This window comes from Halalkalibacter sp. APA_J-10(15), from assembly GCF_023017105.1.
Classification (GTDB): Bacteria; Bacillota; Bacilli; order Bacillales; family Bacillaceae_D; genus Halalkalibacter.
In genome coordinates this window covers 57,672-113,482 of record NZ_JALKEV010000012.1, presented here as the reverse complement: position 1 = coordinate 113,482, position 55,811 = coordinate 57,672, and the positions used below count along the sequence as shown (strand labels likewise).

Sequence of the window (55,811 nt, the reverse complement as noted above, 5' to 3'; positions counted from 1 at the left end):
TTCATGTTTGAACTTTTTTAATTGACTCATATCGATTTTATCTGTATCCATAGCTAATCCCCTCAGCTTTACTTTTTCTACACTATTATTATGACAAAATAATGAATAAAATCAATGGAAAGGCTTTAATTTTCATGAAGATGACCGAATTATGGAAAACTATCAAAAAAAGAAGAAGATCACTGAAAAGAAATGGACTTTCTCTGTGACCTTCATGAAAGATTTTCTGAATACTAACGGTTATTTTGCAAATACATGGTTTCCAATTCTCGTCGTTTCGGTCCGAGTTGCAATCCAATGATTCGTAGCAATATCTGGATTATAGAAAAATAATGATCCTGCCCCCTGACCTCTAAATGCTAGAGCTTCATCGACTGCCCGTTTTGCTTCATCATCAGCAGAACGATTAATATGACCATTTTGTACTGGAGAGAAGGCATAGTGTCCAGATGGCGCGACTTCATGGATGACATTGTAGATCGAATTCGGAAAATCATCATGATCAACGCGATTTAAAACAACAGTTGCAACGGCTACCTTACCAGAATAAGGCTCTCCTTGTGCTTCTGCGTGAACAAGTCGCGCTAATAAGTCTCTCTCGGTCGATGAAATACTATTAGGAATTTGTAAATGCTCTCCAATATAAATGACATCCGACTGTTTACTATTTGATTTTTTTATATCATGAACAGAAACGCCATATTTTTGTCCTAATAGATAAAGAGTGTCTCCAGATACGACCTCATGTGTTGTTTGTGCTTGTACTCCTTGTGCGCCAATAAAGATCATGGCTGTTGCACATACTGTCATAATTATTTTTTTCATTGTGTGATTACCTCCTAAAAGTTGTTCGTCTACTAACCTAACAAAAAAATAGTAGCTTTTCTTTAGGAGTTATTTTCCATTTGAATGGTTTTAGCTGCTAGATTACTAGTAGCTGTAAAGCTGAGCTTGTTATCTTACATTTGTGTAACGAATGACGAAACACTATTGAAATATAAAATACTAGCTACATATACCTATTTTTTTTCATCCGTAACTAGAATGATATCGAACTGTAACATTTATCCTTTATAATGTTGAATGAGATTATGGTGAATAGGAGGAAAGTATGAGGTTTAGTACGTTGTTTTTTTGTTTTCTGGCTATGTGTTACTTGTTTATACCTTTACCTATCTATGGTGAAGAACTAGCTTCATTACATAGTGAGACGGCTGTTTTAATGGATACGACAAGCGGAAACATTTTGTATGAACAGGATAGTCAACAGCAGATGTATCCAGCAAGTATTACAAAGATTTTAACGGCTATAATGGCAATTGAAAAAGGTCATGTAGATGATACAGTTGTAGTACCGAAGGAAGCAACAGAAGTGATTGGAACTAGAGTATATTTATTAGAAGATGAAGAGGTTTCTCTATTAACGTTAATTCAAGGATTACTTATTAACTCAGGTAATGATGCAGGAACAGCCATTGCTCATCATATATCAGGTAGTGAGGAAGCCTTTGCTCTTGAAATGAACCGTTTTATTCATGATGAAATTGGGGTAAGTCGTACGAATTTTACAAACCCGCATGGGTTATTTGATGAGAATCATATAACAACAGCATATGATATGGCGAAGATTACGCAATATGCGTTGGAGAATGAACTTTTTCGTGAAATTGTAGCAATGAAAGAAATGGAATGGAATGGGGAAGGATGGGAAACGATAATCTATAATCACCATCGAATGCTGTGGGATTATGAGGGAACAACTGGTGTGAAAAATGGATTTGTTCGAAAATCTGGTTATACATTAGTAACTTCTGCTGAGCGAGATGGCATGGAGCTAATAGCCGTTACGTTAAACTCTCCATCTGCTTCACATGCATATGAGGATACAGCTGCGTTATTAGATTATGGTTTTGATTCTTATGAATTGCATACGTTAGAGTCCGGCGAAAAATTCAAAACGGATACGAAAAAGGTTTTTCAATTAAACGATGATGTACATTACGTTCAAAAAAAAGGCGAAAAATCCAGTGTATATGTCAATGATTCAGGGTTATTACGTGTAGTTGATGAAAACAATAATCGGTTAATGTCTTCTATATTAGAATTAGTCGAGACTGAAAAGAGCAATGAAGACGTTATAGTAGAAGAAGGAGAGGAAAGTGCAGAAGATTCGAATTCCTTCTTCTATCGAATTTTATCTTATTTTGGATGGGTATCTTAATAGGTATATAGATTGGGTGTGTAGAAAGAGTGAAGAGGGCACTGAAAAAATTTGGACTTAAGTTTTTGGTGCCTTTTAAGATGTTGAAACTTCTATAGGAGCATGCTCAAAAACCACCAAAAAATATGAAATTGCTACATTCGCTACGCATCTTGTGAAGAGAAAACGACTCACCACAAGACTTTAAAAGATGTAACGACTACACTCATTGCTTCTAGGTTATTCAAAAAGGAAGGGAAACAACGCCCATTTTGAACAATCACTATAAATTTTTCAATCGGACTTCTTTTACTTTGTGACCTGCGCCTTTTTTTAAAATCATATCGGCACGATGACGAGTTGGTCTAATGTTTTCTTCAAGATTTATGGCATTAATCGATTGCCAGATTCCTCTTGAAATCTCTTCCGCTTCGTAATCACTTAAATCGCGATATTGATGAAAATAAGATTCGGATTTTTGAAACGCGGTATTTCGTAATAGTTTGAAGCGTTCAATATACCAAGCTTGTATATTGCGCTCATCAGCATCGACATAAATAGAAAAGTCAAAGAAATCAGAAACGAAGACATGAGGAATGTGCTGATTTTTCTTGTTTACTTGGAGCACGTTAATTCCTTCAATGATGACGACGTCAGGGTTATCAATCGTTTGGTGAGTATCTGGCAATACGTCATACGTCAAATGAGAGTATAAAGGTGCTTCGATGCCAGACGTGCCAGATTTCAAATCATATAAAAAGTGAATGAGTCGTTCTATATCATAGCTTTCGGGAAACCCTTTTCTTTTCATTAAATTCTTCTTTTGCAAAATGGCATTCGGATAAAGAAATCCATCCGTTGTAATAAGTTCAACCGAAGGCTTTGATGGCCATCGTTTAATAAGCGCCTGTAATAACCTAGCAGTTGTGCTTTTTCCAACTGATACACTCCCAGCAATGCCAATAATATATGGTGTTTTTTTTGTTTGTTTCTGAAGGAAGCGATTTGTCTTACTATGTAATGATAACGCTTGCTCCATATTTAAATAAAGAAGTTGGGAAAGTGGTAAATAAACATCCGCAACTTCATCAGCAGATATTGTTTGATCGATACTTCCGATTTTTGTTCGTTCTTCGTCTGATAAAATTTCCTTCGTTGCTTCTGATAAATTTGCCCATTCTTGTCTTGTAAAGGTGGTATAAGTAGACAAGGGTGCTTTTTGATGTAGAGTTGACATACAAATCTCCTTTAGTCATGTTAGTAGGTACAATTAATTGATTTAATACTACCATTTCTTTCAGTGAAAATGTAACTAATTCGTTTTATAAGGGCATTGAAAAAGTTTGGTTTTTAACTTTTTCGTTGGCTTTTCGTATTGGGCGTGAATAATGCCTATTTTGAAAACCTGATACGAGTGTTTTTTTTATATCAAGTAACGAATGAAACCGTTGTTTGCCTAATCAAAGGTTGATTTGGAGGTCACTGAAAAAGTCCTTTCTAGTAACTCAAGGAAGAGTAATGGCTCCGCTCGTTGCGCGCCTTGCTATGAGAAACCCACTCATTGCAAGGCTTTCAAAATCGGGCAACGGCTACGCACATTACTTCAATGCCACTGAAAAAGTTAAAACCAAACTTTTTCAGTGGCCTCTTGATTTGCACTTCTTCAGTGGATTCACGCGGTTTTTTTTGAATAAAAGTAGAATTTCAAAAAGAAGTGTTCTAACATAGATTCTGTAGGAAGTTTATTGAAAGGATGCGATAAGATGAAGGTCATTATTGCTGAAAAGCCTTCTGTCGCAAGAAATATAGCAGATGCGCTTCAAATAAAGGGACGTAAAGACGGTTATTATGAAGGCAATGGATATATCATTACATGGGCCTACGGACATTTACTGGAGCTCTATGATGTAAAAGATTATGACGAAGAAAAAGCATCTTGGAAGTTAGAATACTTTCCATTTATACCACCAACATTTCAATATAAAGTAAAAAAAGATCGAAGGCAGGGCTCCTATAAGCAATTTATGCTCATTAAACGTTTAATCTCCCGAACAGATGTAGCAGAGGTCATTTCTGCGTGTGACTATGATCGAGAAGGTCAATTAATTGCCGATACAATTCTTCTGAAAATTGGGAGTAGAAAAAAAGTGTATCGTCTGTTATTAAATGAATGGACAGGGGAAGAAGTTCGAGCAGGTCTATTAAGGTTAAAGGATAACAGTGAGTTGAGTCCTTTACGTGATGCGGGGTTAAGTCGTCAATGGGCAGATTGGTTGTTAGGTATTAATTTGACGTCCGTTGCGACGTTATGTTACCAAAAAGGAGCGAGAAAAGGGGCTCTCAACGTCGGTCGAGTTCTTATGCCGACATTAAAGATCATTTATGATCGAGATCAAGAAATAGCGCAGTTTCAGCCAGAAGATTATTATAAGTTGAAAGCCCGTTGTCAAACGGCAAACAACGATCATTTTGAAGCGGACTATTATTTGAAGTCAAATACGTTTAAGGAGCGGAGCCAGTTAGATCATATAGCTGGATTACTTCAAGGGAAAAGGGCAAAGGTTGTGAAGAAGGATGTCAAGCAAAAGAAGGAATACGCTCCCCTTTTATTTAATTTGACTCATTTACAAGGCTACATAACGAGTAAATATCGCGGATGGACGTCTGATAAGGTGTTAAAAGTCGCCCAGCAACTATATGAGAAGAAGTGGATTACGTATCCGAGAACTTCTAGTGTTGCATTGGATGAGAGTTTAAAACAAAAGGCTGAGAAAGTTTTGCAAACGTTGAAAGCAGGATTGTCTTATGAACATAAACTAAAATTTCATCAGTCGAAACGAGTTTTTAACAATGCGAAAGTAGAAAGTCACAGTGCGATCATTCCAACATATGTCATTCCGAAATCGTTCACTCAAGATGAAAAGATCGTTTATGAAGCAATAAGAAATCGATTCCTCATGCAATTTATGCCAATAGCTACTTATGAAGAAACGGTGATTAAGCTAGTACCGTATGAACAGGTTGATGGTTTTTTTCGCGCAAAAGGAAAGGTTCAGTTAGAGAAAGGTTGGAAGGAGGTGGAGGATGATGTATCAAAGGATGTCATGCTGCCGTTGATTCACGAAAATGAAGACGTCCTTCTCCAGAACGTAAAAGTCGAAAAGAAACAAACGAAACCACCAAAGCCACATACGGAAAAGACATTATTGAAGGTAATGGAAACATGCGGGAAACATATAGAGAGTTCTAAGGAAGGCCAAGAGGAGAATGAATGGCTTGATTCAATATTAAGTGGTTACAGCATCGGGACTCCTGCAACGAGAGCTGACACGATAAAAAAATTAAAAAAGGTCGGTTATATTACGTTTAAAGAAAAGAATATAACGTGCACGGAGTTAGGTAAAAAGCTAGTTGAAACGTTGCCAATTAAAGAGTTATTTGATTTACATTTTACCGGTAGACTTGAGAAAGCTTTATCGGAAATTGAGAAAAATCGCTTACATAAGGATGTTTTTTTAACTTTTATTACAAAGCTAACTGGACAAATGGTTGACCGAATGAAGCAATCTGATGATGTGGTCATTAAACAGCAGTCTCCTTCATTGAAGACAAATGAAACTCTAGGTGCATGTCCAAGGTGTAACCATCAAGTTATTGAGGGAAAAAAGGGGTTTGGATGCAGCAATTGGAAAAGTGGGTGTACCTTTGTCATTTGGAAAAATGATCGTTACTTAGCTGCTTTAAATAAGAAGCCGACAAAAACGATGGTCAAATCGATTTTGAAACATGGAGAAGCGAAGGTGAAGGGCTTAAAAAGTAAAAAAGGAAAATCGTTTTCAGCGATTTTGAAATATGAATGGAAGAAAGAAGAAAAGCGTTATGGATGGACGATGAAATTCGAACAGAAGAGTAATCAATAATCAAGTTTGAATTACTTAAAGCTATGCGTGTGAACATGCAGAACACGCATAGCTTCTATTTTTCTTGATTTAACAGTGAGTTAATAAAGTCTCCTACTGGTACATCACGTACTTGATCAATGAGAATGTCGAGCTCTGATTTATTTGGAACATGTAATGAGCCTTCTAATAGAACTTGAATCGTTTTATCTTTATCGATTAATACCGATTGCACTGTTAATGCATTTGTTAACAGAGCGGTCACAACTGCAAGCGTATTCGGTGATAGTTGTGGCTTTTTTTTGTTGTTTTGATTTGGAGCCTGCTGAGGTTGAAATGGCGGTGGCGGTGATTGTGATTGCTGATTATAGTAATACTGTTGTTTAGTATTATAGGGGTTGTAATGAGGTGGACCATTCTGATACATATAAACCCCTCCTTAATGGTTCGTTAAGGTTAATCATAAAGTAGTAATGGACTTGCTGGGTCTAAAGCATCGTTGTCAACATCCGCATCATTTGTAACATCGAATCCTGTTAAAAAGCTAAAGATAATGAATAGGATTACGACTAATAGGACCATTCTTTGTACGTTATCTTCCATGTTTTCACCTACTTCTAGCAAACGTCTTTATTTAGTTTATTCGCAATTGAAGTTTTTCGTTCATTATTTATGAATATCCCAATACATTTAAGAAGAATTCGTCTAACATGGTTCAATTTAAAGTGTTGTCTCATATAGTAGAACTAGGGAGGGTGTTGCATGGGAGTCGTTCGTACGGATAAATGGTTACAAGCATATGTAAAAAGCTATGGAGATAAGATGAATCGACAACAAAAGTGGATCATCGAACCGTTATGTTCGCTGTTCCAAACCGATCATGTTGATAGTCTTCAAGCTTATTTATGGCAATTAGGATTGTTTACTCCAGATCAACTGGTAAGTGAGGAGGACATCGATACGTGGTTACAGCTACACCCTTGGTCAATCGTGAAACAAGAATATGAACGGTTACGAAAAAAATGGGATGGACCCGCTTGTAAAATTTATATATTACCTCTTATCGATGAACCACCACCATTATTAAAGAAATTAGGGGAAAAAACAGGCATCACATTATCACATGCTATCGTTTTATTAATAAAGCCAACAATAACAAAAGAACAGTTACGAGCGTTAACCATTCACGAATATCATCATGTGTGTCGCCTAGCTCATACAAAGGAAAATGAAGAGAAAATGACATTATTAGAATCAATCTGTATGGAGGGTCTTGCAGAATGGGCTGTTAAAGAAGAGCTCGGAAAGCAGGAGTGTGCTGTATGGACACGATACTATGATGAAGCTTCTTCAATTGGATGGTTTGATCATTTTTTAAAACCGTTTCTTTATAAGAAAGGAAGAAAAGCGTATCACACTTTACTGTATGGTGATCCAAACACAGGTGTTCCACTTTGGTTAGGATATTATGTAGGTTTTAAATTAATTGAGTCTGCAGCAAACCAATATATATCGACGAAAAATATGCTTACTGTTGATGCGAGCTCATTATATAAGTGTTCCTCCTATTTTAAAACAGAACGATGAAGTGTTGTCATTTAAGGAGAGGTGATGGTTTAGGATAAAAATTAAAAAGCAGGTGAAAAAAATGATTCGATTGTTTTTCCTCATCTTAGGCTTTGTCTTCGCTGTGGTCGGTGGGATTTCGTTAGTTGCCTATTTAAATTTATTAACGACTGGCTACGAATTTTCAATGTACGTATCATTTATCATTCGTCGGGTTGAGTTATATGTTTTTTTAATCGGGCTTATTCTTATCTTATTGAGCATTACGTATGAAATTTCATGGAGAAAAAGAGTTAAGAAGTGAAGGTAAGAAATGAAATCATGAATTCAGTGGAATAAACTGGTTGAGGTCTGCCTATACTGTGGATACAAAAGCTTACAGTTAGGAGGGCTATGGCTATGGTGGTCCATATCCGTGATGTATGGGTTAATTGGTTTGAAGGTGAGGAAAACGGCTATAATGTGTGTGAGTTTCATGAATGGCGTAGTGATGACCGAATTGAAGTATTAGACCAAGCTATTTTAGCATGGGTGAATCGAAATTTGTTTGATTACATTGAAAATCAATTACTGGAGTTACCAGAAGAGTTGTTGGCGTATGTTCATCACCAAAGTTACTTACGCAAAAATATGTCGCGAATCCAACTGGATTATTGTTTTATTGCGACTGATGGTGTACGAATGATTGCGATTGATACTATGGGCTATAAGACACCAATTCGTAAAAGTCGCTTAACACCAAGACAAGAGCAGGCAGTCTATGAAAAAATAAAACAGGAGAGCGTCAAACGATTTTCAGTAGAAGAGGCAGTGGAAAAAGAGTATCATATCCTTTCGCCTCATCCTCATGAACTAAAAGGGCTTACGCGTAAAGAGAGACAGTTAAAGCAGCTTTTGTATATGGCGTTAGATCAATTATATTCTACGGGTACGGATGCAGAAGTGCGCTATTGGTACACAGAATGGTGCCCTCAGGATTATGTTAGGATTCAAATGTTAACTCGAGAAGATGCTTGGACTCAATTGTATGCAGAGGTTAAGGATGGATGGAGTACACAACATGAGGCATTATGTGAAGCTATGGTAAAGGGACAAGCTTTCTTTGAGAAGTTATGGGAGTTGGAACAGAATGAAAGGGTTAAGTAGTGTTTGGAAATCGTTCAAATTTATTGGGTATAAAATATTTACATGATTTATGAACTCTCCTATAATAATAAGAAGGACGATCGGTGAAGGGAGAGCTATCATATGGATGGATTTGCTTATGCAGTTATGCAGATTTTAACGGTTGTAATCTTAGTGGGAACATTAGGCTTATCATTTTTCGTAGGGAAAATCATGAAGCGTAATGCAGGTTATTAATCATATAAGAATTGTAAAAAAGAGGATGGGACAAAACCCTCCTCTGAAATGAAAAAGTCGGTGAAATTTTACGATAAGTAAAATTCCATCGACTTTTTTTCATTATTTCTTACTCTTTAAAGTAAAGGGCGGTCCCAGCCTCTTTCGTTCGAATGCATGCCGTTTATCTTCCTAATCCCATTGCTTTTTCTGCTTTTTTCATCATTTTAGTGGCCACTTTGTTCGCCTTTTCCGCTCCGTGATCAAGAATTTTGTCTAACTCATCAGAATTAACAAGTTCATAATATCGGTCTTGGATCGGCTTTAATGTTTGAACAACAGCTACAGCCAAATCGGATTTAAATTCACCATAGCCTTTTCCGCTATAAGTTGCTTCTAGTTCGTTTATGTCGATACCTGTGCATAATGAATAAATGGTTAATAAATTCGATACGGCTGGTTTTGTTTCTCTGTCAAAGTGTATAGTGCCTTCAGTATCTGTTACTGCACTTTTTATTTTTTTCGTAATCGTTGCTTCATCATCTAGCATAGAGATGTAGCTTTTTGGATTAGGATTTGATTTACTCATTTTCTTATGTGGATCGTTTAATGACATAATACGTGCTCCAACCTTAGGAATTTTCACTTCAGGAATGGTGAAAATGTCATTATGCTTTTTGTTAAAGCGTTCGGCTAAATCGCGAGTCAATTCAAGGTGTTGCTTCTGATCTTCTCCAACAGGCACAATATCTGTTTTGTATAACAAAATATCAGCAGCCATTAATGGAGGATATGTTAGTAAGGCTGAAGATACAGCTTCTTTTCCTTCAGATTTATCTTTAAATTGTGTCATTCGTTCAAGTTCACCTATGTATGAAACACATTGCATAATCCAACCTAATTGTGCGTGTGCTGGTACTTCAGATTGGATAAATAAAGTCGATTTGTCATGATCAATTCCAACTGCTAAATATAGGGCTGCTAGGCTTTTAATATTCTTTTTTAGCTGTAGGCGATCTTGTGGAACGGTGATCGCATGTTGGTCCACGATACAGAAATAACAGTTATAATCTTCCTGCATATCGACAAAGTGCTTCATCGCACCTAAATAATTTCCTAATGTTAATGTTCCACTCGGCTGTATTCCAGAAAATACTGTTTTCATTTTGTCCATCCTTTCTACAATTCCATAAACAAATCATACCAAAACAGAATGCAAATGCCTAGAGAGAGCTTAATTTTGTATAGGGTGTTTCATTCTTGCTTATGCTTACCTCTAAGACGTAAAATCCATAAGATCAAATTTAGGCTTAATAATGCGAAGAAGATCACATCGACTGATAAGGAATAGAGGGAAAGAAAAAGGATATAACCAGCTAGCAGGAGGATTGCACACAATTGAATAAGCTGCAACAATGCCATTTAAAAATCTCCTTTACTTATTTGCATGATTTCAAAAATTGGGACATACGTTTCATTATAACAGCTCAAACAAGTGAGGGGTGAGAGAATGATCTATCAAAGTAAACAGATATTTTATCGTGCTGCACTCATCGTGTTATTATGTGTGGTCGGTTTTATGTACAGTCAATCACAATCAACATTTCAACAGTTAGAGGAATCTGTAGCAAACATGGTCAAACCAGGTGTTCAAATTGGACAACAAGCGAAGGAATTTTCTCTTCATACGTTATCAGGTAAGAATGTATCGCTTAACGATTATAGAGGACAAGGAATAGTCCTACATTTTTTTGCTACTTGGTGTGCACCTTGTCAAGAGGAAATGCCTTTAATTGTCGCTTTAGACGAGCGCTTAAAGAAAGCAGGTAGAGAATTGGTCGTCGTGAATTTGACAAGCCAAGAGCAAAGTAAGTCTGAGGTGAAGCCGTTTCTTGATTATTTTCGAGCTTCCTTTGATCCGATGATGGATGAAGAGGGAGAAGTGATGGAATTATATGAAGTGATAGGGATACCAACGACTCTCGTTATAGATGAAGACGGAATCGTTTTGGAACGGATTAATGGAATGCTTTCAGAGGAGATCATTGACTCTGTCATTTTTAAGCAGTGACAAGATCATTGTGAAAGGGTCATTGAAAAAGTTAAAGACCAACTTTTCCAATGACTTTCGGATTAGTAGCCTTGGGCGACGTTTTGCAGTTGGTCAATTTGCTGATCTAAGCGTTGGAGCTGTTGCCTCGCTTGTTCATCGCTAATTTTCCGATAATGGTGATTTCCGCCTGGCTCTTCGTCGGCTTTATCTGCTAATGCGACAACGTGTTGGAGAGGGTTTAATTGCAAACGACCTCCAGGTAAATAGGAATCTGTATGAAAAAGAATGGCTAAAGCAATCTCCTTGGCCTTTTTCGGATGCTCCCCTAGACGTATGAGTAATTTATGAGCCCGCTCTGACCCTTTAATTGCATGAATATCATTTTCCTTGTATAGCTCGTAATCCCATTGGCCATTACGATACCACGTATAATGACCGATATCATGTAAAAATGCAGCTTTCGTTGCCGTGTCCGTTTCAACATTATATTGATGGGAAAGTTTAAACGCATGGTAGGCACAAGCGATAGCATGAGCCATGCCAGATCGTTTTATATACTTTTGAGTAATTGGATGTTCAAATACATCAATTAACGTAACATGTCTCATAATATCCTCCTTACGTTTTATTAAAAAAGTGTATTTTTTCTATTATATAGATTTACATTCTTTTTGACAAATGAAATTTTTACATTCACGGTAGTTGAAAATGGCTTCAAGGGAAGGCGACGGTTTAGTATCTCCACGTTTGTTTTAAAAAAACTCCACTTTTCAGACAAATGTAACATCATTGTAGACTACGTGCTACGTAATGAAGAAAAGGCTACTACGCAGTTTTTCGTAGCATTTTATGTTATAGTTAATATAGTAATGAAAGGAGTGAAATAAAAATGGCCTCCACACACACGTTTACGAAGCAAGAGGAAATCGCTAATGCAATTACACACGGTTTAGGAGCACTGTTAAGTGTTGCTGGACTTGTTTTATTAATTGTATTTTCATCGATATATGGATCAGCCTTACACATTGTAAGTTTTACGATTTATGGTGTAACTATGCTTTTGTTATATTTATCATCCACATTAGTGCATGCTTTTCCTCCTGGGAAAGTGAAAGACTTATTTGAAATTTTCGATCATGCTTCAATTTATTTGTTTATAGCAGGTACGTATACGCCTATTTTATTTATTGTCATTCAAGGTGCGCTAGGTTGGACGCTATTTGGTGTTATTTGGGGAATAGCAACAATAGGTGTCATTTTTAAAGTGTTCTTTGTAAAACGTTTCTTATTTTTATCTACGTTATTTTATATTGCGATGGGATGGCTTGCGATTATCCCGATGAGCACGATTGTTTCTACCTTATCAACAACAGGTATGGTTCTGCTAGTTGCAGGTGGTGTTTGCTACACATTTGGGACGATCTTCTACGTTTGGAGAGGGTTTAAATTTCATCATGCTATTTGGCACTTATTTGTTCTTGCTGGTTCAATCCTTCATTTTATTATGATTTTATTCCATGTACTTCCACTGTCATAAATTCGGTTAAGGGATATAGAGGGGGAAGAAGCATGTTTGTGACATTAAAAGAGCTTGCTAAATATTTGGATTTGCCTGTAGCTTATTTAGAGCAGCAAATCCAAGAAGGGAACGTGAAAGCTCTTTTTGACGGTGAAAATTGGCTTGTTAACCAAGACTACTTTGAACGTCATAAGGAACAGCTTGAGCAATTAAAAAAGCAGCTTTTAACAGAGCTTGAATCACTTACCGATGATTGGGATGCTAAAGATGAGGATTAGTACATAAGCTAAAGATGACCACAAAACCAGAAAGAAATGAGTGAGACATATGGGGGAGAAATTGGTTTCTGTGCTCTTAATATTGATGGTGAGCTTTGTAAATCCAATTTTTGTACATGCTGAGCAAGAGCCAAACGAACAAGCAAAAAATCATTCATTGAAGCAAATAGGAAAGGGAAGCTTGCTATTACCTGAAATGTTGCCACGATTTACCCATGATTCTGGCTACAATTTCCCTTACCCAGACGATGGAGTGAGAGGCATTTATGTGACTGGTAATTCGGCTGGTGGGCAACGATTTGAAACGTTGCTTGAACTCCTAAATAGCACGGATTTGAATTCAATGGTGATCGATATTAAAGATGATCATGGATATTTAACTTTTAGACCTGATGAAGATTCTCCGTACTATGATATTTCTCAGAATTTCATTGGCGATATTGACGGTTTGATGAAAACACTAGAAGATAACAACGTGTATCCTATTGCCCGGGTCGTTGTTTTTAAAGATTCTGTTTTGGCAAAAGAGAAGCCCGAGTGGTCGTTTTTAGAGGACGGACAAGTTTGGGAAAATCGACGCAACGAATCTTTTGTTAACCCATTTTTGCAAGAGGTGTGGGATTACAATGTTGAGATTGCTGAAAAAGCAGCACAGCTCGGTTTTAAGGAAATTCAATTTGACTATGTTCGATTCCCAGAAGGATTTGAAAGAAGGGATGAGGATTTAGAGTATGAGGTTGGAGAATATGATGGTGAGGATGACAATGTACAAAAGCGTGTAACAGCAGTAACGGATTTTGTTGCATATGCGAGAGAAAGACTTTCTAAATATGACGTAGATGTATCTGTAGATATTTTTGGTTATGCGGCGACCATTAGTGAAGCACCAGGAATTGGTCAAAATTTCGCAAATATTTCTGATAATGTAGATGTCATCTCATCGATGATTTATCCGAGTCATTGGACTCCGTATTTCGGTATAGATAAGCCAGACTTATATCCATACGAGTTAACGAAGGCATATGCGGAAGTGGAAAATGAAGTACTAGCTCAGTTAGATGATCCACCAGTATCTCGCCCGTGGATCCAAGATTTTACTGCAAGCTGGTTAGGGTCAGGGAATTACATTAAGTATGGCAAAGATGAAGTCGAGGCTCAAATACGTGCGTTATATGAAGAAGACATTAACGAATTTTTGCTTTGGAATGCCTCGAATCGATATACAGAAGGTGTCGATTACCTAAACCCGTCATGAACGAGTAATAATGTATGAGCATATGATAAAAGGAGAAATCATTCGTGCGGAGCTCTAAAAGGAAGCCTTTTAGAGCTCCATTTATATAGATTGAATAAGTGGAGTTTTTTTGGCTAGTCTTGTTTAAAAAAGATGATAAAGAGGAATATACTAGTATAAATGCTTTTTGGGGGTCATAGTGAATGAACTGGTATAAGAAATTAAATCAATACTTTCCGATAGAAGAGATGAAATCAAAAGAACATATGGAATTATTATTAAAGGAAAAGGCCGACATTTATTATAAAGATGAGGGACCTCATCACGTGTTAATGTATGTTGAAACGGACGATTTTGTTTTTGTCGATTACTTATTTGTATCAAAGGAAGCAAGAGGCCAAGGGTTAGGTAAGCAATTACTCCAAGCGTTAAAAGAGAAAAATAAGCCCATTATCCTTGAAGTAGAGCCCATTGATTACGAAGATACTGATTCAAGGAAGAGGCAAAGGTTTTATAATCGAGAAGGCTTTAAGCATGCTCAGTCAATCGGATATAGACGTAGATCGTTAGCGACGAATGAAATCAATGAATTAGAAATTCTTTATTGGTCGCCGACGAATGAGTCTGAGAGAAGTATTTATGAGAAAATGAGACATACGTATGAGAATATTCATACGTACAAGGATAAGGAATTGTATGGTGAGTCTTATCAGACTGTTGAGGAAGTACTTACCTACGAAGAAATAAAGGAAAAAGTGAAGGAATAATAAAGTCATGACAAAATGATGAAAATAATTATTCTAAAATGAAAAAAATTCTCAAAAACTTTATAAACATATTTGTTTAGAAAGGAAAATCAGTTATAATAGGTTTAGAAGCTCACGCATCAGGGTAAATACTTGTGAGATAGCTATGTTGTAAAGTATGGTTTAGGATGAGGCTATTGAATGAAAGTAGCTCTTCGTAGATCTCAAATTTAAATTAGATAAGGAGAGGTCGTTTGATGGTTACATTATTGACATCACCTAGTTGTACATCATGTCGAAAAGCAAAGGCTTGGTTAGAAGAACATGATATTCCCTTCGAAGAAAGAAATATTTTCACATCACCGTTATCGGTTGAGGAAGTGAAAAATATCGTTCGAATGACTGAGGATGGAACGGATGAAATTATTTCAACGCGTTCAAAAGTGTTTCAAGAACTAAATGTCGATTTAGAAACACTGCCTCTACAAACGTTGTTTCAAATTATTAGTGACCATCCAGGTTTATTGCGTCGACCGATTATTTTTGATGAGAAGCGTCTGCAAGTTGGATATAATGATGCTGAAATCCGTCGCTTCTTACCTCGGAAGGTTCGTACATTTCAATTACAAGAGGCACAACGTCTCGTTAATTAATGTCTAAATGAAAGTAGCCTCACTTATATGTGAGTGAGCTACTTTCTTTTTGTTTGCGTAATTTATAAGCACCGATCCCGATTACCGCGATAATGATAAAGCACTGTATCATGATTGTAAAAATAGGATGACCGATGAATAAAGGCATAAGCATTGGCTCATGAGTAATCATTCTAGAGGCGGTAAAGGCTAATATACCTGCCCCTATATACGTAATGATCGGAAATCGATCAAAAGCAAGTAAAATAAGCTTACTTCCCCAAATAATAATCGGCACAGATATAATTAATCCAATCATCACTAACAGATGGTCTCCATGAGCTGCACCTGCAACAGCAATGACGTTATCAAAGCCCATAACTAGATCTGCAATAATAATGGCACGAATAGCCTCAAAGAGACTTGCGCCACCTTCAATCTTATGATCTCGTGCTTGCTCTGTGAGTAGGCTATAAGCGATATAGATGAGTAAAGCGCCACCGATTGCAAGTAAAAAAGGCACCTCTAATAATTGAACAGCAACAACGGTTAATGACATTCTTGTTAATAAGGCAAATAAGATGCCTAATATAATGGCTCGATTACGTATGGACGGTGGTAAATGTCGGCACGCTAAAGCGACTACTATTGCATTATCCCCACCGAGAATAATATCAATACCAATAATGGTTAATAACGAAATAAGAAATTCACTATCCATATATCCTTCACCCTTTTAGCAATTCATAAATTTTATTATCGTTACATATACGTTTGAAGAGTTTATTTTTTAAAAGCTTGTCTTTTCTAAATGTATGGCTCGATATTTAATTTTATGTCTGTTAAACTAAGAGAAAGGATTTATCATAATATGGACAATCACCATCTATCGTAAAAATAGGTGATAGGATTTCCATTTTTGCTCGATTTATCATAGAATAGAGTTAGAAGGGGTTCGATATTTAATCCTTTGAACCTTTTCAAATCCTTGATATGATAGAGAAACGAGCATACTCTATTGATAAGGAACAACTCGACTTTAGGGGGGAGAGCGAATTATGGATATTGAACGCGTGAATGAAACGACGATTAAGTTTTTTATTACGTATAATGATATTGAGGCTCGAGGCTTTGATCGAGATGAGATCTGGTACAATCGTGAGCGTGGAGAAGAGCTCTTCTTTGAAATGATGAACGAAGCAAGTGATCGCGATGAATTTGAACTAGATGGTCCGTTATGGATCCAGGTTCATGCTTTAGATAAAGGGCTAGAAATCGTTGTAACACGAGGTCAAGTGACTGATGGAAATGTGAAGCTTGAAATTCCTGTTTCACAAGACAAGGATTCAGATGAGCAAACCGTTCTTGATTTACTCGCAGAGGAAGAGCAGCAGGAGGATGGACTAGAGCAATTAGAGATTGTCATTGGGTTCCTTGATTTTGAAGATGTGATTGCTTTAAGCCACGGTGTGATCGTTGAAGATTTAAACACCGAGCTTCATTATTTTGAGGGGACTTATTACGTGTATGTACTCTTTAATGATGAACGTTACAACGAAGATCAACAGGATGATATTTTAAGTCAAATGCTAGAGTATGGTTATGAATCTGACGTCTCTATTTACCGTATTAAAGAATACGGCAAAGAGATTGCAGCACCAGATGCTTTATTAACGATGCGTACATCATTTGACAAGTAAGGTTCACATGTCCCAAAGGTTTGCTAAGACCTTTTGGGGCTTTTTTTAAAGAATCAAAATATATAAATATATTTTGTATTAAAAGGGAAATATGGAAAAAATAAAAGTCTAATCAATGTGGTGTAGGACGGTTCAGAGAAAGGCATCGGCGTCAATCGTTGCATGCTTTTCTAGAAAGAAGGTCAATTCAGAAAAGTTCAACCATTTATAATGGCTCAGCACGACGCAATTAATTTTAGGAGAGTATGATGAAAACTCGATTAAATGTATTTATTTTTTTTATCATTATTATATCAGCTTTATATATAACTAGGTCGTACTGGGAAGGCTGGATTGTTGGTGTTATTAGTGTTGCTTTTACATTATCTGTTATTTTCATTGCAGTGGTGATCTTCTTTGAAAATCGTCATCCGACAAAGACGCTGACGTGGCTCCTCGTCTTAGCAGCCTTTCCGATTTTTGGTTTCTTCTTCTATTTAATATTTGGTCAAAATCATCGCAAGAATCGAACATTCTTTAAAAAGGCTGTAAAAGATGAGGAAGTATTTCAAACGATTGAGGGAGAACGGACATTAAATGAAGAACAGATGAACAAAATGGGGGAGCACCAGCAGCTTTTGTTTCAATTAGCTCACAAACTTGGAAAAAACCCAGTTTCATTTGCGAGTGAAACAAAGGTACTGACTGATGGTAAGGAAACCTTTACTCATATTTTGCAATCGTTAAAGCTTGCGGAGCATCATATTCATTTAGAATATTATATCGTTAGACACGATAAAATTGGTCAAGAGATTAAAGAAATTCTAATTGAAAAGGCAAAGGAAGGAGTAGAGGTTCGTTTTCTTTATGATGCCGTTGGAAGTTGGGCACTTTCACGTGTCTATATTGAAGAATTGCGTGCTGGTGGTGTTGAAGTTGAGGCATTTTCACCAGTTCGACTTCCTGTATTAAACCATAAGATTAATTATCGTAATCACCGGAAAATTATTGTCATTGATGGGGTAATTGGTTTTGTTGGTGGTTTAAATATAGGTGATGAATATTTAGGGAGACACTCATATTTTGGCTTGTGGAGAGATACACACCTTTATGTCAAAGGGGAATCAGTTAGAACGTTGCAGCTTATTTTCCTTCAAGATTGGTATTATGTCACGAATCAAGCGATTGTGAATCCTACTTATTTACCTCCTATTTCACCTTATCAAAAAGGTGATGGTGGTGTGCAAATGATCGCAAGTGGACCAGATTCGAGATGGGAGATTAATAAAAAACTCTTTTTCTCAATGATTACGTCAGCGAAGAAGTCCATTTGGATCGCGAGTCCTTATTTTATACCAGATGATGATATTTTAAGTGCGGTTAAAATTGCTGCTTTAAGTGGAATTGATGTTAGAATTCTCGTTCCAAACCGTCCAGATAAGCGAATCGTTTTCCATGCTTCACGCTCATATTTTCCTGAGTTACTTGAAGCTGGAGTTGATATTTATGAGTACAAACGAGGCTTTTTACATAGCAAGGTTCTCATCGTTGATCATGAAATTGCCTCGATTGGTACGTCTAACATGGATATGAGAAGTTTCCATTTAAATTTTGAAGTGAATGCCTTTTTATACCGAACAAAAAGTGTGAATAAGTTAGTGAGCGATTTTATTTATGATTTTGAGCATTCTACAAGGTTAGATCAACAATCATTTAAGCAACGTTCCATTTTTTATAAAATAATTGAATCTACATCTAGATTGCTCTCGCCGTTGTTGTAGTGATAAGATTTAATAAATGAGAAGGAGAATTTAAACAAACTATACAGCAATGCAATTAAACTGCTCCTAAAATATATTTCGCTTTCCGAGGGAAGCAGGTAAGCTTCCCCAACTTTCTTTCTTTAAATTTGAAAATAGGGAATGATTTTTGTGAAAAAAGAAGGAGAAGAAAGAAGGCACGTCGAAATAGTTCCTTTATACTAGAATGGAGGTGGGAAATGTTTACTGCTTCATTATCAAATGGAACGATCATCTCGCTTGTCGATGATTGGCCACTACAAGAATTGAAAGACCTTCGTAAAAAAGATCAGTTTTATTGCCCCGTTTGTGAAAAACCTGTCGTCCTAAAGATAGGACGAAAAAACCACTCTCATTTTGCCCATCACTCTAAGCAAGGCTGTTCCTATTTACCAGAACATGAAACAAACTATCATTTAACAGGGAAAAGAGATTTGTATGATTGGTTAAAAAATCAAAATGTTCCGGTTAAAATGGAATATTATCTCCCTATCATTAAGCAACGGCCAGATTTAGTATTTCGCCTACAAAACAAACTGTATGCTTTAGAGTATCAATGCTCAACGATTCCGCTTGACCTTATTGAGAAGCGAACAGAAGGGTACTTACAGCAAGGGATTATACCAGTCTGGATACTTGGGGGAAACCGATTGAAAAGGAGGGGACAGCATCAATTTACGTTACAAGCATATGAGTGGTTTGCTTCTATCGAGCAACAGACATCCGAGCGAATGATTGTATATTATTGTCCTGAAACAAAAGCGATTAGTCATTTGCACCATATTACTCCATACTCTACAACGAAAGTATTAGCTTCCTATAATGAGGTACCTCTAATTGATACTAAAATTGAAACGGTACTATACCCTCTTTTAAAACCATCCCAATTGTTACAACAATGGTTAACAATTAAGAAGCATTGGCGCTACCAAATTCCGCACCCTTATCCTCACCTAATCGAACGGTATTTCCGTCAACTCGTCTATAAGCATCGTTTATCCCCAAGTCTATTTCCAATTGAAGCTGGATGGCCAACATCATATTGTGAACTCCTTGAAACACCGACCTACATTTGGCAAACTTTCCTCCTACTAGAGTGCTTTCAATATCAACCATTAAACCAACCCTTTAACAAGAACATCGTCGTTCAATGTATGCAAGGGCTTATTCGAAATCGACTTTTTTCACAACGCAACCTTTTAGATACTAAATCGTGGACTTTAAGCATAGATGGTTATCTAGATTGGTTAGTTAAGGTTCGTTATTTACAAAGGCTTGATACTACAAATGATCAGTATATACGCTTACGCGAAGCAATTCATCCTAAAAACTCATCACAAGCCATTCAATTAGATCATAAGTGTATGTTTCGCGTTATCGAAAAAAATCCATTATACTTAAATTCTAAAATGAAAGAGGAATTAAACTAAGAAAGTCGAATAGGATGAAGGGAATCTAAATGGAGGTGCTGTGAAATGAGTCAAGCCGTTAAGAAGCGTGAAGAGATCCCGGTTGAACAAACGTGGGACTTAGAAGCAATTTATTCATCAAGTGAAGAATGGGAAGCATCCTTTCAATCAATTAAGTCAAAACTTCCAGAGTTGCAAAAAGGAAAAGGGACTTTGGGAAATTCACCGACTTCATTATTAGCTGTTCTTCAGAAGAGCAATGAGATAACCGAAGAGCTCGGAAAATTATATACGTATGCTCATATGCGTTATGATCAGGATACGACAAACTCAACTTACCAAGGGTTAAATGATCGAGCGATGGCCTTAGCTGCAGAGGTGTCACAAACGTCTTCTTATATCGTTCCTGAGTTATTATCTCTTGAGGAAGAAACCATTCATGCATTTTTAAAGCAAGAAGAAGGTTTACAATTATATAAGCAAATGTTTGCAGAATTGAACGAAGAGAGAGAGCATGTTTTATCTGAATCGGAGGAATCCATTTTAGCACAAGCTAGTGAGGCGATTAATAGCTCAAGTCAAACATTTGGCATGCTCAATAACGCTGATATGAAATTTCCGAAAATTACAGATGACAATGGAAATAAGGTAGAGGTCACTCATGGTCGTTATTTAACGTTTTTAGAAAGCCATAATCGTCGTGTGCGTGAAGAAGCGTTTAAGGCGGTTTATGATACGTATGGTAAATTTAAGAATACGTTTGCTTCGACATTATCTGGTCAAGTGAAAAGGAATCGCTTCTATGCAAAGGTTCGTAAGTATGATTCCGCTCGTCAAGCGGCACTAAGTAAAAATCATATTCCAGAAGTGGTTTATGACCAGTTAGTAGAGTCCGTTAATAAAAGGTTAGATTTACTGCATCGCTATGTACGACTTCGGAAAAAGGTGTTAGGTGTTGAGGAGCTACATATGTATGATTTATATACGCCACTCGTTTCGGATGTTGAGATGAAAATTTCATATGAAGAAGCAAAAGAGCTCGTTGCTAAAGGGGTTGAGCCACTTGGTGAAGAGTATGTAGCGATTTTAAAGGAAGGCTTTGAAAAGCGTTGGGTTGATGTAGAAGAAAATATAGGTAAGAGAAGTGGAGCCTATTCATCTGGTGCATACGGAACGATGCCATACATTTTAATGAATTGGCAGGATAACGTGAATAATTTGTTCACTCTTGCTCATGAATTTGGTCATAGTATGCATAGCTACTACACTCGAGAAAATCAACCATATGTATACGGGGATTATACAATCTTTGTCGCAGAAGTGGCCTCAACTGTCAATGAGGCTTTGTTGAATGATTATTTAGTAAAAGAGACGGATGATCGAAAGAAAAAGTTATATTTATTAAATCATTTTCTTGAAGGCTTTAGAGGAACCGTTTTCCGTCAGACGATGTTCGCTGAATTTGAGCAGCTTATTCATGAAAAGTCTGCTCAAGGAGAAGCACTAACACCTGAGCTTTTGTCTGATTTGTACTATAGATTAAATAAGAAATATTTCGGTGAAGAGCTTACCATCGACAAAGAAATTGCTCTTGAGTGGGCGCGTATTCCACACTTTTATTATAATTTCTATGTGTATCAGTACGCAACAGGCTATAGTGCAGCAGCAGCGTTGTCAAAGCAAATTTTAGAGGAAGGCGAACCAGCTGTTAAGAGGTATATTGAATTTTTGAAGGCGGGTAGCTCCGATTATCCGATAGAAGTTTTGAAGAATGCAGGAGTCGATATGACTTCTTCTCAGCCGATCGATCAAGCACTTGATGTGTTTGAGGAAACTTTAACGGAAATGGAGCAGTTATTATCAGAAGTTTAGATTTGTTACGTGATGGAATAAGACAGCGATCATCAGGATTGCTGTCTTATTTATAAAGTCAGAAGTTATGTCAAACGGAATGGCTAGTCGCTAAAAAGAAGCGTTAAAAGCCTTTAAAGCGCTTTTGGCTAGATAATGGTGAAAGAGTTAACACAATAGATATAAAAAGAAGTGGGGCTGAAATCCATATCGGAAATACCTTCATTATCGAAAGTAATAAGAAATAGAAACTGATTATAATAAATGGAATTCCTATAAGTAATTTTAAACGAATCAACGCAAGTCATCCTCCTCATAAGAGTCCTCATAAATACGATATGCTAAATAGTGTAAGATAGAAGTCAAGAAGAGTTATGAATGAGTATTCATTTAAGCTAAAAGGGCACTGAAAAAGCTAAAAACGAGAAGCCACTGAAAAAGTCCTTTCTAGTTACTCAAAGGAGAGTAATGGCTCCGCTCGTTGCACGCCTTGCTATGAAAAATTCAATCATAGCAAGGCTTTCAAAATCGGGCAACGGCTACGCACATTACTTAAAGGGCACTGGAAAAGTGAAAATCGCACTTTTTCAGTGCCCTTCCAAAAGCAGGCGATGATTATGGCATGTATGAAAAAATGAATTAGTTTAACGTTCGCCAAAACATTCCATATTTAACGGGGACCGATTCTACTTTTTGCTGAAGCATTAATGTCTTGAGTTTCTTTTCAGCTTCTTGCTCAGTAAGGTTAAAGACAACCGCGACTTCAATGGTCGAAACAAATCCATATAGTTGTAAAAATTCCTCCAACGAAATCATCGAGTTAGCCTCTGGTTTAAAACCAAGTAAATCTTCAAGAATACCTTCATATACATGATATGGATACTTACCTGTGATTTTAATCCCATCTTCTTCATTATCTACATTAAAAAAGACGAAGGTCGGCACAAAGTCTACACCCATTTCATGAGTTGTGTGAATGTCATTTTGTAGAGCGTCTAATGCATTCTTAGATGTAAGGTCCTGTTTAAATTCAATTAAGTCCAATTTAGCTTGCTCTGCACATTTTAGAAGAACTTGTTGATTTGTAATATCCTGCTTCTCGAGAAAGAGAGCTTCTCTCATTTTTCTTAAGAAACGTTTTCCTGCATGAGGACCTTGAAGCTCAGCGGCTTTAATGGCAACTGAGGCTAAATAAGGAGAATTAAGATCATGTTCAAGCCAAAAGTCTCCATCACAGGACATACCAGATTTTGATGCAATATCCTCCCAAATTCTGGCGATTTCTTGTTTGGTTTTTGTCAATCCTTTTTCGGTTTTTGTGCAAGCATTCCAAGCTTCAAGCCGTCCGGCTACGAGGATTCTAATTCGAAAATAGCGACTATATTGAATCTGTAGTTTCTTTAAAATAGGTTCGAATGCCCAGCAGTCTGCACATAACGGATCAATAAATGTATAAATTTCTATTGGTTTATGTTGTTTAACGTGATGCTTCTCAGTAGGATCTAGACCACATATTCCCAGTAGCTGATCACAAGTTGTTGTTGTATCTTTACGGTTCAATGGTCATTCTCCTTTCTTAAGGGTGGTTCACCATGTGATGAGCGGTCATCGTTAGCCTCTCTAGTATATATTCACGAATATCTCCGGAAAGATTAACTTCATCCATCGCGTGTTTCATACAGGATAGCCAATTTTCTGCTTGTTGCGGCGTGATAACAAATGGCATGTGACGAGCTCTTAACATAGGATGACCATGTTCTTCTGTATATAACATGGGTCCACCGAGAAACTGTGTAAGAAATTGTTTTTGTTTACGAGCTGTTTCCGATAAATCAGCTGGAAACAACGGTGCTAGCTCTTCATGTTTTGAGACATGGGAATAAAAGACATCCACAAGCTCGTGTAATTTTTGTTCTCCTATATAATCATACGGAGTTTGTGTCATATACATTCTCCTTCTAATTGAGCTAGAGATAAGTATATATGTAAAGTGGACTAAGTTCCAATAATATGTTTGGTCAATAAGCTTTTACACTGATGAAAGAAGTTTATTTTGTTCTTATTTTAGCAAGCTTAACTCAGTTCATCAAATGAGATGATTGAATGAATAGATTATGGATACTCCTCAAAAAAACAGGAGACTGTTTAAATTAACAATCTCCTGTTTTTATTGCATTATTAGAATTTAATTTGTGGAGAAGAAGCCTAATCAATTAAGGAAAGACCGCTACCGCAGTTTTTCTTATAATCTTGCATATGTGTTAAACACACGTGGTACATAGCTTTGGGTTTCTTTGAAAGGTGGGATTCCACCATATTTGTCAACATTACCAGGCCCAGCATTATAAGCGGCTAGAGCTAGTTGAACATTTCCATTGTAACGATCGAGCATTTGTCTTAAATATTTCGCCCCGCCTTCGACGTTTTCGGTAGGATCAAACATATTTTGTACTCCAAGCATCTTTGCAGTTGCTGGCATAAGTTGCATGAGCCCCGATGCACCAGCATGACTGACTGCGTTAGGGTTGAAGTTCGATTCATGCTTAATGACAGCATGAATGAGATTCGGATCTAGTTGATACTTTTCGGCAGCTTGATTAATGATTGCATGAATATCGCCCTCAGCTTGTTTTGTACTTGTATTCGAAATTTGCTCAACAACAGAAGGTGACTGTATGTCTCGTATATTTCTTGTTACGTTTAGCGAAGGATCGAGAAATAAGCCTGCTGGTTGATTGGGCAATGTAGTTGAATCCAATTGTAATCGTTCCATTTGTTCTTGTAAAAAGGTCGAAAAGAATGATTGCATAATATTAGGTTTCGAATAAGCTGTAGAGTGTGACGTAGACGTCGGTTGTAATGGTAAGAATGAAGCTATATTCATAATACACCTCTATTTATGTATAAGTCTTTTTCTAATCATATCAAATAAATGTAAAATCGACAATGTGATTATGAACGTTCTATTATTTCCTTCTGTTTGAAAAATCTCCTTACTTTGTTTTCTGTTGGCACTTGATCAATGCCACATTGATTAAGTAAATCTGTTAAGGTTGCTATTGCATGTTCTTCACTATTTCCTTCAAATTCAATTTCGTAATCAATCTGATCAAAGTAGCTGCTTTTATCTAAACAGAGTAAGCCATTATTAAACGGCCATTCGATACGTTCTGTAGTTAGGGTACCGACATACTTAAGTTCGTCAAGTGGAATATGTAAAGAAAGAAGCTGTGTTTCTACCTCCCCTTTTGGTACGCGATGATGATTTTTTAGCTCGTTCCATTCCTGCTCGGTCAATCTTTGATGTGTTTCTAGTTTTCCTATTTTATGAGGTTGTTTTAACGTAAATGTGTAGCTGTTTTCTTTTTCTCGAACACGTAAACCAGCCCCTTTGTTTTTAAGAGAAAAGGAAGGGGTTTCTATATAATGATTGTGTTGACAGATTGCCTGTTCTTCTTCTAAATTTAAATATTGGATCAATTCGTAATAAGCGGAGTAGGTAATTACTGATTTTACTTCAATTTCGATTTCTTGACTCATTTGGACACATCCTAACTCTATATAATGAAAGTGAAACATACATATATTATCTCATAATTAAAATGAGAGCATCAAATAGACAATTCATACCGAATAAAATCTGATTATGGTACACTACTTATGTAAAGAGTTTAACGTAAATGATGAACGTGTGTGGAGGGTACATAATGAAGAAAATATATGTTACGAAGCTTGAGGTTGCAGAGACAACTGTAGCGACAATAGATGAACCATTAGACGTAAGTGTAGCACAGGAATTAAAGCCTGGCGAGAGAATGCTTGTTGACTCAGATCAACTGGAGCTTATTTATATACTAGAAAATGAGGAAGGCTTCTTTTATGTCTCATTTTCTGAGCCTATATGGGAATCATTAAAGCTTATGAAAGAGCAATCAAAACGTTGTATCGTTCAGTTGAATGATCAAGTTGAGTTAGAGCTTAATAACCTCTTTGAAGAATTAGATTATTTGTTATCTAATATTGATGGAAACGGAAATTATGGCGAGGAATTAGAAGATGCTGTTAAACAAGTCTTTTATTAGTAGAGCCTAACGTGTAATTAAAATCTTTTCTAATCATCTAGAAGAGGTAAATGGATGGTGATAGGATGAGTAATTGGACGATCTTCTTAACTCCATATAAGCAGGCTGTTGAGGAGTTGAAAGTTAAATTAAGAGGAATTCGCCAACAATATCAACAAACATCAAAGCATACGCCGATTGAATTCGTTACTGGACGTGTGAAGCCAGTGATGAGTATTATAGATAAAGCTGAAAGAAAAAGTATTCCACTGGATCGTCTTGAAGAAGAGATGCAAGATTTAGCTGGTTTAAGAATTGTGACTCAATTTGTAGAGGACATTGACAAAGTATTATCTTTAATCAGAAATCGAAAGGATTTTGAAATCGTTGAAGAAAGAGATTACATAAATCACAAAAAGCCTAGTGGATATCGCTCTTATCATTTAGTTATACGCTATCCGGTTCAAACGATTGATGGTGAGAAGAAGGTCCTTGTAGAATTACAAATACGCACGCTAGCAATGAATTTTTGGGCGACGATAGAACATTCACTTAATTATAAATACAGTGGTGAAATTCCTCATGATATTAAGATGAGACTAAAGCGAGCGGCTGAAGCTGCTTTCCAACTCGATGAGGAAGTGTCTATTATTCGAGATGAAGTGAGAGACGCTCAAGAAATTATTACGGCAAAACAAGAGCAAAGCGGAAAAATGTAGCCAATTGGGAGGATGAAAGATGAATTTTGCTGTAACCTCAAGAGGAGACGACTTGTCAAATGACTTGCAAAAGCGAATAAAAGAACAATTGATGAAGCATGGTCTTGTGTATAATCAACATGAGCCAGAGTTAGTCATTACGGTTGGTGGTGACGGAACGTTATTACAAGCTTTTCATGATTATGCGAAGCGCCTTGAGGAAACAGCCTTTGTTGGAATACACACAGGGCATTTAGGCTTTTATGCAGACTGGGTACCTTCTGAGGTTGAACAATTAATCAATGATATTGTTCATAAGCCCTTTCAAGTCGTTGAGTACCCTTTATTAGAAGTCGTTATCCATCATAATCAAGACGAAGGTGAGCGTCATTTAGCATTAAATGAGTCAACCATTAAAGGGTTAGGTGGTTCCATCGTTAGTAACGTTGAGATTAAAGGGGATACTTTTGAAGTGTTTCGAGGAGATGGTCTTTGTATTTCGACACCATCTGGTAGCACGGCTTATAATAAAGCACTTGGTGGAGCGATTTTACATCCGTCATTAGCATCGATTCAAATTTCTGAAATGGCCTCTATTAATAATCGTGTCTATCGAACCATAGGCTCGCCACTCGTGTTGCCAAAGCACCATGTTTGTTTATTGAGGCCATTGAATGAAGTGGAAGTGCAAGTGACAATTGATCACTATACGTTAGAGTATCGGCACATTTATTCGTTGCAGTGTCGAGTTGCAGATGAAAGAATTCGTTTTGCTCGTTATCGATCATTTCCATTTTGGAAGAGAGTAAAGGAGTCGTTTATCCGTGAGTAACTTTGTAGCAACTTTTGAATGGGTGGTAGCAAATGACCGTCATAAGCTGTTACGAACTTTTTTAAGAGAAGATTGCCAGCTCTCGAAAAGAGGACTAGCTCATATTAAATTTAATGGCGGTATAATTAAGGTGAATGGGCATGAAGCAACGGTCCGTTCACCTTTGCAATGTGGCGATGTCGTGACAGTTGGCTTACCATTAGAAAAGCGAAGTGAATCACTTGATGTTGAACATATCCCTATTTCAATCGTATATGAGGATGATCATTTTATTGTAGTCGATAAAGTAGCGGGGATGCCAACAATCCCGTCAAGAGAGCATCCTAATCGAACGTTAGCAAACGCGATATTAGGTTACTATGAACGGATTGGACTACCAACTACGTTTCATGCGGTCAACCGATTGGATCGAGATACATCAGGACTTCTTATTATTGCTAAGCATCGTTTTGCCCATGATCGCATGTCCGATTTACAGAATAAAGGAAAAGTGAAACGGTATTATCAAGCACTTGTTCATGATCGTGTTCACCCGCCCAATGGAACGGTAGATGAGCCAATTGGCCGTGCGGGTGACAGCATTATTACTAGGATGGTTACCGAAAATGGAAAAAAGGCTGTTACTCACTATCATACTGTAGCACAGAAACGAAATTACTCACTGCTATCCATACAATTAGAAACAGGAAGAACTCATCAAATTCGTGTGCATTTTGCTTATTTAGGGCATCCGCTTTTAGGTGACGATTTATATGGAGGAAAGCAGGACTTTATTTCTCGTCAGGCTCTTCATTGTAGTAAAATTGAATTTACACATCCTTTTATAAAGGATACAGTGACGGTCACTTCGGAATTGCCAAAAGATATGAAGCAGCTTTTGTAATGAAATAGAACGATCTACTCACATCTTAAAAGATTAATGAGTAAATGGCTCTTCTTAGTCGGTGATTTCAATCGTTTCAATTACATAATCAGCAATGAGCTCATCGTCTGCATTGTATAGTTCGACCGTGACGGCATTTTCTAGTTCTTCTGCGGAAATAGAATCGACCTCAATAATATCAGAGGAGATGGCATAGCTTTTTCCTCCATCAATCTGAAACCATTCAGGCTCACCGTCATGGTTGGCGAACAGAAGAGATGGCTGATCATCTAATTTTTCTTGTAAAGATTGAGAAAATGAAAATACGGTATATAACTCAGGGCTAGGTAGCTGTCCAGTGTTTTCATAACGTACATACATACTGAATCGCGTTTCCTCCTCATTCAAAAAAATCTTCGTCTCGTCATGATCAATGATAAGTGATAGCTGTGGACCACATGCACTCAGTAGTAAAGTAAGAATGATGGCGAGAGGAAAAAGATGTTGTTTCATCAAAACACTCCTTTGTTCGTTAGGGTTCAAATGATCGAAATTTTTCTTGCTGGTATGGTTGCTGTGATGGGACTTGGACAACATTTAATTCAGGGTATTGTAACGCAGAGAGAGCTCCGCCAAACACACACCCAGTATCAATATTAACTGTGTGATTCACAAAACGTACATGTTTTGTAGGAGTATGACCATAGACAATCCATTCATTTCCAATATGGTGCTGTGCCCAATCTCGACGTATCGGAGTTCCATCAGCATTCGTTTCACCGGTAATATCCCCGTATAGAACAAACGTTTTAACACGTTTATTGAATAAGCCTATGTCTTTTGAACGGATACCTGCATGAGCAATAATGAGTCTACGTTCATCTAGTATATGATAAAGTGGAGATTGATCAACTAATTGAGTAAATTGTTGCTTAATTTGTTGAAATTCTTGTTTAGTTAAAGAGTTTAGCTCTGCAACGGTCGTTTCAAGGCCATGTTTAATTTGGACATTACGTCCAATAAAATAACGATAAAGCTTGTCGCAATGATTTCCAGGCACGTAAAAAGCCCGGTTTTGTTTGACAAGATGAGCAACTAAGCGAATGACATCAAGAGAATTAGGACCACGATCAGTTAGATCACCAACAAATACCAGCTTTCTAGTGGATTCGTGATGTACATAGTCTAATTGATCTTGTTTATAGCCTAGTTTTTGAAGCAAGCTAATTAACTCATTATAACACCCATGTATATCACCGATTATATCAAGTTTCATACTAGCCTCCATTTCAATCGTTTTGTTCATTATCATAGCGTATTTACTACTATTGGGGCAAATGCTCAAGTGTTTGTATGCAAACTTAAGCATTTTAACATTTAACGATATTTTTAGCAGGATTAGTGGAATTTTCATCATGAGTCATAGGTTGAATAATAAGGTAGTAAAAAGGAGGGTTAATTGAAGTATGCTAGAGCCTGTAACAAACCCAGTGTTAATCTTTGCAATTGCAATGGTTATTTTCCTAATTGCCCCTCTCATAATGAGGAAGCTTCGTATTCCCGGTATTATTGGCCTTATTTTTGCTGGAGTAATCGTCGGTCCAAATGGAGTAGGGCTACTAGACCGTGATCCGACTATTATTTTATTAGGAACAGTTGGTTTATTGTATATTATTTTTATTGCTGGATTAGAAATTGATTTAGAAGGATTTAAAAAATATCGAAAGCGAAGTTTAACGTTTGGCTTTCTATCATTTCATTTACCTTTTTTAATTGGTGTGTTAGCGACGTTTTATTTTGGATACCCGTTAGCAGCCGCAATTTTGCTCGGCTCATTACTAGGCTCACATACGTTATTAGCGTATCCTATTGCTAGTAGACTAGGTGTGGCGAAAAACAAGTCTGTTACTACGGCTGTTGGTGGAAGTATTATGACAGATACTCTTGCCTTATTAGTGTTGGCTGTTGTAGCTGGTTCGACACAAGGGGCGTTAACGTTCGACTTTTGGCTCATGCTGTTCCTTTCTATGGCTATTTATGTTGCGGCAGTCTTTCTTATTGTTCCGATTGTGGCTAAATTTTTCTTTCGTTCATTTAGTAGTGAAGGTGTTTTGGAATTTGTATTTGTAATGACTGTTCTATTCGTTTCAGCATATTTTGCTACTGTAGCTGGTCTAGAGCCAATTATTGGTGCATTCCTAGCAGGTCTTGCATTAAATCGATTTATTTTTGAGCAAAGTCCACTAATGAATCGAATTAAATTCATAGGGAATGCCATTTTTATTCCTTTTTTCTTGTTATCTGTTGGCATGCTAATGGATTTACGGATTTTATTCCTTGAGCCTAGTGCTTGGATTACAGCAACTCTTGTTGTTATTCTCGTTGTAATAGGTAAATTTGGAGCCGCTTGGCTAACAGGAAAAATATATCACTACTCAAAGGAAGAAATGTGGTTAACGTTTGGGTTAACGATTCCACAAGCTGCAGCGACTCTTGCAGCGACTCTGGTCGGTTTTGATCTTGGATTATTCGATCAAGCAACGGTCAATGCGGTAATTGTCATGATATTAGTTACGTGTATGATTGGTCCTTATTTAGTAGAAAAGTATGCCCGTAAGCTCGCATTGAAAGAATCGCAAATGCCTTATGAGCCGACCAATGCACCACAGCGAGTTATGGTGCCGATTGCGAATCCGCAAACATTGGAATCGTTAATGGACTTGGCGTTTATGGTAAGAGGCTCTTCATCAGAATCCTTATACACGCTATCTGTTGCTAGAAGCAGTGAAGAAGGATCCTCAGCACAAGTTGTTGAAGCAGAGAAGCTGTTAGGTCATGCTGTCCAATATGCGGCTGGTGCTGAGGTGCCGATTCATATGCTTACGCGTGTTGATCCGAATATTACAACAGGGGTTGTTAGGGCGATAGAGGAGACGAGAATAACGAATGTCGTTATTGGCTGGAATGGAAAGCTATCAACACCACAGAAAATCTTTGGAGGCGTACTAGATCAATTACTTGAGCGGACTTCTCAAATGATTCTTGTCTCGAAGTTGGGACATCCACTTAATACAACGAAGCGAATTGTGATATTGATTCCTTCTGGCTTTGATCATAAAATTGGGTTTTATGATCCGATTAAGGTTGTGAAACGGATGGCTAATCAGATTGGGGCGACGATTGCTGTTTTTGTTATTAAAGATCAAACCTTATCTTATCAGGAAGGGTTTCAAAAGGTGAAACCTGATGCACAAGTGACGTTAACGAAGCTAGAAACGTGGAATGAATGGAATCAGGAATATTTACCTCATTTAAAAAAGGATGATATTGTCATTGTGTTTAGTGCGAGAAGAGGCACAATCGCGTGGCATCCGCAGCTGGAGCGATTACCACGAGTATTAGCAAATGCTACACCGAAAAGCTTTATTATGATGTATCCGGTAGAAGAGGGTAAGGTTGATTCACGAGGAACGCGAGGATTAGATGTACCTAAGACGTTTCTTTCGGAGAAGTCATATGATTGATAGAAAAACGCATGATAAGGAGAGAACTGAAAAAGTGGCTGTAAATTTTTTCAGTGTCTTTCATTTGAATAGAGTAATTATATATTTAAATCTATCAAAAGGAATGAAGAAAAACGCTCCCTCTCGAGATAGGGGCCTCCGGTGGGCGCTGGTTCTAACTGGCTAACGCCCCACCGTTGGTTTTTTTAAAACATAATTAGAATGGACAATTATATAGTTTTTTTATGGTGTTTTTACTATTTTAGTTAGATGATTTGCAATTTTTTCCGTTTTCTGCTATGATAAGAATAATTATTTTTGTTCGGTGTGAAGGATAGTATGAATATCGACTTTTCGTCTTGATGATACTTTGGGCAAGGATAGTAATATAATGTGTGGTAACGCACTAGGAGGAAACAAAAATGGAAACAGGTACAGTAAAATGGTTTAACGCAGAAAAAGGTTTTGGCTTTATCGAACGTGAAGATGGAGACGATGTATTCGTACACTTCTCTGCTATCCAAAGTGAAGGCTTTAAATCATTAGACGAAGGTCAAAAAGTTACGTTTGACGTTGAGCAAGGAGCTCGTGGAGCTCAAGCAGCAAACGTTCAAAAATCTGCTTAATACTTAAATCGTTTAAACATACAGGCTCTTTATATAGAAGCCTGTCAGACCGTAGACAAAACGCCTTTGAGAGAGAATTCTCAAAGGCGTTTTTACGTTATTCCCCTTATTTTTTGTTGTAGAGTAGGATTCTATTTTAATATCTGTTATAATAATTAGTACTAGGTATTAAGAACAACTAATAATGGAGGTATGAGATGATTCAATTATCATTAGAAGATCGTACATATGTAGTCATGGGTGTGGCAAATAAGCGAAGTATTGCCTGGGGGATTGCTCAATCTTTGGCAGAAGCAGGTGCTAGACTTATTTTTACATATGCTGGTGAAAGGCTAGAGAAGAATGTTCGTAGTTTAGCAGAAACGTTAGATCGTTCAGATCATCTTATTTTACCTTGTGATGTAACAGATGATGGTGAAATTGAAAAGACGTTCTCACAAATCAAAGATGAGGTTGGGACGATTCACGGAATCGCTCATTGCATTGCATTTGCCAATAAAGATGAGCTAGAAGGTGAGTATTTAAATACAACTCGCGAAGGGTTTTTGCTAGCGCAAAATATTAGTGCTTATTCTCTAACGGCTGTTGTCAAAGCAGCTCGTCCACTTTTTTCTGAAGGAGGAAGCATTTTAACGTTAACGTATTTAGGTGGAGAAAAAGTCGTAAAGAATTATAATGTAATGGGTGTTGCAAAAGCATCTCTTGATGCGAGCGTGAAATATTTAGCGAATGATTTAGGTAAAGATAATATTCGTGTAAATGCTATTTCAGCTGGACCAATCCGTACGTTAGCAGCAAAAGGAATTGGTGGCTTCAATGATGTCTTAAAGGAAATTGAAGAACGTGCGCCTCTTCGTCGAACGACAACACAGGAAGAGGTTGGCGATACAGGGTTATTCCTAATGAGTGATTGGTCTCGTGGTATCACTGGTGAAATCATTCATGTAGATAGTGGCTACAATATTGTATCTTTATAAATATTATATTTAGAATGAAGAAGGCGTTTGCTTGAGAAGAAGATTCTCCGGCAAACGCCTTCTTTTGAAAGGTAAGGTACTTCTATTGAATCAATGACGATCCTGATAGGAGTAAATGCCAGGAAATACTATCTACGCCAAACTTTTTTGGCTGTCCATTGATTGAAAGGCTGAGCAGTGAAGGTATAGTGTTCGAATTGGTGAATAGGCGTTCGTTTGTAATAAGTGAAAACAGAATGTCCCATAGGAACTGAGTTTACCTCTGTTTCCTCAAGTAGATGGTCCTTCTCTTTTAAATAAATATTGATCCGTCTTAATGTATGTCGATCTCTACGTTCTACATTCGTCCGTTCATATGCTTCAATAGCCTCTTGTAGTTGCTGAAATGCATCCTTTAAGAACGTTTGTTGATCCTCCATAAAAAACACCTCGCATTCATATAAGATCTTGTTCATGTATATGTCCTACTCGTTCGTTCAAGAAGTAAAAGCTTGATAAGCATTTTGAAAAAGATACATATAATACGTTGGAACACCGTATAGTGTAATAACCATGTATGGGAAAGGAGTTCTAACATGAGGAAACGTGCATTCCCTTTATTGTACATTTATCAAAAGAAAGAAGCAGAAATTGAGCCGAAGCAGCAAGAATTTGTTTATAAGAAGCATGATGAAAAGAACAGTCACGAAGATATTCAAAAAGGAGAGCCTGTTTTTAACGGACTTGAAGATGATCCGCACTATGAAGTCGATTTAAGTAGTGTATTGGAACAGTCTGAATCATTAGCAAGTATGCTTAAGAAGCAAAGCGAGGAGAGAAAGCCAGTTGAACTTAAAGTAGCTGATGCTGTATACGTCGGTACAGTGTCCCTTGAAGGAGATCTGGTCTTCTGTCAAGTTGATCCGAAATCAAATGAACGAGTATCCTTTTCCTTAAAGGAAATTGATTCAGCTACCGTAAAGGAATGATTAAGAATTAAGAATTTAAATGATGAAATAGCTTACAAACCACTGAAAAGACCATTCTTTTCAGTGGTTTTGATCATTTATACGTATTTCAATGGTCATAAGGGAGGTTTAGAATGGTACTTCATTTCCCCATTCATCATAAAATTGTGAAAGAAATTGTTGCATATACTGATGTCGTTCTTCAGCTCTACGTCTTCCTTCATTCGTATTCATAAGTTCTTTGAGCTTTAACAGTTTTTCATAGAAATGTCCAATGGCACTCGATGGAGATTGACGGTATTCTTCAACGGTCATGGATTCACGGTAATGTGCTTCTGGATCGTGCATTAAGTGCCCTTTGTTGCCAGCATACATAAATGTTCGAGCGATTCCAATCGCACCAATGGCATCTAAACGGTCGGCATCTTGTACAATTTGTGCCTCTAATGAAGTGACGGGATCGTTATTACCACCTTTGAACGAAATGGTTGTTATAATGGAATAGATCGTTTCCTGCTCTTTCTTCGGTACACCTTGATCCACTAACCAATTCGTAACTTCCTTTATACCTTCCTCTTCACTTTCAACGACTTTATCATCGATTAGATCATGTAGGAGTGCTGCTAATATTATGATAAATTGATTACCACCTTCAACTTGAGCGATTTCTACGGCTTGCGTTGTCACACGTTGAATATGGTGCCAATCATGACCAGAGGATTCATTATCTAATTTAGATTGAACCCATTGTTTTGTTTGTTGAATAATTTTGTCCTGATTCATGTACTCGTTCCTCCTCGATGAGTGAGCTTTCTAGTGGATAATTGATTCATTTCTCGAACAAATCGAGAACGCTGGACTTGTTTTCCTCTGCGCTTTGACGGGATTGAAATCGATAATGTATCAATGGCTCTCGTAATCGCTACATACATTAACCTTCGTTCCTCTTCCAATGGTTGCTTATCACCATCACGTAGTGCTTCTAATGCGTAGTCATGTGGAATACCACCTTCAACAGCTTCGATAAGGTACACATGATTAAATTCCAATCCTTTAGAGCGATGAATCGTTAGCAATTGAACAGCATTAGTAGCTGAGTGTTGCAAACGAAACTCTTCAAATTTAGCGGTCATATGATCAACATATTGTAAGAAGCCTTCTATTGATTCATGCAGCTTAGCAACTTCCTTTAAATCTTTGATATCATCAGAACCACGGTCCATTTTGTTACCTTCATTTCCTTGTTTCTTCACATAATCGGCTAATCCCATTTCTCGTTCAATAAATACGATTGCCTCGTATGGCTGGAGTCGGCGTAATTCGTCAAATTTAGCAGGGAGTGCGCGTAGCTTACGCTGCTGGAAAGGTTGAATCCCATTCACTTTAGCTAATGCGTCTATGAATGAGCAATCCTCCGTAATGCTAAGCGACTTGACTTCTTGAGTTACTTCCTGTTTTAAGAATAGGGCACCAACTAAATCAGTAAGAGCTTTCGTGTCATTTTCGTCAAATGCTAAGCGCAAGTATGCGAGCACTTTTCTGACCGTTCGTCGTTTATAAAAAGATTCACCATCCATCTCAAGTTGAAATGGAATACTCGATTGAATAAATCGTTCTATTAAGGCTCTAGCAGCTGTATTTGTTCGAAATAAAATAGCAAAATCATTTGGTTGATGCCCCTTTTGTACCTTTTGTTTGATATCTTGGACGATCATTGTCGCTTCTTCTTCTTGGTTAAAAGGGTAGAACATGAGTGGAAGCTGCTCAGAATACTGTTGAGCGATTAATTGCTTCTGAAACCTTGTCCGATTCGATGTAATGATGTTATGCGCAGTCGAAACAATTTCATGGCTTGAACGATAATTTTGATTTAATAGTACCTTTTTCAAATGTGGATAAGCTTGGTCGAAATGTAACATGAAGGAAGGATCGCTTCCTCTGAATGCATAAATCGATTGATCATCATCTCCTACGATACATAGGTTATTCGACTTGGTTAACATTGTGATAAGCTCGTACTGAATCTTATTCGTATCTTGAAATTCGTCTACAGATACATATGTAAAGCGTCGTTGGTAACGGCTTAAAACATCTGGGTGCTTTTTGAAAAGGTCATATGCACCTAATAGCATATCATCAAAATCAAATGATTGATTTTCTTTTTTAATGGCTTCGTATCGTTTATAGAGATAGAGTATTTTTTCTTCCCAAGAATTTGTCGTTTTCACTAACTCTGGGGTAAGCATATGATTTTTCCACCAACTAATTTGAGTGAGTGCTTGATCATAGGCAAAGTCTTTTTCATCAATGTCTATTTCGCGACCTGCGGACTTGAGAATGGCTTGTCTTTGCCAGTCCATATTCAATAGCAAAGGAGATGCCCACCGTTTCGGTTCATGATGCAAAAGAATTTTATAGAAAATCCGATGAAACGTCCCGATCATCAGCTGGTTAAGCAAAGAATGATTCATTTTCGGGTATGTAGCCATTCTTTCCTTCATTTCTTTAGCAGCTTTTGCTGTAAAGGTAACCATAATAAGCTTTTTTGGTGAATAATGAAGCTCAGTTAACATATAAGCTGCTCGAGCTGTTAACACACGAGTCTTTCCACTTCCAGCTCCAGCTAAAATCATAACAGGTCCTTCTGTTGTTGTAACAGCTTCCCATTGCGATTCATCAAAATGAATACCTCTTTGATATAATTCTTTCCGATATCCAGGAAGGTTTCCATTTGTCGTATGTTGTATGGCTTGAAAAGGAGGGATTGCTTCGACATATTCAGGTTTTTTCCAAACGTGTGAAGGCCGATTCTTATGCTGATGACTAATCGTTCGACTTTTTGGTAATTGAAATCCATTTGCTACTTGAGTAGTGTCATGCTCAGGTTGTTGTAGCCTTTTTTCCATTTCGTTGGCTGCTTCCAAACATTGATCTGTTAGTTGCGAATGCTTGAATGTAGGTGGTTCAAGTATACTTAGTTGTAATTGAACCGGCATGTGGCAATGAATACAAGTGACTTTATTGTTTAAGCTAGCGAGGTATAAGGCTTGCCACAGCTCTCGATCATATGTAGATAAGGAAATAGTTTTCCCTTGATAAAATGCGACGTTCATGCAAATAAACTCCTCTCAAACCATCTTTCTCTATCGTAGCAAAAATGAGCGGAGCATACATAGATAATGTTTATTTAATTTTTGAAAAGAAGTCATAAGATGAGAAATCGTGTTGGTGTTTGTGAATTGTGTGAGCGAAAAGAGGTAGAATTAGCGATTCACCATTTAGTGCCACGTGAAGAAGGTGGTGCTCATTCGGCGATCGTATACTAATGTATCCCATGTCATCAGCAAATTCATGCATTATTTACGAATCAATAATTAGCCATTCGTTTGGCTACAATAGAGAGTTTAAAGGATGATGCTATTAAAAGATATTTAAAATATATATAAGCCTGCAGCAATGTTAATTCGGACAAAAAAATCAAAGGTTCGTAAGAGGAAATGAAAAACGAGCCAAAAATATAATGGCTCGTTGTAGGAGGCGACTGGGCTAGTTGGATTCGAACCAACGAGTCACGAAGTCAAAGTCCGTTGCCTTACCGCTTGGCTATAGCCCATCGACTTGACTATTACTAGTATGTAACGACTGGACAAATTTATTCAAAATAAAGAAGGATTTTTTAATAAATTGTCGAAATAGGTGATGAAGTGTAGAAAGGAGAGTGAGTGAAAATATGGAAGATATTGAACCATTTTGTATTTCACTAATTAACCAAGCAATTGGGAAGCGAGCGTCAGATATTCATTTCTTAATGAATGATAGCCATTGTTCGATCTTTTATCGAAGTGGTGGCGAGCTTAAGAAGTGGAGAGAATTGCCGTTACGTATAGGAGAGCGGCTAGTTAGTCATTTGAAATATCGTTCAGGGATGGACATAGGGGAACAACGGAAGCCTCAAAGTATGTCTATAACCCATAAGCGAAAGTCTTCTACGTACTCTCTTCGTTTATCAACCTTACCGAATAAGCAGTCAGAGGGTTTAATTATTCGTATTCTACCACATCGCATGACTCATTCAATTGAAACACTTTCCTTATTTCCTCAAGCATCTTCTCAATTACATCCATTACGTACATTCCAAAGTGGCTTATGTTTATTTGCTGGATCAACAGGATCAGGAAAGACAACAACGTTATACGCGATTCTTGAACATATTCGTCATAGTGGAAATAAGTCAATCATTACAATTGAAGACCCTATTGAAATACCTTTAAATGATATCGTTCAAGTCGAAGTCAATGAAAAGGCGGGACTAACGTTTGATTCGATTTTAAGAGCGGCACTACGTCATGATCCAGACGTTATTTTAGTAGGGGAAATTAGAGATGAAGAAACGGCTGCTTTAGCTGTTCGTGCATCATTAACAGGGCATTTAGTATTAGCGACTGTACATGCCAATGATGTGCAAACAACGTTTTTACGGCTTCTAAATCTAGGGGTGAAAGAGAGTGATTTGATAGACTGTTGCAAAATGATTATGGTGCAGCAATTGGTAAAGTTACGATGTCCGATATGTTTTCACGAAGCTGAAGAGGATGAAAGGTGTAGTTGTCAGAAGCCATTACGAAAAGCGTTAGTTGAAGTAATAGTAGGAGAGGAGTTAAAGTTGTTGGCAAAGGGTCAATTTATGAGAAGAAGTTCTTTTAAAGATCAAGCGAGAAAAGCTTGGGTGTTAGGTTATATAAGTGAACTGGAATTACGGAGTTTCTTAACATGATAAGAAGGAAAATGATTGTTAATGAAGAAATGATCGACCACTTTGACCGGATTGGTTCGTTGCTGGAAGCAGGGTATCCACTTGATATATGTTTGTCGTTTGTGACACAATATGCGTCAAGGGAATGGATTGAGAAAATGCATGAGGTTATGTATTCATTGCAAGAGGGGTATGCTGTCCATCAAAGCTTTGATGTAGAAGGTATTCCTAGAAGTATCATTCTTTTTCTTTATTTTTATGAAAGGCAAGGCGATTTACCTAAAGGATTTATTGAAGCGAGCCGCTATTTAAGACATCAATTAAAATGGAAAAATCAGCTGATCAAATTAGTCAGCTATCCGCTCTTTCTTTTACTATTTTCTGGATTGTTAATGAGTATGATGTATCTATTTGTGCTTCCTAATTTTACTGCGATGATTTCAACGACATCGTCACCCGCCTTTGTTTTCACATTTGTTGAACTTCTAAAGCAAGCTCCACTTGTTCTCCTTTTGTGTTGTGTATGCTTTATCCTCTTTTTCTTACTATATATGAATCGGTTAAAAAACTTATCTCCTCTTCATAAAATAAATCATTTCATAAAAATCCCATTAATAGGTCGAGTATTAAAGTTACTTATCACGTATTTCTTCTCACTACAATTAGGTCGAATGCTGACGGCGGGAATGACGATTCAACAGGCGTTACAACAAATACAGGATCAGCCATACGTCGAATTGTTGAAATTAGAAAGTGAACGCTTAATGGTAGGACTACGTTCTGGACAATCGTTATCAGAAGTTATTGAAGAATCACCTATCTATCAAAAAGAATTCAGTTCAGTCCTCGCAAATGGTTTCCGTACAGGTTATATAGCGACAGATTTAATTTATTATAGTAGTATGCTCTATGCTGAATTAGAACGAATGATTCAAAAAGGTTTGAATAGAATCCAACCAATTATGTTTATGTTAATCGGTTTTATCGTATTATTCCTTTTTTTAGCGACATTGTTGCCCGTCTATGAAATGCTAAATACAATGTGAAATCGTATATAACATAATCAACGAATATTCAGTTTCAGTTGCAATTTTCTGATTGGATGTGTTATATTATAAATCGTCGCTGAAAAGTGATGGTTATTTTTTTTGAGGGATTGACTTGGTTTATATTGTATGTTATTTTAATTAAGTCGCTGTTTTTTAATAGAAAAATGAATTTATAGGAAATAGTAATAATTATTTAGGGGCCTTAGCTCAGCTGGGAGAGCGCCTGCTTTGCACGCAGGAGGTCAGCGGTTCGATCCCGCTAGGCTCCACCATTTTATTGCGGAGGAATACCCAAGTCCGGCTGAAGGGATCGGTCTTGAAAACCGACAGGCGGGTTAAACCGCGCGGGGGTTCGAATCCCTCTTCCTCCGCCATATGATTAAAACGACGCGGTGTGGAGCAACGAGCATAACCTTCGTCGCAAAAACAGCGAGTCACATCGACGCATGATCGCGTCAAAGAAATACGAGAAGAGGAGATGTCCTCTTCAAAGAAATAACATCATCCATATACTTTGAAACGACGCGGGGTGGAGCAGTCTGGTAGCTCGTCGGGCTCATAACCCGAAGGTCGATGGTTCAAATCCATCCCCCGCAATACCAGAAGGTCCGGTAGTTCAGTTGGTTAGAATGCCTGCCTGTCACGCAGGAGGTCGCGGGTTCGAGTCCCGTCCGGACCGCCATTTCTCTTAAAACTGTGGAGGGGTAGCGAAGTGGCTAAACGCGGCGGACTGTAAATCCGCTCCCTTAGGGTTCGGCGGTTCGAATCCGTCCCCCTCCACCACTATGGCGGTTGTGGCGAAGTGGTTAACGCATCGGATTGTGATTCCGACATTCGTGGGTTCAATTCCCATCAGCCGCCCCATTTATTGTTGGGCTATCGCCAAGCGGTAAGGCAACGGATTTTGATTCCGTCATGCGTAGGTTCGAATCCTGCTAGCCCAGCCATGTTGCGGAAGTAGTTCAGTGGTAGAACACCACCTTGCCAAGGTGGGGGTCGCGAGTTCGAATCTCGTCTTCCGCTTTTTAGAACATATTTCAGCTGTATACTAGATGAGTGTAGTTTAGCGGCACACCTCAGCTAGGAGTAAAGCTTCATCCGTATAAGCGAAGAGTTGTCTTGACGCAGCTACATCGAAGCGATACGAGTAGAGGAAGAGACATGAACAATCAGTGATAGAACATAATAATAACATGCGGGTGTAGTTTAGTGGTAAAACCTCAGCCTTCCAAGCTGATGTCGTGAGTTCGATTCTCATCACCCGCTTTGAAAAAGTTACTGTGGGCCTGTAGCTCAGCTGGTTAGAGCGCACGCCTGATAAGCGTGAGGTCGGTGGTTCGAGTCCACTCAGGCCCACCATTCCACAGTAGCTCAGTGGTAGAGCTATCGGCTGTTAACCGATCGGTCGTAGGTTCGAATCCTACCTGTGGAGCCATGGAGAAGTACCCAAGTGGCTGAAGGGGCGCCCCTGCTAAGGGTGTAGGTCGTTTACGCGGCGCGAGGGTTCAAATCCCTCCTTCTCCGCCATTTCACATTGAATGGCCCGTTGGTCAAGCGGTTAAGACACCGCCCTTTCACGGCGGTAACACGGGTTCGAATCCCGTACGGGTCACCAGTTAATTATATTAGTAAGAGCCATTAGCTCAGTTGGTAGAGCATCTGACTTTTAATCAGAGGGTCGAAGGTTCGAGTCCTTCATGGCTCACCATTTTATATTTTATAATATGCGGGTGTGGCGGAATTGGCAGACGCGCTAGACTTAGGATCTAGTGCCTTCGGGCGTGGGGGTTCGACTCCCTTCACCCGCATTAAAAGAAATTAAAGCAAAAGCCTTAATGGAATGTGATTTCCGTTGAGTTTTTTTTGTATAATCAGAATTTATAGGTGGGTGGTTCCCTATTTTAATCTCTCCGATGGAGTGAAGAGGGTTGGGCGGAGAAAGGGTGACTAGGTCGATTGCTGTATTGTATGCGGTTCCTCATGTCTCTATTTCGGGTTTTATTGCTCCTTTTAGACTCATTTAGCTCAATAGCGGAATGAGGATTCCCTTTTTAACGACCTCAGCGAGTGGATTTAAAGTTTTGTAGTGAGTGGTTTTCTTACCACAAGAAGCGTAGCGAACGGAGCCATCATAATTGTTAAGTAATGAAGTGAACCTTTTGTCAATTTTGGAGAAAAAACAAAGAAAGCTTATTAGCTTGCTATATTCTTGTACGTTGAAGACTATTTTATCTCGTCAAAACGCTATAAACAGTCAAATGATCATTTGACTGTTTAATTTTTGCATATTATACTAATAATCAAATGATTATTAGAATAAAAGAGGGAACTACATGACAGATCAATGTGAGATTCAGTCGTATGATGAATCAAAAGTTAAGCGGGTAAAAGGACTACTCGTTCATGATGAAATCCAGACAATGGCGAAAATGTTTAAAGCATTGGCGGATGATACACGTATGAAAATTGCTTATGCACTTAGTGAGGAAGAAGAATTGTGTGTATGTGATGTTGCACAAATCATTGGTGCGACAACTGCCACGGCTTCTCATCATTTAAGGTTATTACGTAATATGGGGTTAGCGAAGTATCGGAAAGAAGGGAAATGGGTCTTTTATTCATTAGATGATGATCATATTAAGCAGTTAATTGTGATGGCGTATGAGCATCAAAAAGAAAGAAGGGCCTAACAATGAAAATAGAGGAAAAACGATTTCATATACAAGGATTATCTTGTACGGATTGCTCCGCTCAATTTGAAAAGAACGTGAGAAACCTTCCAGGTGTTCAAGAGGCTAAAGTTCATTTTGCGACTGCCAAGTTATCGGTACACGGAGACGTATCAATCGAAGAATTAGAGCGAGCGGGATCGTTTGATCATCTCAAAGTGTCAGCGGAAAATGAAGAGCTGTTACATGTTTCATTGTGGAGGCGAAAAGGAGCATGGCCAACGCTTGTATCAGGAGTACTATTACTAGTAGGCTTGGCATTATACCTCGGTGTCAGTGAGGGCTCTTATTGGCCGGTATTGTTATTTGCTTTAGCGATGATCATCGGAGGTTATCGTTTATTTATTCAAGGTGTAAAAAATATTGTTGCTTTTCGTTTTGATATGAAGGCGCTCATGACCATTGCTATTATAGGAGCGGTTTTTATTGGGGAGTGGGCTGAAGGAGCTGCGGTTGTCTTCTTTTTTTCAATTAGTGAATGGTTAGAAATGTATTCAATGGATCGAGCACGAAAATCGATTCGGTCTTTAATGGGGATGGCACCTAAGAAAGCCTTCATTAAGAAAGGTGGAGAGTGGGTTGAGACGAAGGTTGATGAAGTCGTAGTTGGCGATACAATGCTTGTGAAGCCAGGTGACAAGGTATCACTTGATGGAACCGTCGTCAAGGGGGTATCAACGATTAACCAAGCACCGATTACGGGTGAATCGATTCCTGTAGTGAAGGAAGTTGGTCATGATGTCTTTGCTGGAACATTTAATGAGAACGGAATAATTGAAGTGCAAGTAACTAAAAAAAAGGAAGATACAACCATTTCAAAAATCATACATTTAGTAGAAGAGGCACAAGCAGAGCGGGCTCCCGCACAAGCATTTGTTGATCGTTTTGCTAAGTATTACACGCCGATTGTCATTGTCATTGCGTTTACTGTTGTGGTTATTCCACCATTACTTTTCGACGGTAGCTGGAATGAGTGGGTCTATAGGGGATTAGCTCTATTGGTCGTTGCATGTCCGTGTGCCTTGATTATTTCAACACCTGTTTCAATTGTAACAGCAATCGGAACGGCCGCACGTAATGGTGTGCTTGTTAAAGGTGGGATGTATTTAGAAGCGTTAAGCTCTCTGACGACGATAGCCTTTGACAAAACTGGGACATTAACAAAAGGGCAACCAGAAGTGACGGACATCGTTTCTTTTAAAGAAAAGGAAAATTGGTTTCATCATGTAGCAGTGATTGAACGTGGTTCGCAGCATCCATTGGCAAAAGCGATCGTAAGGAAGTCTGAACAAACTGGGAACGATGATAAGTGTGAATATGATGTGAGTGAGTTTATATCTGTAACAGGCAAAGGAATTCAGGCAACCGTTAACGAGAAGCGTTATTGGATTGGAAATGTAGAATTTATTAAGGCAAATTGTCAAGAAACATACGAAGATAGAGTTTCTCATCATATCACCCGATTACAACATGAAGGCAAGACGGTTGTTGTCGTTGCTGACGCGCATGAGCTAATTGGAGCCATTGCAGTAAGAGATGAAATTCGAAAATCAAGTGAAAAAAGTTTGCATCAGCTTAAACAGTTAGGGTTGGAAAAGATGGTAATGTTAACAGGAGATCATCGTTTGACAGCTGCTGGAATTGCTAAACAGTTAGGTGGTATTGAAGTAAAAGCTGAGCTTTTACCAGAGGATAAGCTACATGTGGTAAAAAATTTAAAGAAATCTGGTGGAAGAGTTGCAATGGTAGGTGATGGAATAAATGATGCTCCGGCGTTAGCTACAGCAAACGTTGGAATTGCTATGGGAGGTGTGGGTACTGATACAGCGCTAGAGACGGCAGACATTGCGTTAATGGCAGATGATATTGGGAAAGTCCCATATATGATCCGCATGAGTCGGAAAACGTTAGCTGTCATAAAACAGAATATTGCTTTTTCATTAACGATTAAACTAGTGGCGATATTGCTTATTATGTTTGGCTGGCTCCCTTTATGGTTAGCGATTGTGGCTGATGTTGGTGCGACATTACTTGTCACGATGAATGGACTACGACTTGCTAAATTAAAAGAGGGGTGATTATGTAAAAAAAGCTTGAGTAACGTCGGCTATGAGAAACACTCATAGCCGACGTTTGAATAAGTACGAGTAAAACTTAAACTCTAATTTGTACAACTTCTACTCATTTTTTTCTTCTCTGGTACAGGGTCGATGCCTCCTGGATGAAAAGGATGACATTTGCTTATTCTTTTGATTGTGAGCCAACTTCCTTTAAGTACACCGAATCTTTGTATAGCCTCAATGCCATAGTGAGAACAAGTTGGATAGAAGCGACAAGTAGGAGGCTTTAATGGTGATAAAAAGCGCTGGTATCCTCTAATCATGAGGATAAATAGTTTCTTCATTGTAAACTCCTTTAGTAAATAGTTTTATTTTATAGAAGGAATAATAGTATCAATGTCAAATATATGTAGTATGCTCATAAGAAAGGAGGCATGAATGCAACCCCCCCTCTTGCAACTCCTCACATGTAAGCTCTCTTACTACTTGAAATCTTCAAAAACATTATTCTAAAATCCAGAGGTGATTTATTTGAAAAGACTGAATCAACGAGGTTTTACCTTAGTTGAAATGTTAGTCGTGCTTATGATCATATCCTTGTTGCTTGTACTAGTTGTTCCTAATCTTACTAAAAATAGTGACATAGCTCAAGAGACTAGCTGTGAAGCAACTGTAAAACTAGTACAAGCTCAAGTTTATGCCTATTTTGTCGAGACTGGTGAGAAATTAAATTCATTGGCTCCGTTAGTAGGTGATTATATTGAGACAGATGAGTGTCCCAATGGATCAAAGTTAATGATTGACTCAAATTCACAAAAAGTATCCGTTGAATAATGGCCACTAAGAATGGATTTACATTGATTGAATTGTTAGTGACCCTTTCAATCTTATTGCTTCTATTAACCATCCCCCTTGTCCTCTTTCCTTCAATGACCAATAATGCTTTTCATTCTGATGTCATCGCCAGGCAAATAAAAGATGATTTACTTTTTGCTCAGCAGACAGCGATGTCGCAAGGACGTCAAACGTATGTGAGGTTTAACCAAAATACGTATCGTGTTCAATACTCAGTCAGTGAAGTTATTTTACAACGTGAATCAATTCCTCATTTAAGTGCCCGCTCAAGTTCATTGCCACTCCAATCGATTTCCTTTCAACCTTCAGGGCATCCAACACATTCCGGTCAATTCTTTGTTACTATTGGTGAACAGACATATCGCTATACCATTTATTTAGGTAAAGGAATGATCTCATATGCTAAGCAATAAAGGTCTTACACTTGTAGAGGTTATGTTTGCACTTAGTTGCTTGATGATCATTGTTATGTCACTTTTACCTATTATCGTTATCGTTCAACAGGAACTTAGTGCGAATAAGCAGGAAAGGGAAGTTCTTTTCTTATTAGAAGAGTCGATGCATTATTATCGTGTTTCTGGGCTCATGAATGAACCGGTAGTCAATGAAGATATACTGTTCACATACGAATTTATTGATAATCATATTGTGCGCTTTTGTGCAAGTTGGATTGCATTAAATGGGAGGGATTATGAACATTGCTTCGTTGCTACGCACTAATAAAGGCTTTACCTTATTTGAGATGTTAATTGTTTTGATGATTTTATTAGTAATTGCTTCAATGATTCCATTAATTATAACTACGGTCATTGAACAAATGAAACCTGGAAACGTAAAAGAACAAGAGGTTACTGTCTTTTTCCAATATTTAGATCGAGATGTAAGAGAGACTATTTCAGTTGATTATAGTCACGACCATTTAGTGTTAACAAAAGGGAATAAGGATGTGATTCGTTATCAAATGTGGAATGAAAACCGGGTTAGAAGAAATGTAAATGGTTTAGGTCATGTATTGATGCTTGAGGACGTATTTATGTTTCGTTGTGACGAAATGAAAGCGATGGTCCATTGTGCAGTTGTGCTTGAAAATGGTCGAACGTATGAAAAGTCGATGATTCCGATGTTAAAGGTATTAGAATGAAATGAATGAACGAGGATTTATTTATCCCATTGTGCTTATGGTATGTTTTCTCGTTGTTATCTTTGTTGCGTTTCAAATTCATCAATTTGTCATGGATAAGAAATTGTTAAAAGAACAAGTTCATCATTTGAAAGTAGATTCACTTTTGCATTTGGCTTATGCAGACGTGCAAGCAATACTAGCAGAAAAAGGTCATCAATTAAATGAAAAATTAAGCTTTTCATACGAAGATGGGGAGGTTACACTTACTTTTAGAGAAGAAATTGACGATCTACAGCAATTTATGATTGTAGCACAGCTCTATTCAGGTGAAACAAGGCGTGCGTGGATGTATATAAATATTGAACAGCAACAAATAGAGATTTATGAGGAGGGAACAACGGGTGGAGCGTAAGTTGATTTATTTAACTGGGTTTATGGGGTCAGGTAAGACAACTGTCGGTTCGAAATTAGGAGAAAAATGGTCTATGGATGTAATCGATACTGATCAGTGGATAGAACATAAGGAAAAAAAATCAATAGCTGAGATTTTTGCTGACGAAGGGGAAGCGCATTTTCGCGATTTGGAAACAGAAGCGTTAAAATCGATTAAAGCGGATTCCCTTATTATCACAACAGGTGGTGGTATAGTAGGGAGAGAAGAAAATAGGAAGCTGATGAAACGACAAGGGAAAATCGTTTATTTGTATTGTGATATTGAAGAGATCATTAGACGGTTAGAGGATGATACGTCTAGGCCACTCATTCAACATCGAGACGAGGAGAAAATTACTGCACTATTTCGTTCTCGAATGGTTGTGTACGAAGAGGCTGATGTCATCATTGATACAACTAAAAAAAGTGTTGAAGAAATTGTAGAAGCCATTACATTATGGCGTAGAAAGAGATAAAAATGGACATACTACTTATATAGTAGTGAGGTGAAGGATATTGTCCATTAATGATTATGTCAAATATTTAACGGAGCAAGTTGTGACGAAAATGGATCAGCCAAGTGAAGTGAGGAAGAGTGTGAAAGAGGAACGAAAAATGAACAGACCTCCTTTGTCCTTTCATTTGTTTGGCATGATACCTATGGCTTTTTCCTTGTTAGTTCGAAATAAGAGAAAAAATAAATAAGTGTTTGGACAATACCTGATATCGTAAGAACGAAATGGTATTAGGTATTGTCTAAGGATAGTTGACACAGTTTTGACATGGAAGAAGCATTTACAAGTTTGCGAACTATGTATATAATGATCATGTATTCATTATTTAGTATGTGACCAATTTAACAGATAGGATGGAATACTTGCATGTGAAGGAGGGAAAATGATGGATCGTATGTATCGAGTGCTCGCGTTTTGGACAGGGATTTTTGCTGTGTTGTTTTTTGTTGGTGATATGTTTAATATGGCATTATTATTCTTCGCTCAAACAGGTGCTTTACTTGCATTAAGTTACTTGAACTTATCAGAACGTGTGTATATATATATTTTCGGTGCTTATTGTACAATATTCTTTGTTGGCTTCACGATTTATTCTACATTCTTGTTAGTGCCAAGCTTTGGACATTAATGGTTCATACATATTTTAAAAAAAGAGGTGGGACACAACCTTCCTCTGAAATGAAAAAGTCGGTGGAATTTTACGATAAGTAAAATTTCACCGACTTTCATTATTTCTGACTCTTTAAAGTAAGGGGCTGTCACAGGTTCAGGTTCGTTCCATTGCGCTCCACCCACTATGAGAATAATCCATCGTCAGAACGACAATCTTTATAAAAACAGTTTATTTTCACACTGAAAAAGGACAACTTCTGATAACTTCAAGTTACCGAAACACATTTGACACTATTAAAAAAACAGGATCAAAACCCTGATAAAAATGGATTTTGATCCATTTCCTGTCCGATTGTTGTAGGGCTACCGTGTCCACAAGCGACTACGGTATCTTCAGGTAAGTCGAGTAGCTTTGAATGAATGCTTTGTAATAGCTGCTCGTGATTTCCTCCAGGTAGGTCAGTTCGGCCGATGCTTTGTTGAAATAAGACATCACCTGAAAAAATAATTGACTGATCCTTTAAATAATAAGATACACTTCCTGGGGAGTGACCTGGTGTTTCATATAATGTAAATGTAAATGAACCGATCGTTAATGGTTCTTCTGCTGCGATTAAGTGATCTGCTTCTTTAATGATAATAGCGTCATCTCCCATGAAACGACTAGAGCCATTTAATGTTGAATCGCCTAACCATTCTGCTTCTTGTTTATGAAGGTAAACAGGGCATGAGAATGCTTGCCGGACATCATCAACTGCACCAATATGGTCAAAGTGAGCATGTGTTAATAGAATCGCCAGTGGACGTAATTCTTGTTGATGAAGCCAGTTGATTAATTGTGTACCATTGCCACCTGGGTCGACAATGATTGCTTCTTTTTGTTCATTTTGAATCACATAGGCATTAGTTTGAAGTGGGCCTAGTGGTAGTTGTGTCCATTTCATCAGTTCAATTCCCTCCAATTTTATACTGTTATTATCATACATGATTAACTAGTATCTCGACAAACGTTTAAATAAAGAGTAAAATAGACGTAAATGGTTCAAGCTAAAATGGAAAAGTCAAGTTGTACTAGTTTTGTCAAATATGACAGTAGTATGGATGAAGTTTAGATCTATAATAAAATTAGTGACATTTGGCGTGGGAATTACATAAGGAGGGAAATGCGTTGTTCTTGTCGATTACTTTTTTAATAATAGCTGTACTATGTGCTATAGCTATTTTCCGTGAGATGCGAAGAGCGAACTTCTTTGCGGTTGGATTTGCAGGTATTTCGTTTGTCGTGTTTGGATGGTTTGCGATTGCCACAATCGTTGAATTCATCCGTACAGGTGGAGGCGTTCCACAATAGTGAGTTGAGTGAGTCAGGATTATATTCTTGGCTCACTTTTTTGTTTCTCATTTAAATTAATGACATTTTTTATGTAAGAAGAGAGAAAATCTAATTTATGAAGGTGAGGGGAAGTGAATTTGTGGTACGTCTGCTCACCCAACCTAAAGCCCTTGTGACGACTTCAGAAGGCATAATTAAAAAATGACTGCTGCTCAGTTTCTTTTACATAACCAGAATTTATAAGTGATTCCATATATTATAGAATATAAATGTCGCAATGTAAGTTAGGGAAGAATCGAGGAAGATGTAGGAGAATTCATGGGTGGCGCTGGCCTCGTTCGTTACACGTTTTTATGAAAGAATCCCACTTTCAAAAAAACTTAAAAGCGTTGTAACGGCTCCGCCAACGCTTAAGTAAAAACGCGATAGCGTTTTTCTTAGAACACTTGTTGATTTAAGTAAAACATTCCTCCGTTAATAATCGAGATGTTGACAGTTGGTTTGTATTGTTCTTCCAGTGCTTTTCGTTCAATTTCGTATGCTTCGGGTTTTTCGATATAATCTTCATAAAAGGCTTCTAATAAAGCGAGGTCCTTATCCCAACGCTCCAATGCCTCCCTTGCCCATGTATCATCTTCATTGTCAATAAAGGTTTGGACCATTTTTTGGATACGAACTAGACCACTTTTGGGTTTAATAAGCGGTGTTAACGTGAAACAGTAGTCAGGGATTGTCGGAGTTAACGTTTTTTGTTGTAATTGCTCAAAAAAGTTCGGTACGATCTGCCCATGAATCAGATTTAATCCGAGTGATAAAAACACATCCTTTTTTCGATCACATTGGAATGAGATTTTTGTATTTAGACATAACCAGGGGTGAAGAGGGTTAGATTTCTGAGATTGTAGAGCCGTTTGCTCGTATAAGCGAATGAACCCACCTAACTCTCTCGTCGCTGTGAATATTTGTCTAAGTCTAGGTGAACCAAAGTAGACAGGCTCACCTTTGAGATGATCTGGTGCATTTGCTGGATCTGTAATGAAAGTTACTTGCATTGGTTGTGGTGCTCCACCTGTTTTTTCTAAATAGTGCCAATAAAAAGGGCGGTTCATTAAACGTTTATCAAGATCGATAGAAAGCTGAACAGTCAAATAGCTTCTCTCATTTTCAATAAGGTCGCTATCATTTGCTTGAAAGAATCGTTCGAGAAAACTATGAACTTGAGGCTGTTGCATTCATATCATCCTCCTTATCATCATTAGCTTCGTTCATAATAGCTGCTAAGTGGTCAAATTTAATCCGCATTTCACCCTCACTTTCAGAGGAAAGCAAAATGTCTTGGACGTGGTCTTCAACTCCGTTTAAATCAATTTTCGTTAAGATCGCATCTAATTCGCCGATGACAGCTTCGAACAAATGGATTTTTTCGTATAATAGCTTCAAAATATGTTGTTCAACCGTTTCTTTAACTGCAAAGTTGTAGATGTGAACATCCTCCTGTTGACCTAAGCGATGGATTCGTCCAATTCGCTGTTCAATTCGCATCGGATTCCAAGGTAAGTCATAATTAATCATATGGCTACAAAACTGTAGGTTAATCCCTTCGCCGCCAGCTTCGGTTGCGATTAAGACTTGAGCATGTTGTTGGAAAAGCTGCTTCATCCAATCTTTCTTACCACGTTTAAAGCCCCCACGGAAAGGAACGGAGGAAATACCATTTTGTTTAAGAAACCATTGTAAATAAAGCTGAGTCGCACGGTATTCAGTGAAGATAATAACCTTACCATTAATCGACTGAATGATTTCTAACGCTTTTTCAGCTTTTGCATGACCATCTACTTGACCGATTTCTTGTAAGAGGATATTGGCAATGTGTGCATCATTCCCATCGACCTCGGCTCGATCGACCATGTTTTTAAGAGTCATAAAAGCGGCTTCTCTACTACTACATAATTCCCTCTTTAAAGTCATTAGTCCGAAATGATTGATTTCGCCAGATAGTTGTTCAATGCGATTATAGAATTCTCTTTCTGAAGGACTAAATTCAATATCGACTGTTTCAACAATGCGTTTCGTCCATTCAATGCCAGTCTCTTCTCGGCGATTCCTTACCATCACTTTATTGACTAATTCCTTCAATTTTCCCTCGTTCCTAGGAGACCGTTTCGAAGAACGAAATTCCTTTTCGAATGAAGAGCTCGCTCCTAAGTGACCAGGTTTTAGTAGAGAAACAAGATTGAATATTTCTTCTAGCTTATTTTGGACTGGCGTAGCGGTTAATAGTAGACAGAATTTCTTCTTTAATCGTTTGACAAACTCATAATTTTTCGTTTTTGGATTTTTTAGTTTATGAGCTTCATCGATGATCACCAAGTCATAGGGCTGTTGTAAAACTATATCGTGATGTGGTTGACGTTTTGCCGTATCGATTGAAGCGACGACTACTTCACATTGCTCCCAGACGTAGGATTTTTTTTGCTGGGCAATGGCTGGTATATGAAACTTCGTATTCAATTCCAGAGCCCATTGGGATACGAGTGATGCTGGTGTTAGAATGAGAGCTTTTTTCACAAGTCCGCGTACCATATATTCTTTTAAAATAAGTCCTGCTTCGATTGTTTTCCCTAAACCGACTTCGTCTGCGAGAATCGCTTTTCCGTTCATTTCTTCTACAACTCGATTGGCGACTTCTATTTGATGAGAGTACAAGGAAAGCTGTGGTAGGTGATTAGGTGCAACGAGACCGTTAAATTCCGGGATCATTTGCTGCTCTTCTGCCTCATATGTAAGCTTAAAAAGCTCCCAATTGGACCAAGGTCCATCCTGATCCAGTCGTTCTAAAAATGATTGATTCCAGCTTTGATCAAAGTGAATATCGATATCCATCAACGATCATCCTTCCTTATTAACAATGTGACAACGGTTCCAATTAATAATTACTAGTATGCACGAATATGTAAATGTTATAAGTTATATGTGCAACTTAGTAATTTGTCATTGTTGCTATAATCTTGACGAAAATATGGTATGATAGAATAATGAATGAAAAAATTAATGTGAATAAGAAGGACGGAATGTGATGAAGAGGAGAGACGTTCGAAAGACAAAAAAAAGAAATAGATGGTTTGTTCGCACATTTATCGTGATGATTCTTATTTTCCTTAGTGTGGCTAGCTATGTTTATATTGAATATTATCGTAGTATGAAAGCAAGCGAGGCTGAACTTGGATTAACAGAAGATCGTGAACCAGAGGAATTTAACAGTGCAGTCCCGAATGATCTAGGTAAGGTCAATATACTATTGCTTGGAATCGATGAAGTGGAAGATAATCGAGCTCGAACTGATACGATTATGGTAGCTCAGTTTGATCCAAGTGAAAATACGGCTAAATTAGTTTCCATTATGCGTGATACATACGTTGAAATTCCAGGCTATCGTAATTATAAAGTAAATACGGCATATTTTTTTGGTGGGGCTGAATTGTTACGTGAGACACTTGACCACAACTTCGGGATAGACCTCCATTACTATGCTCTTGTCGATTTTGATGGATTTGAAGCGGCTGTTGATGCACTTGCACCATCAGGAGTCGAAATTGATGTTGAGCGTGACATGTCTGAGAAAATTGGCGTTGAATTGGAGCAAGGGCTACAGCAGCTCAATGGAAAGGAGCTGCTAGGATATGCTCGATTCCGTGCTGATGCAGAAGCTGATTTTGGACGAGTTCGAAGGCAGCAGCAAGTATTGTCAGCTTTGAAAGAAGAAGTGTTTAGTGTGACGGGGTTAGCTAATTTACCGAGTGTCGTTGGAACGGTTCAGCCATACATTCAAACAAATTTAAGAAATCGTGAAATATTAGGTCTGCTGTCTGATGTTATTTTAAATCAACCAGATGAGATTGAAACGTTGCGCATTCCATTAGATGATACGTATGTAGATAACCATTATAGTCATGCAGGTTTAGTCTTAGAGCCTGATTTTGAGAAAAACCGACAAGCAATTGCTGAATTTCTAGGGAAAGAACTTCCTTCCACTAATAATCCTACAGAGGATGCTCGGCAAGAGGAGCAGGTCTATCAATGATAAAAGAAACAACGTTAAGATGTATTTCTTAACGTTGTTTCTTTTTGATCTTTCCACTCCACTTTTTGAAGCCACCCTTTAAATGGTATAAGCTCTCCACTCCGTGTTTCTTCTTTAATGTTTGTGCCGCTTGTTTGCAACGAGATCCAGATTGACAGTATAAATAGACAGGCTGATCTTTACGTATTTCATTTAAACGTTGACGAAGCTGGGACATTGGTATGTTTCTTGCTCCAAGAATATGGCCCCCGTCGAATTCTCGTGGTTCACGGACATCAATTAATTGAGCTTTTCTATAACCTTTAATGAAATCTTCTTGCGTAAGGGGTGTTAAATATTTGGGTGTGTGAAAAAAGCGGAAATAAATCGTTAAACCGAGTAGAATAACTAGAATAATGAATAAAATAAAATCCATTGAAAGATGACACTCCTTTTGCCTGCTAGTTTTCAATCGTGCAGATATAAACTCTTTTATATTATATCGACCTATGTCCTATTACGCAATGTTCGTTTATGATAGATGGTTGGTCAAATGTGACAGTTACATGAAGCTGTGTACATAGCAATTTTCCTTAAGCTTTGATAGAATATGAAGCAGCTTAATGAGGAAAGAAGAGATGTATCATGACAGAAACATGGAGATTTATTGATTCGGGTTATCGTAGCTCCGCATATAATATGGCATTAGATGAAGCTTTATTAGAGTGGCATAGTAAAGGAATGATTCCCCCGACGATCCGCTTCTATGGCTGGAATCCTGCGACGTTGTCGATTGGTTATTTTCAAAAAGTAGAAAAAGAGATCAACCTAGCAAAAGTGAAGGAATATGGTTTAGGATTTGTGAGAAGGCCAACAGGTGGTCGTGGAGTCCTACACGATCAGGAGCTAACGTATAGCGTCATTGTAGCGGAAGAGCATCCAGAGATGCCAGAGTCTGTTACAGAAGCATATCGTATCATCTCTGCGGGGATATTAGAAGGATTTAAGCATGTAGGACTTGATGCTTACTTTGCTATTCCACGTACAGAAGAGGAAAAACAAGCGTTAAAAAACCCGCGCTCAGCTGTTTGCTTTGATGCACCATCTTGGTATGAGCTTGTCGTCGAAGGACGTAAAGTTGCGGGAAGTGCCCAAACGAGACAAAAGGGCGTCATCTTGCAGCACGGTTCCATCATATTGGATATCGATGAAGACAAGCTGTTCGATCTCTTTTTGTATTCTAGTGATCGTGTACGCGAACGGATGCAGCGGAATTTTAAGAATAAAGCTGTTGCGATTAATGCCTTAAAGGAAACAGCGATTACGTTAGATGAAGCAAAGGAGGCATTTAAACGAGGCTTTGAAAAAGGATTAAATATTAAACTTGAACCTTATACGTTAACAGAAGAGGAGGAAGCAGTCGTGCAAGAAATTGCTTCTAGCCGCTACGAGCGTGATGAGTGGAATTATAGGAAGTGAGTGATTGACGAACGTGCGCAGGAAGTTTGACTATTCCTTCATGCGCGCGTTAATTTATTTAAGGATAAGAAAGTGAAAATTCTAAGAAGTTTAATCAAG

Annotated in this window: 61 protein-coding genes, 16 tRNA genes and 1 pseudogene (1 of these 78 only partly in view); 54 read left to right on the top strand and 24 right to left on the bottom strand. The window is 37.8% G+C overall.

The annotated features are described in order from the left end of the window. Positions 1-51 carry the 5' end (the start) of a GTP pyrophosphokinase gene (locus tag MW695_RS14920; protein ID WP_247106125.1) on the bottom strand. 702 nt of this gene lie to the left of the window's left edge, so 51 of the gene's 753 nt are visible here — the first part of the coding sequence; it begins with the start codon at positions 49-51; its stop codon lies beyond the left edge, outside the window. A gap of 189 nt (positions 52-240) precedes the next feature. Then, a complete protein-coding gene (locus MW695_RS14915; RefSeq protein ID WP_247106124.1) occupies positions 241-825 on the bottom strand; it encodes a cell wall hydrolase in 585 nt (194 codons plus the stop codon). A 286-nt stretch (positions 826-1,111) separates the two neighbouring features. Between MW695_RS14915 and MW695_RS14910 the strand changes: the two genes are divergently transcribed. Further along, positions 1,112-2,221, top strand: coding sequence for a D-alanyl-D-alanine carboxypeptidase family protein (locus MW695_RS14910; protein WP_306421197.1), 1,110 nt, complete (start codon positions 1,112-1,114; stop codon positions 2,219-2,221). Between the two features lie 262 nt (positions 2,222-2,483). Here MW695_RS14910 and coaA read toward each other — a convergent pair whose 3' ends face one another. Continuing rightward, positions 2,484-3,437, bottom strand: coding sequence for a type I pantothenate kinase (gene coaA, locus MW695_RS14905; protein WP_247106123.1), 954 nt, complete (start codon positions 3,435-3,437; stop codon positions 2,484-2,486). A gap of 526 nt (positions 3,438-3,963) precedes the next feature. Between coaA and MW695_RS14900 the strand changes: the two genes are divergently transcribed. Continuing rightward, positions 3,964-6,120: a DNA topoisomerase gene (locus tag MW695_RS14900; RefSeq protein ID WP_247106122.1), complete on the top strand. Its 2,157-nt coding sequence runs from the start codon at positions 3,964-3,966 to the stop codon at positions 6,118-6,120. A 55-nt stretch (positions 6,121-6,175) separates the two neighbouring features. On the opposite strand, the gene MW695_RS14895 is transcribed toward MW695_RS14900, so the two are convergent. Further along, positions 6,176-6,526, bottom strand: coding sequence for a hypothetical protein (locus MW695_RS14895; RefSeq protein ID WP_247106121.1), 351 nt, complete (start codon positions 6,524-6,526; stop codon positions 6,176-6,178). Between the two features lie 29 nt (positions 6,527-6,555). Then, complete coding sequence (locus MW695_RS14890) at positions 6,556-6,702, bottom strand: hypothetical protein (RefSeq protein ID WP_247106120.1); 147 nt, start codon at positions 6,700-6,702, stop codon at positions 6,556-6,558. A 159-nt stretch (positions 6,703-6,861) separates the two neighbouring features. On the opposite strand from MW695_RS14890, the gene MW695_RS14885 reads away from it, so the two are divergent. From MW695_RS14885 to MW695_RS14875, 3 genes are all read left to right on the top strand, one after another. Further along, positions 6,862-7,686 carry a DUF2268 domain-containing putative Zn-dependent protease gene (locus tag MW695_RS14885; protein WP_247106119.1) on the top strand — a complete coding sequence of 275 codons (825 nt, stop codon included), beginning with the start codon at positions 6,862-6,864 and terminating at the stop codon, positions 7,684-7,686. 61 nt (positions 7,687-7,747) lie between these two features. Next, positions 7,748-7,969 carry a YuzI family membrane protein gene (locus MW695_RS14880; RefSeq protein WP_247106118.1) on the top strand — a complete coding sequence of 74 codons (222 nt, stop codon included), beginning with the start codon at positions 7,748-7,750 and terminating at the stop codon, positions 7,967-7,969. Between the two features lie 98 nt (positions 7,970-8,067). After that, positions 8,068-8,811, top strand: a complete 744-nt coding sequence (locus MW695_RS14875; RefSeq protein WP_247106179.1) for a DUF3603 family protein — start codon at positions 8,068-8,070, stop codon at positions 8,809-8,811. A gap of 379 nt (positions 8,812-9,190) precedes the next feature. Here MW695_RS14875 and trpS read toward each other — a convergent pair whose 3' ends face one another. Next, positions 9,191-10,171: a tryptophan--tRNA ligase gene (gene trpS / locus MW695_RS14870; RefSeq protein ID WP_247106117.1), complete on the bottom strand. Its 981-nt coding sequence runs from the start codon at positions 10,169-10,171 to the stop codon at positions 9,191-9,193. 89 nt (positions 10,172-10,260) lie between these two features. Next, the gene (locus MW695_RS14865) at positions 10,261-10,428 is read right to left on the bottom strand and encodes a hypothetical protein (RefSeq protein ID WP_247106116.1); all 168 of its coding nucleotides are present in this window, start codon (positions 10,426-10,428) and stop codon (positions 10,261-10,263) included. Positions 10,429-10,516: 88 nt separating this feature from the next. On the opposite strand from MW695_RS14865, the gene MW695_RS14860 reads away from it, so the two are divergent. Continuing rightward, complete coding sequence (locus MW695_RS14860) at positions 10,517-11,077, top strand: TlpA disulfide reductase family protein (RefSeq protein ID WP_247106115.1); 561 nt, start codon at positions 10,517-10,519, stop codon at positions 11,075-11,077. A gap of 62 nt (positions 11,078-11,139) precedes the next feature. Here MW695_RS14860 and MW695_RS14855 read toward each other — a convergent pair whose 3' ends face one another. Beyond that, positions 11,140-11,667: an HD domain-containing protein gene (locus tag MW695_RS14855; RefSeq protein WP_247106114.1), complete on the bottom strand. Its 528-nt coding sequence runs from the start codon at positions 11,665-11,667 to the stop codon at positions 11,140-11,142. Positions 11,668-11,948: 281 nt separating this feature from the next. On the opposite strand from MW695_RS14855, the gene trhA reads away from it, so the two are divergent. The 5 genes from trhA to spxA all read left to right on the top strand — a co-directional run bounded on the left by trhA (position 11,949) and on the right by spxA (position 15,489). Then, positions 11,949-12,596, top strand: a complete 648-nt coding sequence (gene trhA, locus MW695_RS14850) for a PAQR family membrane homeostasis protein TrhA (protein WP_247106113.1) — start codon at positions 11,949-11,951, stop codon at positions 12,594-12,596. A gap of 32 nt (positions 12,597-12,628) precedes the next feature. Further along, complete coding sequence (locus tag MW695_RS14845; protein WP_247106112.1) at positions 12,629-12,856, top strand: excisionase family DNA-binding protein; 228 nt, start codon at positions 12,629-12,631, stop codon at positions 12,854-12,856. Positions 12,857-12,905: 49 nt separating this feature from the next. Beyond that, entirely contained in the window at positions 12,906-14,111 is a 1,206-nt protein-coding gene (locus MW695_RS14840; protein ID WP_247106111.1) for a putative glycoside hydrolase, read from the top strand. Between the two features lie 182 nt (positions 14,112-14,293). Next, positions 14,294-14,857 (top strand): GNAT family N-acetyltransferase, encoded by a 564-nt coding sequence (locus MW695_RS14835; protein WP_247106110.1) that lies wholly within the window; start codon positions 14,294-14,296, stop codon positions 14,855-14,857. 236 nt (positions 14,858-15,093) lie between these two features. Beyond that, a complete protein-coding gene (gene spxA, locus MW695_RS14830) occupies positions 15,094-15,489 on the top strand; it encodes a transcriptional regulator SpxA (protein WP_035344599.1) in 396 nt (131 codons plus the stop codon). A 19-nt stretch (positions 15,490-15,508) separates the two neighbouring features. Here spxA and MW695_RS14825 read toward each other — a convergent pair whose 3' ends face one another. Then, on the bottom strand, positions 15,509-16,189 hold the full coding sequence (locus tag MW695_RS14825) for a TerC family protein (protein WP_247106109.1): 681 nt from the start codon (positions 16,187-16,189) through the stop codon (positions 15,509-15,511). A 337-nt stretch (positions 16,190-16,526) separates the two neighbouring features. Here MW695_RS14825 and mecA point away from each other — a divergent pair, with 337 nt between their 5' ends. From mecA to pepF, 4 genes are all read left to right on the top strand, one after another. Beyond that, the gene (mecA, locus tag MW695_RS14820) at positions 16,527-17,168 is read left to right on the top strand and encodes an adaptor protein MecA (protein WP_247106108.1); all 642 of its coding nucleotides are present in this window, start codon (positions 16,527-16,529) and stop codon (positions 17,166-17,168) included. A 248-nt stretch (positions 17,169-17,416) separates the two neighbouring features. Then, positions 17,417-18,928, top strand: a complete 1,512-nt coding sequence (gene cls / locus MW695_RS14815) for a cardiolipin synthase (RefSeq protein ID WP_247106107.1) — start codon at positions 17,417-17,419, stop codon at positions 18,926-18,928. A gap of 218 nt (positions 18,929-19,146) precedes the next feature. Then, a complete protein-coding gene (locus tag MW695_RS14810) occupies positions 19,147-20,376 on the top strand; it encodes a competence protein CoiA (RefSeq protein ID WP_247106106.1) in 1,230 nt (409 codons plus the stop codon). 45 nt (positions 20,377-20,421) lie between these two features. Next, the gene (gene pepF / locus MW695_RS14805; protein ID WP_247106105.1) at positions 20,422-22,227 is read left to right on the top strand and encodes an oligoendopeptidase F; all 1,806 of its coding nucleotides are present in this window, start codon (positions 20,422-20,424) and stop codon (positions 22,225-22,227) included. Between the two features lie 618 nt (positions 22,228-22,845). Here pepF and MW695_RS14800 read toward each other — a convergent pair. The 4 genes from MW695_RS14800 to MW695_RS14785 all read right to left on the bottom strand — a co-directional run bounded on the left by MW695_RS14800 (position 22,846) and on the right by MW695_RS14785 (position 25,746). Further along, the gene (locus tag MW695_RS14800; protein WP_247106104.1) at positions 22,846-23,766 is read right to left on the bottom strand and encodes a ClpXP adapter SpxH family protein; all 921 of its coding nucleotides are present in this window, start codon (positions 23,764-23,766) and stop codon (positions 22,846-22,848) included. A gap of 16 nt (positions 23,767-23,782) precedes the next feature. Then, positions 23,783-24,157, bottom strand: coding sequence for a globin domain-containing protein (locus MW695_RS14795; RefSeq protein ID WP_483299861.1), 375 nt, complete (start codon positions 24,155-24,157; stop codon positions 23,783-23,785). Positions 24,158-24,448: 291 nt separating this feature from the next. Next, positions 24,449-25,090: a lytic transglycosylase domain-containing protein gene (locus MW695_RS14790; RefSeq protein WP_274169708.1), complete on the bottom strand. Its 642-nt coding sequence runs from the start codon at positions 25,088-25,090 to the stop codon at positions 24,449-24,451. A 68-nt stretch (positions 25,091-25,158) separates the two neighbouring features. Then, entirely contained in the window at positions 25,159-25,746 is a 588-nt protein-coding gene (locus tag MW695_RS14785; RefSeq protein WP_247106102.1) for a CYTH domain-containing protein, read from the bottom strand. Between the two features lie 167 nt (positions 25,747-25,913). On the opposite strand from MW695_RS14785, the gene MW695_RS14780 reads away from it, so the two are divergent. From MW695_RS14780 to MW695_RS14765, 4 genes are all read left to right on the top strand, one after another. Further along, positions 25,914-26,288 (top strand): UPF0738 family protein, encoded by a 375-nt coding sequence (locus MW695_RS14780; RefSeq protein ID WP_247106101.1) that lies wholly within the window; start codon positions 25,914-25,916, stop codon positions 26,286-26,288. 65 nt (positions 26,289-26,353) lie between these two features. Next, positions 26,354-26,986, top strand: a complete 633-nt coding sequence (yjbM, locus tag MW695_RS14775) for a GTP diphosphokinase (RefSeq protein WP_247106100.1) — start codon at positions 26,354-26,356, stop codon at positions 26,984-26,986. 19 nt (positions 26,987-27,005) lie between these two features. Continuing rightward, positions 27,006-27,797, top strand: coding sequence for an NAD kinase (locus tag MW695_RS14770; protein WP_247106099.1), 792 nt, complete (start codon positions 27,006-27,008; stop codon positions 27,795-27,797). Further along, positions 27,790-28,680 (top strand): RluA family pseudouridine synthase, encoded by an 891-nt coding sequence (locus MW695_RS14765; protein WP_247106098.1) that lies wholly within the window; start codon positions 27,790-27,792, stop codon positions 28,678-28,680. The genes MW695_RS14770 and MW695_RS14765 overlap by 8 nt, the downstream gene beginning before the upstream one ends. A gap of 54 nt (positions 28,681-28,734) precedes the next feature. On the opposite strand, the gene MW695_RS14760 is transcribed toward MW695_RS14765, so the two are convergent. Further along, positions 28,735-29,172, bottom strand: coding sequence for a hypothetical protein (locus MW695_RS14760; protein WP_247106097.1), 438 nt, complete (start codon positions 29,170-29,172; stop codon positions 28,735-28,737). 19 nt (positions 29,173-29,191) lie between these two features. Beyond that, positions 29,192-29,935 (bottom strand): bis(5'-nucleosyl)-tetraphosphatase PrpE, encoded by a 744-nt coding sequence (gene prpE / locus MW695_RS14755; RefSeq protein ID WP_247106096.1) that lies wholly within the window; start codon positions 29,933-29,935, stop codon positions 29,192-29,194. Positions 29,936-30,125: 190 nt separating this feature from the next. Between prpE and MW695_RS14750 the strand changes: the two genes are divergently transcribed. The 3 genes from MW695_RS14750 to fabI all read left to right on the top strand — a co-directional run bounded on the left by MW695_RS14750 (position 30,126) and on the right by fabI (position 33,765). Further along, positions 30,126-32,183 carry a cation:proton antiporter gene (locus MW695_RS14750; protein ID WP_247106095.1) on the top strand — a complete coding sequence of 686 codons (2,058 nt, stop codon included), beginning with the start codon at positions 30,126-30,128 and terminating at the stop codon, positions 32,181-32,183. Between the two features lie 401 nt (positions 32,184-32,584). Further along, a complete protein-coding gene (locus tag MW695_RS14745; RefSeq protein WP_247106094.1) occupies positions 32,585-32,788 on the top strand; it encodes a cold-shock protein in 204 nt (67 codons plus the stop codon). A 200-nt stretch (positions 32,789-32,988) separates the two neighbouring features. Beyond that, positions 32,989-33,765: an enoyl-ACP reductase FabI gene (gene fabI, locus MW695_RS14740; protein ID WP_247106177.1), complete on the top strand. Its 777-nt coding sequence runs from the start codon at positions 32,989-32,991 to the stop codon at positions 33,763-33,765. Positions 33,766-33,893: 128 nt separating this feature from the next. Here the strand turns inward: fabI and MW695_RS14735 are convergent, their stop codons facing one another. Further along, a complete protein-coding gene (locus MW695_RS14735; protein WP_247106093.1) occupies positions 33,894-34,220 on the bottom strand; it encodes a hypothetical protein in 327 nt (108 codons plus the stop codon). Between the two features lie 120 nt (positions 34,221-34,340). On the opposite strand from MW695_RS14735, the gene MW695_RS14730 reads away from it, so the two are divergent. After that, on the top strand, positions 34,341-34,733 hold the full coding sequence (locus MW695_RS14730; protein ID WP_247106092.1) for a hypothetical protein: 393 nt from the start codon (positions 34,341-34,343) through the stop codon (positions 34,731-34,733). Between the two features lie 108 nt (positions 34,734-34,841). Here MW695_RS14730 and MW695_RS14725 read toward each other — a convergent pair whose 3' ends face one another. Together MW695_RS14725 and MW695_RS14720 are read right to left on the bottom strand one after the other, a co-directional pair. After that, positions 34,842-35,495, bottom strand: a complete 654-nt coding sequence (locus MW695_RS14725; protein ID WP_247106091.1) for an HD domain-containing protein — start codon at positions 35,493-35,495, stop codon at positions 34,842-34,844. Further along, on the bottom strand, positions 35,492-37,825 hold the full coding sequence (locus MW695_RS14720; RefSeq protein ID WP_247106090.1) for an ATP-dependent helicase: 2,334 nt from the start codon (positions 37,823-37,825) through the stop codon (positions 35,492-35,494). Before MW695_RS14720 ends, MW695_RS14725 begins: the two co-directional genes overlap by 4 nt. 99 nt (positions 37,826-37,924) lie before the next feature. Here MW695_RS14720 and MW695_RS14715 point away from each other — a divergent pair. Continuing rightward, a pseudogene (locus MW695_RS14715) lies at positions 37,925-38,213 on the top strand (HNH endonuclease). A gap of 40 nt (positions 38,214-38,253) precedes the next feature. On the opposite strand, the gene MW695_RS14710 reads toward MW695_RS14715, so the two are convergent. Continuing rightward, a tRNA-Gln gene (locus tag MW695_RS14710) sits at positions 38,254-38,325 on the bottom strand. 117 nt (positions 38,326-38,442) lie between these two features. Between MW695_RS14710 and comGA the strand changes: the two genes are divergently transcribed. The 19 genes from comGA (at position 38,443) to MW695_RS14615 (ending at position 45,321) form a co-directional block, all read left to right on the top strand. Then, positions 38,443-39,486 (top strand): competence type IV pilus ATPase ComGA, encoded by a 1,044-nt coding sequence (comGA, locus tag MW695_RS14705; protein WP_247106089.1) that lies wholly within the window; start codon positions 38,443-38,445, stop codon positions 39,484-39,486. Next, positions 39,483-40,511, top strand: coding sequence for a competence type IV pilus assembly protein ComGB (comGB, locus tag MW695_RS14700; RefSeq protein WP_247106088.1), 1,029 nt, complete (start codon positions 39,483-39,485; stop codon positions 40,509-40,511). The genes comGA and comGB overlap by 4 nt, the downstream gene beginning before the upstream one ends. A 199-nt stretch (positions 40,512-40,710) precedes the next feature. After that, positions 40,711-40,786, top strand: a tRNA-Ala gene (locus tag MW695_RS14695). A 9-nt stretch (positions 40,787-40,795) separates the two neighbouring features. Then, positions 40,796-40,888: transfer RNA gene (locus MW695_RS14690), tRNA-Ser, on the top strand. 149 nt (positions 40,889-41,037) lie between these two features. Further along, positions 41,038-41,111, top strand: a tRNA-Met gene (locus tag MW695_RS14685). Positions 41,112-41,119: 8 nt separating this feature from the next. Then, positions 41,120-41,196: transfer RNA gene (locus tag MW695_RS14680), tRNA-Asp, on the top strand. Between the two features lie 16 nt (positions 41,197-41,212). Then, positions 41,213-41,297, top strand: a tRNA-Tyr gene (locus MW695_RS14675). Between the two features lie 5 nt (positions 41,298-41,302). Continuing rightward, positions 41,303-41,378: transfer RNA gene (locus MW695_RS14670), tRNA-His, on the top strand. An 8-nt stretch (positions 41,379-41,386) separates the two neighbouring features. After that, positions 41,387-41,461, top strand: a tRNA-Gln gene (locus MW695_RS14665). Positions 41,462-41,465: 4 nt separating this feature from the next. Continuing rightward, positions 41,466-41,537 (top strand) — tRNA-Gly (locus MW695_RS14660). A gap of 172 nt (positions 41,538-41,709) precedes the next feature. Further along, positions 41,710-41,780, top strand: a tRNA-Gly gene (locus MW695_RS14655). A gap of 16 nt (positions 41,781-41,796) precedes the next feature. Then, a tRNA-Ile gene (locus tag MW695_RS14650) sits at positions 41,797-41,873 on the top strand. 1 nt (position 41,874) lies between these two features. Next, positions 41,875-41,949 (top strand) — tRNA-Asn (locus MW695_RS14645). 1 nt (position 41,950) lies between these two features. Beyond that, a tRNA-Ser gene (locus tag MW695_RS14640) sits at positions 41,951-42,041 on the top strand. 13 nt (positions 42,042-42,054) lie between these two features. Continuing rightward, positions 42,055-42,129 (top strand) — tRNA-Glu (locus MW695_RS14635). Positions 42,130-42,146: 17 nt separating this feature from the next. Next, a tRNA-Lys gene (locus MW695_RS14630) sits at positions 42,147-42,222 on the top strand. Between the two features lie 18 nt (positions 42,223-42,240). Beyond that, positions 42,241-42,322: transfer RNA gene (locus MW695_RS14625), tRNA-Leu, on the top strand. Between the two features lie 525 nt (positions 42,323-42,847). Beyond that, entirely contained in the window at positions 42,848-43,204 is a 357-nt protein-coding gene (locus MW695_RS14620; protein ID WP_247106087.1) for an ArsR/SmtB family transcription factor, read from the top strand. Between the two features lie 2 nt (positions 43,205-43,206). Beyond that, positions 43,207-45,321, top strand: a complete 2,115-nt coding sequence (locus MW695_RS14615) for a heavy metal translocating P-type ATPase (RefSeq protein ID WP_247106086.1) — start codon at positions 43,207-43,209, stop codon at positions 45,319-45,321. An 83-nt stretch (positions 45,322-45,404) separates the two neighbouring features. Here MW695_RS14615 and yidD read toward each other — a convergent pair whose 3' ends face one another. Beyond that, positions 45,405-45,647 (bottom strand): membrane protein insertion efficiency factor YidD, encoded by a 243-nt coding sequence (yidD, locus tag MW695_RS14610; RefSeq protein ID WP_247106085.1) that lies wholly within the window; start codon positions 45,645-45,647, stop codon positions 45,405-45,407. A 178-nt stretch (positions 45,648-45,825) separates the two neighbouring features. Here yidD and comGC point away from each other — a divergent pair, with 178 nt between their 5' ends. From comGC to MW695_RS14570, 8 genes are all read left to right on the top strand, one after another. Continuing rightward, positions 45,826-46,137 (top strand): competence type IV pilus major pilin ComGC, encoded by a 312-nt coding sequence (gene comGC / locus MW695_RS14605; RefSeq protein WP_373647430.1) that lies wholly within the window; start codon positions 45,826-45,828, stop codon positions 46,135-46,137. Next, positions 46,137-46,571 (top strand): competence type IV pilus minor pilin ComGD, encoded by a 435-nt coding sequence (gene comGD, locus MW695_RS14600; protein ID WP_247106083.1) that lies wholly within the window; start codon positions 46,137-46,139, stop codon positions 46,569-46,571. Before comGC ends, comGD begins: the two co-directional genes overlap by 1 nt. Then, a complete protein-coding gene (locus MW695_RS14595) occupies positions 46,558-46,878 on the top strand; it encodes a type II secretion system protein (RefSeq protein WP_247106082.1) in 321 nt (106 codons plus the stop codon). Before comGD ends, MW695_RS14595 begins: the two co-directional genes overlap by 14 nt. Continuing rightward, positions 46,850-47,299, top strand: coding sequence for a competence type IV pilus minor pilin ComGF (comGF, locus tag MW695_RS14590; RefSeq protein WP_247106081.1), 450 nt, complete (start codon positions 46,850-46,852; stop codon positions 47,297-47,299). The genes MW695_RS14595 and comGF overlap by 29 nt, the downstream gene beginning before the upstream one ends. A gap of 1 nt (position 47,300) precedes the next feature. Further along, positions 47,301-47,693, top strand: a complete 393-nt coding sequence (comGG, locus tag MW695_RS14585; protein WP_247106080.1) for a competence type IV pilus minor pilin ComGG — start codon at positions 47,301-47,303, stop codon at positions 47,691-47,693. Continuing rightward, complete coding sequence (locus MW695_RS14580) at positions 47,683-48,189, top strand: shikimate kinase (RefSeq protein WP_483299860.1); 507 nt, start codon at positions 47,683-47,685, stop codon at positions 48,187-48,189. Before comGG ends, MW695_RS14580 begins: the two co-directional genes overlap by 11 nt. A gap of 40 nt (positions 48,190-48,229) precedes the next feature. Beyond that, complete coding sequence (locus tag MW695_RS14575; RefSeq protein ID WP_247106078.1) at positions 48,230-48,418, top strand: YqzE family protein; 189 nt, start codon at positions 48,230-48,232, stop codon at positions 48,416-48,418. A gap of 195 nt (positions 48,419-48,613) precedes the next feature. Continuing rightward, positions 48,614-48,856, top strand: a complete 243-nt coding sequence (locus MW695_RS14570) for a DUF2626 domain-containing protein (protein ID WP_035345981.1) — start codon at positions 48,614-48,616, stop codon at positions 48,854-48,856. 292 nt (positions 48,857-49,148) lie between these two features. Here MW695_RS14570 and MW695_RS14565 read toward each other — a convergent pair whose 3' ends face one another. Then, positions 49,149-49,784 (bottom strand): MBL fold metallo-hydrolase, encoded by a 636-nt coding sequence (locus tag MW695_RS14565; RefSeq protein WP_247106077.1) that lies wholly within the window; start codon positions 49,782-49,784, stop codon positions 49,149-49,151. Between the two features lie 224 nt (positions 49,785-50,008). Here MW695_RS14565 and MW695_RS14560 point away from each other — a divergent pair, with 224 nt between their 5' ends. Then, positions 50,009-50,191: a DUF2759 family protein gene (locus tag MW695_RS14560; RefSeq protein ID WP_247106076.1), complete on the top strand. Its 183-nt coding sequence runs from the start codon at positions 50,009-50,011 to the stop codon at positions 50,189-50,191. A gap of 419 nt (positions 50,192-50,610) precedes the next feature. Here the strand turns inward: MW695_RS14560 and MW695_RS14555 are convergent, their stop codons facing one another. Both MW695_RS14555 and MW695_RS14550 read right to left on the bottom strand, forming a co-directional pair. Next, a complete protein-coding gene (locus MW695_RS14555) occupies positions 50,611-51,405 on the bottom strand; it encodes a YqhG family protein (RefSeq protein ID WP_247106075.1) in 795 nt (264 codons plus the stop codon). Beyond that, the gene (locus MW695_RS14550) at positions 51,383-53,056 is read right to left on the bottom strand and encodes a DEAD/DEAH box helicase (protein ID WP_247106074.1); all 1,674 of its coding nucleotides are present in this window, start codon (positions 53,054-53,056) and stop codon (positions 51,383-51,385) included. The genes MW695_RS14555 and MW695_RS14550 overlap by 23 nt, the downstream gene beginning before the upstream one ends. Before the next feature lie 193 nt (positions 53,057-53,249). Here MW695_RS14550 and MW695_RS14545 point away from each other — a divergent pair, with 193 nt between their 5' ends. After that, complete coding sequence (locus MW695_RS14545; RefSeq protein ID WP_247106073.1) at positions 53,250-54,254, top strand: LCP family protein; 1,005 nt, start codon at positions 53,250-53,252, stop codon at positions 54,252-54,254. 28 nt (positions 54,255-54,282) lie between these two features. Here the strand turns inward: MW695_RS14545 and MW695_RS14540 are convergent, their stop codons facing one another. Then, entirely contained in the window at positions 54,283-54,669 is a 387-nt protein-coding gene (locus tag MW695_RS14540) for a rhodanese-like domain-containing protein (protein WP_247106072.1), read from the bottom strand. Between the two features lie 206 nt (positions 54,670-54,875). On the opposite strand from MW695_RS14540, the gene MW695_RS14535 reads away from it, so the two are divergent. Then, positions 54,876-55,712 (top strand): lipoate--protein ligase family protein, encoded by an 837-nt coding sequence (locus MW695_RS14535; protein WP_247106176.1) that lies wholly within the window; start codon positions 54,876-54,878, stop codon positions 55,710-55,712. The last annotated feature ends 99 nt before the right edge of the window (positions 55,713-55,811 follow it).

Excerpts from the sequence above, each read along its gene's own strand:
- yjbM (WP_247106100.1), top strand. The coding sequence starts at position 26,354 with ATGAGTAATTGGACGATCTTCTTAACTCCATATAAGCAGGCTGTTGAG.
- coaA (WP_247106123.1), bottom strand. The coding sequence starts at position 3,437 with ATGTCAACTCTACATCAAAAAGCACCCTTGTCTACTTATACCACCTTT.
- MW695_RS14890 (WP_247106120.1), bottom strand. The coding sequence starts at position 6,702 with ATGGAAGATAACGTACAAAGAATGGTCCTATTAGTCGTAATCCTATTC.
- prpE (WP_247106096.1), bottom strand. The coding sequence starts at position 29,935 with ATGAAACTTGATATAATCGGTGATATACATGGGTGTTATAATGAGTTA.
- MW695_RS14880 (WP_247106118.1), top strand. The coding sequence starts at position 7,748 with ATGATTCGATTGTTTTTCCTCATCTTAGGCTTTGTCTTCGCTGTGGTC.
- MW695_RS14895 (WP_247106121.1), bottom strand. The coding sequence starts at position 6,526 with ATGTATCAGAATGGTCCACCTCATTACAACCCCTATAATACTAAACAA.
- MW695_RS14795 (WP_483299861.1), bottom strand. The coding sequence starts at position 24,157 with ATGTATATGACACAAACTCCGTATGATTATATAGGAGAACAAAAATTA.
- MW695_RS14770 (WP_247106099.1), top strand. The coding sequence starts at position 27,006 with ATGAATTTTGCTGTAACCTCAAGAGGAGACGACTTGTCAAATGACTTG.
- MW695_RS14810 (WP_247106106.1), top strand. The coding sequence starts at position 19,147 with ATGTTTACTGCTTCATTATCAAATGGAACGATCATCTCGCTTGTCGAT.
- MW695_RS14745 (WP_247106094.1), top strand. The coding sequence starts at position 32,585 with ATGGAAACAGGTACAGTAAAATGGTTTAACGCAGAAAAAGGTTTTGGC.
- comGD (WP_247106083.1), top strand. The coding sequence starts at position 46,137 with ATGGCCACTAAGAATGGATTTACATTGATTGAATTGTTAGTGACCCTT.
- MW695_RS14845 (WP_247106112.1), top strand. The coding sequence starts at position 12,629 with ATGTTTGTGACATTAAAAGAGCTTGCTAAATATTTGGATTTGCCTGTA.
- MW695_RS14735 (WP_247106093.1), bottom strand. The coding sequence starts at position 34,220 with ATGAACAAGATCTTATATGAATGCGAGGTGTTTTTTATGGAGGATCAA.
- MW695_RS14565 (WP_247106077.1), bottom strand. The coding sequence starts at position 49,784 with ATGAAATGGACACAACTACCACTAGGCCCACTTCAAACTAATGCCTAT.
- yidD (WP_247106085.1), bottom strand. The coding sequence starts at position 45,647 with ATGAAGAAACTATTTATCCTCATGATTAGAGGATACCAGCGCTTTTTA.
- MW695_RS14725 (WP_247106091.1), bottom strand. The coding sequence starts at position 35,495 with ATGAATCAGGACAAAATTATTCAACAAACAAAACAATGGGTTCAATCT.
- pepF (WP_247106105.1), top strand. The coding sequence starts at position 20,422 with ATGAGTCAAGCCGTTAAGAAGCGTGAAGAGATCCCGGTTGAACAAACG.
- MW695_RS14910 (WP_306421197.1), top strand. The coding sequence starts at position 1,112 with ATGAGGTTTAGTACGTTGTTTTTTTGTTTTCTGGCTATGTGTTACTTG.
- MW695_RS14855 (WP_247106114.1), bottom strand. The coding sequence starts at position 11,667 with ATGAGACATGTTACGTTAATTGATGTATTTGAACATCCAATTACTCAA.
- MW695_RS14900 (WP_247106122.1), top strand. The coding sequence starts at position 3,964 with ATGAAGGTCATTATTGCTGAAAAGCCTTCTGTCGCAAGAAATATAGCA.
- MW695_RS14555 (WP_247106075.1), bottom strand. The coding sequence starts at position 51,405 with ATGCAACAGCCTCAAGTTCATAGTTTTCTCGAACGATTCTTTCAAGCA.
- MW695_RS14730 (WP_247106092.1), top strand. The coding sequence starts at position 34,341 with ATGAGGAAACGTGCATTCCCTTTATTGTACATTTATCAAAAGAAAGAA.
- MW695_RS14570 (WP_035345981.1), top strand. The coding sequence starts at position 48,614 with ATGGATCGTATGTATCGAGTGCTCGCGTTTTGGACAGGGATTTTTGCT.
- comGB (WP_247106088.1), top strand. The coding sequence starts at position 39,483 with ATGATAAGAAGGAAAATGATTGTTAATGAAGAAATGATCGACCACTTT.
- MW695_RS14615 (WP_247106086.1), top strand. The coding sequence starts at position 43,207 with ATGAAAATAGAGGAAAAACGATTTCATATACAAGGATTATCTTGTACG.
- mecA (WP_247106108.1), top strand. The coding sequence starts at position 16,527 with ATGGATATTGAACGCGTGAATGAAACGACGATTAAGTTTTTTATTACG.
- trhA (WP_247106113.1), top strand. The coding sequence starts at position 11,949 with ATGGCCTCCACACACACGTTTACGAAGCAAGAGGAAATCGCTAATGCA.
- MW695_RS14720 (WP_247106090.1), bottom strand. The coding sequence starts at position 37,825 with ATGAACGTCGCATTTTATCAAGGGAAAACTATTTCCTTATCTACATAT.
- MW695_RS14540 (WP_247106072.1), bottom strand. The coding sequence starts at position 54,669 with ATGGATTTTATTTTATTCATTATTCTAGTTATTCTACTCGGTTTAACG.
- MW695_RS14760 (WP_247106097.1), bottom strand. The coding sequence starts at position 29,172 with ATGAAACAACATCTTTTTCCTCTCGCCATCATTCTTACTTTACTACTG.
- MW695_RS14865 (WP_247106116.1), bottom strand. The coding sequence starts at position 10,428 with ATGGCATTGTTGCAGCTTATTCAATTGTGTGCAATCCTCCTGCTAGCT.
- MW695_RS14825 (WP_247106109.1), bottom strand. The coding sequence starts at position 16,189 with ATGGATAGTGAATTTCTTATTTCGTTATTAACCATTATTGGTATTGAT.
- MW695_RS14785 (WP_247106102.1), bottom strand. The coding sequence starts at position 25,746 with ATGAGTCAAGAAATCGAAATTGAAGTAAAATCAGTAATTACCTACTCC.
- MW695_RS14595 (WP_247106082.1), top strand. The coding sequence starts at position 46,558 with ATGCTAAGCAATAAAGGTCTTACACTTGTAGAGGTTATGTTTGCACTT.
- comGG (WP_247106080.1), top strand. The coding sequence starts at position 47,301 with ATGAATGAACGAGGATTTATTTATCCCATTGTGCTTATGGTATGTTTT.
- cls (WP_247106107.1), top strand. The coding sequence starts at position 17,417 with ATGAAAACTCGATTAAATGTATTTATTTTTTTTATCATTATTATATCA.
- MW695_RS14620 (WP_247106087.1), top strand. The coding sequence starts at position 42,848 with ATGACAGATCAATGTGAGATTCAGTCGTATGATGAATCAAAAGTTAAG.
- MW695_RS14550 (WP_247106074.1), bottom strand. The coding sequence starts at position 53,056 with ATGGATATCGATATTCACTTTGATCAAAGCTGGAATCAATCATTTTTA.
- spxA (WP_035344599.1), top strand. The coding sequence starts at position 15,094 with ATGGTTACATTATTGACATCACCTAGTTGTACATCATGTCGAAAAGCA.
- MW695_RS14885 (WP_247106119.1), top strand. The coding sequence starts at position 6,862 with ATGGGAGTCGTTCGTACGGATAAATGGTTACAAGCATATGTAAAAAGC.
- MW695_RS14860 (WP_247106115.1), top strand. The coding sequence starts at position 10,517 with ATGATCTATCAAAGTAAACAGATATTTTATCGTGCTGCACTCATCGTG.
- MW695_RS14790 (WP_274169708.1), bottom strand. The coding sequence starts at position 25,090 with ATGAATATAGCTTCATTCTTACCATTACAACCGACGTCTACGTCACAC.
- comGF (WP_247106081.1), top strand. The coding sequence starts at position 46,850 with ATGAACATTGCTTCGTTGCTACGCACTAATAAAGGCTTTACCTTATTT.
- MW695_RS14915 (WP_247106124.1), bottom strand. The coding sequence starts at position 825 with ATGAAAAAAATAATTATGACAGTATGTGCAACAGCCATGATCTTTATT.
- MW695_RS14840 (WP_247106111.1), top strand. The coding sequence starts at position 12,906 with ATGGGGGAGAAATTGGTTTCTGTGCTCTTAATATTGATGGTGAGCTTT.
- trpS (WP_247106117.1), bottom strand. The coding sequence starts at position 10,171 with ATGAAAACAGTATTTTCTGGAATACAGCCGAGTGGAACATTAACATTA.
- comGA (WP_247106089.1), top strand. The coding sequence starts at position 38,443 with ATGGAAGATATTGAACCATTTTGTATTTCACTAATTAACCAAGCAATT.
- MW695_RS14780 (WP_247106101.1), top strand. The coding sequence starts at position 25,914 with ATGAAGAAAATATATGTTACGAAGCTTGAGGTTGCAGAGACAACTGTA.
- MW695_RS14750 (WP_247106095.1), top strand. The coding sequence starts at position 30,126 with ATGCTAGAGCCTGTAACAAACCCAGTGTTAATCTTTGCAATTGCAATG.
- MW695_RS14545 (WP_247106073.1), top strand. The coding sequence starts at position 53,250 with ATGAAGAGGAGAGACGTTCGAAAGACAAAAAAAAGAAATAGATGGTTT.
- MW695_RS14835 (WP_247106110.1), top strand. The coding sequence starts at position 14,294 with ATGAACTGGTATAAGAAATTAAATCAATACTTTCCGATAGAAGAGATG.